The following is a 55569-nucleotide window of genomic DNA, read 5'->3' on the forward strand; positions in this document are numbered from 1 at the left end:
ATCGGGCGCCTTCTGCAGCACGGCGGCAAAAGCCTGATACAGCGACGTCGCGCCGGCAAGCTTGGCCACGCGCCCGGCGGATTTCACCTTGCCCTCATAGAGCATGGTCAGCATGCGTGTCAGATGGTCTTCGCGCGAAATGACCCCGGAAAACTCCTTGAGGATCATCGCTTCCTGATTGTCATCGAGCTTCTTCGTCCGCCAGAACGGCCCGAGGATTTGCCGTGCCGCACGCTGGTTGCCGCTGGCCACATAGGCGCGGGCGAGGATCACCACGCCTTCCGTCGTCTGCGGCGCGGTATTGCCAAAGGCACTGATGACCACCGAAGGCGCCGGATTTTCCTTGTAGAGCGCCCGTTCGGAATTGCTGCGGAAGGTCGCCATGCCCGGCCAGCCCGGCAGTTCTGCGGCGGCCTGCGCAATCTCGGAACTCGGCACGCCCGGCGCATTGGAAAGGCCGATCGCCCAGGTCAATATATGCCGGTCGAGCGCCTGCGAAGGCAGGCCGTTGCGGATGCCGATCGCCCGCCGCACATCGCCCGAAGCGATGGCATCGAGCCCGCTCTTCAGGCTGCCGGCGATAGCCGTAGGCTTCGAAGGCTGGGCAATGCCCGCCGTCGTCACCGGGTCCGGATGCATCGCCGCCTGGATCGCCGGGCTGACGCGGGTTTGCGTCGAGGCGAAGGGCTTCAGCGTGGGGATTGGGATCGCTGCCGAAGGCACAGGATTTTGGGCGTACGAAGCCGACGCACTCAAACCCGCTGGCAGCGCAACGGTGAGGCCAAGAAGAACATGACGCAAAACAGAAGTTCTCAGCATAAAACTACCGGTTATGTTGAAGCGGATCGTGAAGAGCCCCTCGATCCAAAAGACCATATCATAATAATGGCGGACGTATGAAAGCAGTATTAACGAAGCGTTAGCCGGAAGGGTGGGATTTGAAGGGTTTCCGACTTGTTCACCTCTCCGTTATCCCTAGTCCCCCACCCCTCCGTCATCCTCGGGCTTGACCCGAGGACCCATCTTTTCTTTGGAGAGATGGTTTCGTCCGCAGGGATTCAAAGTTTTGAATGGGTATATGGGTCCTCGGGTCAAGCCCGAGGATGACGGAGAGGTGGTGCTTTGTGACGACGGAGAGGTGGTGCTTTGGGATGACGGAGAGGTGGTGAATGACGGAAAGGTGGTGCCCGGCCCGATGATGGAAAGGTAGCGCTTGGCAAGACGATAACGGAAAGGTGGGGTCACGCGTTAACCCCGAGGACGACACCAACATTTCCGTTATCCTAAGTCCTCGGGTTAAACCCGAGGACCCATTTTTTCTTTGGACCGCGTTAGCCTTTCGTCCAATTTACACGAACGATGTTAGCGAAGCAGACTGGGAACTTTCCGGACTTCCGCTGCATGAGTGGCTATGTCTACATCCTTGGCAACCGCAAGAATGGAACACTTTACATCGGCGTGACGTCCGATCTTCCGGGTCGCATTTATGAGCACAAAGAAGGGCATACACCCGGATTTGCCTGGAAATATGGCTGTACACGACTAGTCTGGTACGAGGAACATGCCCTTATCGTAGACGCCATCCAACGAGAGAAATCTTTAAAGCGTTGGTACCGGCAGTGGAAGATTGATCTGATTGAACGGATGAATCCGGATTGGGAAGATCTCTACGACACACTTTACTAGCCGCTCACCTCTCCGTCATCCTCGGGCTTGACCCGAGGACCCATTTTGACGTTAGCGAAAGAAATCGCGTGGTCATCGCCGCGCGTGAATATATTGCCGACAACTCAGCAAACACACTCCAGGATCACAGGATGAAATCCGTAGCGAGTAGAGCAAGGCTGCCATTCCGAACGATAATTTCAAACTCGACGGTGTCCAAGTTCGTATCCGTATTACCTTGCACGATCAAAGCACCACCATCCGCGAAGTATCGCAGCTGTCCCGCTCCGGTGAAAGCCGATGTCCCCTGCCAACCGAATGCTTGCTCGCCCGATACAGTGGTGTTGGCATCAATGGGCGCGAGATCGATTTTGTCCCATGAATTCATAAAAATTGAATCTCGATCGCCCGGTTTGCTCTCGCTGGCGTTGAGGTAACGTATGGTGTCCACGCTAGGGGAATAGCTGAGATCATCACACCTCAACTGATCCCCATCCGCTCCACCGATAAGCACATCCTCCCCGTTGTCCTCCTGATACGATAGCAGCCTCGTATCAAGGGTATCGAAACCCGCTCCGCCGTCCAACGTCATGCTGAGTTGGTTATCTTGTAAGCTGTCACGAAAACTCGAACCTATGATCTTTTCGATTGTGAGATCGATCCCATCCCCTTCTGCATCGCCGCCAGAAGGGCTGCCATCGAACCTGATAAAAACACCAGCGCCCGATGACGAATAATCGACTGTATCGAAGCCATCGTCGCCACGGAAACTGTCAAAGCCTGGACCGCCTATGAGGACATCATCGCCATCGCCGCCGCCGAGCTGGTCACCGCCATCGCCGCCATTGAGCGTGTCATTACCATCGCCGCCGTCGAACTTATCGTTGCCACCCATGCCATTGAGCGTATCATTGCCGCCAAGACCGATCAGGATATTGTTGCTGGCATTGCCCGTGATCGTGTCGTTATGCGCCGAGCCGACGACATTCTCGAAATCATTGACGACGTTATCGTATTGGGCATGGCCGCCGCTGACGGTGACATAACCGCCTGTCAGCACCGACATGTTGACTGTTACGGCAGCATCGGAGCTTTCATAGCTCAGCGTATCGATGCCCAAGCCACCGCTGAGCCTTTCCTTGAGTAGAGCATTACCCCCGGCGCCGCCTTCGATGAGATCATTGCCGGCAGCGCCATTGATGTTGTCCTGCCCGCCCATGCCATAGATCTGGTCGCTGCCGTTACCGCCGTTGATGAGTTGCAGCAGAGCGCCCGTCCCGGTAATCCGGTCGTTGTTGTCGCCGCCGTTAATGTCGGGGAGCCCTGATGTGATGTCGTCATTGCGGCTGGTGCCGATGGGGCTAGTCTGCCAAGGTCCGTTGTAAATGTTCAAAAAATCGCTTCCGAAATAAATGGAATCAAGTGCCATGATCATGCACTCCCCGTAATGGGCTGCATGGGCCGGTATCCTCCCCAGGGCCAGTTACTCCGCAGCCAACGGCATTAACCATACGCCTTTAGTATGAGAGCACAATGAATTATACTACAAAAGTAGTAATAAAAATGGGTTAGGCAGCAATAAATCTGCGATATCTTCAAGCCGTTTACTGTTGCTGGAAGGAATTGTGACGTGTTTCGCAAGGATCGGCGCGGCCAAGACTATCGATGTCATACCACCGGGCAAAGACAAGGAGCCGAACTGGCCGCCGACGCCATCGGGCCCATTCTTCATCGCCATGCGGCTCCACTGATCGAAGCCTGAAGCGCTCGATGACGGCTGAAAGCCGCCGCCGATGCAGCGGGTTGTATGGGAGAGGGGCAAGCCACACGGCTGTAGCTTGTCGCAACTTTAGATTTTTTGACAGCAGGTTTTGAAGCAAACAGGTTTTTAGAAACGACGATTTTTGAGGATTTCGCCGGTCTCTCAACAGGCTTCACACCCGCGGCGCGAATTGCCGAAAGGGAAAGCCCGTGGTTTCGCCGTCCTCGGAACCACGGGAAGGTTCGTTACAAGATGAAATCAGCTGCGGTCAGGTGTCCGCGTAATGGGTCGCCAAAAAAAGTTACATCGAGACCAACAGTAATCACACCAACCAATCCTCCCCCAAATGTGATCAAATCGCTTATCGAGTTCTGTTGGGTAATGACGATTCCACCGAGGTCACTACCAAAGTGGAACGGGTCATCGGCTGGCGTTGAGGGGATGGCATCGATAGCGGATAAATCAATCTTATCATTGTTAAAGGCCACGATTCTCTCACCTGCCACAAAATCATCGGGCGCAAGATATTTGTATGTGACAGCCCCAGTCCCGAAGAGCCCGGAAAGTTGGTCGTTGCCTGCGCCGCCCACCAGCACACAGCTGCCCGTGCTAACCGAAGTAAGACTATCCGCACCGTTTCCGCCATAGAGCGTGACTGAGCCGGTCCGTCCCGAGCCTATAACATCATCAAAGTTGGTTCCGATGACGGTTTCGATGCCGCTGTACGTATCCCCAGCGGCATCGCCGCCGGAACCAGCGCCTGCCAGTCCAACCGTGACACCACCCACAGTCGATGTCGAATAATCGGCTGTGTCGATGCCCGCGCCGCCATTGAGCACATCCGCGCCAGCGCCACCCACCAGGATATCGTTGCCACCACCGCCATTGAGCGTGTCGTTGCCGCCCAATCCGGCAAGAACATTTGCAAGGTTGTCGCCGGTGATGGTGTCGTCGAAGTTCGAACCCACGACATTTTCAATGCCGGTCAACGTATCGGCAAGGCCATCGCCACCGATAGCCGTACCAAGGCCACCCACCGTCATCAGCACGGTCACGCCGTTGCTCGCATTGGCGTAGCCGGCAGTATCTCTCCCGCCGGCGCCGCCATTGATGGCGTCGATACCGGCACCGCCTTCCAGATAGTCATTGCCTTGGCCAAGGATATAATCGCTGCCAGGGCCTCCGGCGAGCGTTTCAAGAGCCTGAGTGTTCAGGCCGGTGATCTCATTTGGATTTGCGCTGATGTCAAGCAATGTGAATAGTGCCTGTACTTGAGGATTGATAGCCATGATCAAGCCCTCCCCGTTCGGGCTGCATGGGCCGGTATCCTCCCCAGGGCCTGCTACCTCCGCAGCCAACACTATTAACCATACGCCTTTATGCTGAGATAGCAACTAGACCTGCGAAATAAGGCTTAAACAAAACGAGCTAAGTACTTACCCTATCTTGGCGCGGCATAAGTCATGAGAGCGCGTCTTCAATCAATATAGCTATACACGTGAAGAAGAAAGGTGTATAATCAGGATTATACTTGTTGCTCGTTCATGAGCCTCCGGGGGCGGTGGCCTGTCCGTGACATGAGATCACGGCGATTGACGAATGCAAGGCAACGCACATTCATAAGCTCGCCGGTCCTGAAGCAATTCCAGAAAAAGGTTCAAGCGGTTTTTGCCGCCTGGAATTGCGAATTAAAGAGAGGGGCCGAACCCTGTGGGAGGGGTCATCGCGAATGTGCCGGAAGCGCGCTCATGCGGAAGCTCAAGGCATCCCCTGGAAGGCCTCATTCCAGTCCACCTTAAGCCAAATCGATTGGCAATAGTGAAATGCTTTGTGCATGCCCCGTTCAAACAGTGGCTGTTTCATGGCAATCGACGCTTGTGCGGGAAATTTCGCCCACGATCCTGTACTGGCGGAGATGCTTGACAACAGTTGGCTCAGCCGGCTTCGTCCTCGCAAATATGTGAAGCTGGCAAAACGGACGGGGTTGCACGTCCTCGGGGAGGGACGCGCGGAGGAGGCAGCGCGGACAGATCTGCGCTGCCTCCTCCTGAGTTTGCGCGGGAGGTGCGTGGTTCGACAAGCTCACCATGAGGGACGTAGTGAGCTGCAGGAGCCAAGAATTGCAGAGTTAAGAATCTGCAACTTTGACGAGTTTTGCGACGGAGACGATTGGCATTGCAGCCCACCACCTCCCTCATGGTGAGCTTGTCGAACCACGCACATGATCATCCTCATCCAGAGGCCAAAAAAAAAGCGTTCTCATATCAACCGACGTTTAATTGAACGATCGTTTCTTTAATTCTGGCCTGGAATCCAGTTCGAAGCCCGAAATCGGCATGTTTTGGACGCTCCTGTCCCGATCTGGGTGTGCAAATGGTGCGAATTCATCCCGAACTCACACAAACATCGGCGATTCTCATGCAAGAAACCTCGATTCCGGCGCAAGAATTTCAACCGGCGCGGGAATTTTAGTTGTCTCAAGTTGATGATTTCCATCATCAAAAGGAACTTGTAACCAAAAGCCCGCGCGACTATGGTGCGCCACCTCGTGACCGGGTAGGGTCTCGGGGCTGATCATTATTATTTCGGAGTTTCCCATGCTGAAAGGCTCAATCACCGCTCTCGTCACGCCCTTCGATCAGGACGGCGCGTTCGACGAGAAAGCCTTTCGTGGCTTCGTTTCCTGGCAAATAGACAATGGAACCAATGGGTTGGTACCTGTGGGCACCACCGGCGAATCGCCGACGCTGTCCCATGCGGAACACAAGCGCGTCGTCGAGGTCTGCATCGAGGAAGCCGCCGGGCGCGTGCCGGTGATTGCGGGCGCGGGCTCCAACAATACGCGTGAAGCCATTGAATTGGCTGAGTTTTCCGAGAAGGCGGGTGCCGATGCCATTCTCGTCGTCACGCCCTATTACAACAAGCCGAGCCAGCGCGGGCTCTACGCCCATTACGCGGCGATCGCCGAGGCCGTGTCGCTGCCGATCATCATCTATAACATTCCGGGGCGGTCGATCATCGACATGACGCCGGAGACGATGGGCAAACTTGCCAATGATTTCAAAAACATAGCTGGCGTGAAAGACGCGACCGGCAAGATCGAGCGCGTGTCGGAACAGCGCATCACCTGCGGCAAGGATTTCATCCAGCTCTCCGGCGAGGATGCGACGGCGCTCGGCTTCAACGCCCATGGCGGCCATGGCTGCATCTCGGTGACATCGAATGTCGCGCCACGGCTTTGCGCGGAATTCCAGGCGGCAACGCTGGCTGGTGATTATGACAAGGCGTTGTTATTGCAAGATAAATTGATGCCGTTGCACAAGGCGCTATTCCTTGAGCCGAACCCGTCCGGGCCGAAATATGCGCTGGCGAAGCTTGGCAAAATGCAGAACGCGCTCCGTTCGCCGATGGTGCAGGTCGAGGCCCATACCGCCGATCGTATCGATCAGGCGATGCGGCATGCTGGTCTGGTGAATTAGAGCAATTCCAGGAAAAGTGTGAAGCGGTTTTCCGTTCGGAATTGCGTAAGAACATCAGGAATCCCATATAAATTGCATGAACAAGCCAAAAACTGCCTCAAAACCCATCACGGTTCGCAAAATCATTGCGGAAAACCGTAAAGCGCGCTTCAATTTCGAGATTCTCGACACGCTGGAGGCTGGCATCGTTTTGCAGGGCACCGAGGTCAAGTCGCTGCGCCGCAATCAGTCGAATATTGCCGAGAGCTATGCGAGTTTCGAGAATGGCGAGTTCTGGCTGATCAACTCCTACATTCCGGAATATCTTCAGGCCAATCGCTTCAACCACGAGCCCCGCCGCCATCGTAAACTATTGATTTCAAAGCGGGAAATGTCGCGGCTGGCGCAGTCCGTGGATCGCGAGGGGATGACGGTCGTGCCGCTGAAACTCTACTTCAACGACCAGGGCCGGGCCAAGCTCGAGATCGCCGTCGCGCGCGGCAAGAAGCTGCATGACAAGCGCCAGACTGAAAAAGAACGCGACTGGAACCGCGAGAAATCACGGCTCATGAAAGAGCGCGGCTAGGCTCCGCCTTATCTCTCCCCTTGTGGGAGAGAAAGTGATTTCAGCATCTTAGCGTTTGCTAAGTGCTAGAAATCACAAGAGAGGGGATTTAATATTATCCAACGATTCCATCAAGATAACGCCGGACCTCTGCGAACACGCCCTCGAACATCTCCGTCGTCAAGCGGCCGGTATTGGTGTTGTAGCGCGAGCAGTGATAGCTCGAAAAGATCCGGACATTGCCGATATCCGATTGGCCGCCATGGCTGAAGGGAAACTTCGCCACCGGCTGGTTAAAGGCCCGGATCGTCGATTGGTGCGCGATGGTTCCGAGGGTGACAATGGCGCGCAAATTGCCGAACTGTTCGATGGTCGGGGTTAAAAACCGCCGGCAATTGCTGATTTCGCCGCCAACCGGTTTGTTCTCCGGCGGAACGCAGCGAACCGCATTGGTGATGGCGGCATCGATCAGTTGCAGGCCGTCGTCAGGACGCGCTGCAAACTTGCCGCGCGAAAAGCCGAATTCATTCAATGTGTTATAGAGAAGATCACCGGCATAGTCGCCGGTGAAGGGCCGCCCTGTACGGTTGGCGCCGCGCAGGCCGGGCGCCAGACCGACGATGAGCAACCTGACCGATTGAACGCCCTCGACGGGGAGGAAGGTTGGTACTGGCGCGTTGTGCCAGCCTGGCTCCTTCACCCGCCATTCGGCGATGAAATCATGCAGGCGGACACATATGGGGCAATCGGGCGAGGGTTCGACGCTCAAAACCCGTCGCGATCAATAATCGACCTGTTCTTCTTCGACCCGCGGCCGCGGCGCCCGTTCGGACGGTTCACGGCCGATCTCGGCTCGCAGCGATGTCAGATCTATGAAATGATCGGCCTGGCGGCGCAGTTCATCCGAAATCATCGGCGGCTGCGTCGATAGCGTCGAAACGACGCTGACCTTGCGGCCTTTGCGCTGCAGCGCTTCAACCAGCGAACGGAAATCGCCGTCGCCCGAGAAGATAACGAAATGATCAACCGTATCAGTAAGTTGCATGGCATCGACAGCAAGTTCGATATCCATATTGCCCTTGATCTTGCGGCGGCCGGCAGAATCCGTGAATTCTTTCGCAGGCTTGGTCACGACCTTGTAACCATTATAGTCGAGCCAATCGATCAATGGCCGAATTGAAGAATATTCCTGGTCTTCGACCAGAGCAGTATAGTAATAGGCGCGCAACAGATAACCGCGTTTCTGGAAAGCTGAGAGAAGTTTGCGGTAATCTATATCAAATCCGAGTACCTTGGACGCTGCGTAGAGATTTGCACCATCGATAAACAGGACGATTTTTTCGCGGGGATCAAACATAATAACGTTCCATTTCAAAAATCTGAGCTTCAATTTCAAATCAGCTGGAGAATAACAAAGCCCGATCTGATCTTATACGAAAGTTGAATATTTAATTACGTCGGGTTGCGGCAAAAGCCAAGACCTTGATTGAAGATTTGTATATGTTTTTGGACATAAGTGCTCAACATTCGGTGAGGTACCGCACCGGATTCGTTCCATGTAGCGCGAACTTTCGGCGCTTTTGCTTGTTTTTTGCGCGCAAGCACGTTATGTCCCCATTAATCCGCTAATTCAGTTAAAAATGAAAGGGGCAGTTTATGGCCCGCGTCACTGTTGAAGATTGCGTTGACAAGGTTGAGAACCGTTTTGAACTGGTTCTGCTGGCCAGTCACCGCGCGCGCCTGATTTCGCAAGGTGCAGCGATCACCATCGATCGCGATAATGATAAGAATCCGGTGGTTGCTCTGCGTGAAATCGCAGAAGAAACGCTTTCGCCCGGTGACCTGAAGGAAGATCTGATTCATTCGCTGCAGAAGCATGTGGAAGTCGATGAGCCGGAAGCAGTCGCTGTGCCGCAGGTTACTGCTGATAGCGATCTGACCGAGACTGTCGAGACCGATGCTGACGACAATGTTTCCTTCGATTCGATGTCGGAAGAAGAATTGTTGGCCGGTATCGAAGGGCTGGTAGCCCCCGAGAAGAGCGACGACTACTAAGAGACGGTTTTAAACGTCTCTACATCAAATCCTTTTTGATGCGTCGCAGTCTCTGCGGCGCATTATTTTTGCGTGTTGGTAACGCAATAACCATATAGACGGCATAACAATTCTTCTTCGACCAAATTCTGTTTGTGTGTAACTCCGGAGACCCCCATCCATGATGCGTCAGTATGAGCTTGTCGAGCGTGTCCAGCGTTACAAGCCTGACGTCAACGAGGCGTTGCTTAACAAGGCCTATGTCTATGCCATGCAGAAGCATGGTCACCAGAAGCGTGCATCGGGCGATCCGTATTTTTCCCACCCGCTGGAAGTCGCTGCCATCCTGACAGACATGCACCTCGACGAGGCGACCATCGCCATCGCCTTGCTGCATGACACTATCGAGGATACCTCAGCGACACGGCAGGAAATCGACACGTTGTTCGGCCCGGACATAGGCAAACTTGTCGAGGGTCTGACCAAGCTGAAAAAGCTTGATCTTGTCTCGAAAAAGGCTGTTCAGGCCGAAAATCTGCGTAAACTGCTGTTGGCGATCTCTGATGATGTGCGCGTCCTGCTCGTCAAGCTCGCCGACCGCCTGCACAACATGCGCACACTCCACCACGTGCCCGAGGACAAGCGCCTGCGCATCTCCGAGGAGACGATGGATATCTATGCGCCGCTGGCTGGCCGCATGGGTATGCAGGACATGCGCGAGGAGCTGGAGCAGCTCGCATTCCGCTACATCAACCCTGAAGCCTTCAATGCCGTCACCAACCGGCTCGCGGAGTTGCTGGAGAAGAACAAGGCGACGCTGAAGCAGATCGAAACCGATCTTTCCAGCCTGTTCGAAAAACACGGTGTCAAGGCCAGTGTGAAAAGCCGGCAGAAGAAAGCCTGGTCGGTGTTCCGCAAGATGGAAAGTAAGGGCCTTTCCTTCGAGCAGCTATCGGACATTTTCGGGTTTCGGGTCGTCGTGGATACGGTTGCCGATTGCTACAACGCTCTCGGTATCATTCATACGACCTGGTCGATGGTTCCGGGGCGGTTCAAGGACTACATCTCGACACCGAAGCAGAACGATTACCGTTCAATTCATACGACCATCGTTGGGCCATCGCGTCAACGCGTCGAACTGCAAATACGCACCCGTGAGATGAACGACATTGCCGAATATGGTGTCGCGGCGCATTCGATCTACAAGGACCGCGGCAGTGCGCAGAATCCTCACGTCATTTCAACTGAAACCAATGCCTATGCATGGTTGCGCCAGACTATCGAGGCGCTGGCGGAAGGCGACAATCCGGAAGAATTTCTCGAGCATACGAAGCTCGAACTGTTTCAGGATCAGGTCTTCTGCTTCACGCCGAAGGGCCGCCTGATCGCACTGCCGCGCGGTGCTACACCCATCGATTTCGCCTACGCTGTGCACACGAATATTGGTGACAGCTGCGTGGGCGCCAAGGTCAATGGCCGCATCATGCCGCTGATGACCGTTCTGCATAACGGCGACGAAGTGGAGATCATCCGCTCCAAGGCCCAAACACCGCCTGCCGCCTGGGAATCGATCGTTGTTACAGGCAAGGCGCGCGCTGCCATTCGCCGCGCGACGCGGCTGGCTGTGCGCAAGCAATATTCCGGCCTCGGCATGCAGATACTTGAGCGAGCGTTCGAGCGGGCAGGGAAGGTCTATTCTCGCGACGAATTGAAAAAGGGCCTGCCGCGTCTGGCACGCAAGGAGATCGACGATGTTCTGGCTGCAGTCGGCCGCGGTGAATTGCCATCATCCGACGTGATGAAAGCGGTCTATCCGGAATATCAGGACGCCAAACCCAAGCCGAGTGCGCCCGACCGCGAGGAAGGTTGGGTGAATTTCCGCAACACTTCCGGAATGATCTTCAAAATGCCTGAAGGTGCGGAGGCCGCTGGTCTGGAGCCGGGTGGTCCGAACGCCCTGCCGATCCGAGGCGCTAGCCCGGATATGCCTGTGCACTTCTCGCCTGAAGGTGCGGTTCCCGGCGACCGGATCGTCGGCATTCTCCAGCCGGGTGCAGGAATGACAATCTATCCGATCCAGTCCTCGGCGTTGATGGCCTATGACGATCAGCCGGAACGTTGGATCGATGTTCGCTGGGATATAGATGAGAGCCGTCGCGATCGTTTCCCGGCTCGCATAAACATTTCGGCGATCAATGCGCCGGGATCGCTAGCGGAAATTGCGCAGATCATTGCTGAGAACGAGACAAACATTCACAACCTTTCGATGGTCCGTACAGCCCCGGATTTCACGCAGATGATCGTTGACCTCGAAGTGTGGAATCTCAAACATCTCAATCGGATATTGTCAAAACTTAAAGAGAGCAAATGCGTCAGCGATGCGCAGCGCGTTAGTGGATAGAGAGGCGGAATGAATACAAATGAGGTTCTGGACGTGTTTCGCGAGGCGGGGGCGGTGCTGGAAGGGCATTTCATCCTGACATCAGGTCTGCGCAGCCCGATCTTTTTACAGAAAGCACGCGTCTTCATGCATGCGGACAAGACCGAACGTGTCTGCCGTGGCCTCGCGGAGAAAATCGAAGGCGCCGGCCTTGGCCAAATTGACTATGTGGTTGGTCCCGCCATCGGTGGTATCATTCCGGCCTACGAGACATCACGGCATCTGGGCGTTCCGGCGATCTGGGTCGAGCGTGAAAATGGTATTTTCAAGCTTCGTCGCTTTGAGATTGCCAAGGGCGCGCGCGTCGTCATTGTTGAAGATATCGTGACGACAGGGCTTTCCATTCGAGAGACGGTGACTTGCCTGCAGGAGTTGGGTGCGGATGTACTGGCAGCAGCGTGTATCATCGACCGGTCAGCTGGAAAAAGTGATGTGGGAGTGCCGTTGATAGCGCTGGCGGAATATGAAGTACCGGCCTATCCTGCTGATGACCTTCCGCCTGAACTTGCCGCAATTCCGCCTGTTAAGCCCGGTAGTCGCAACATCTGAATGAACTAGAGCAAGTTTTGTCTAAATAGAGTCGTTCTGCCGGAGGGAATTCATGGGACAAGGTCGAGGGGTTTGGCGAGGCCGATGCTTTTCCATCGGACGAAGCCGAAGCCCGATGGATTTGGCCCGAATTCACCCGGCCCTTCGGGTTTCCGGCTGGCGGCCAACCACTTTGTCAGGCGTCGTCGTCCGATGGAAAAGCATCGGCCTCGCCACCTTCCTCGTGGATTGTCTCGCCATCCGGGAAACAGAACCGGCTCTATTTAGACAAAATTTGCTCTAATGAACCAAAGCGGATTTGACACATTCAAAGTATACGTTGCTTTGGTGCAGAAGGACTTGGATTGAGATGCTCTTCAAGAGGCGTAAAGAACCTTGTCTGCGGGAACGGCTGCGCGTAGCGCTTTGGCCTCGCCGTTCCGTCGGTCGGTCTTTACGCTATTTCGGCAAGCGTGTCCTAAGACTTCGAGCTACACCCCATGCTATCGCGACTGGTTTTGCATGCGGCATCTTCGCTGCATTCATTCCGCTTCTCGGCGTCCATATTGCTGTTGCCCTGACCATCGCCTGGTTGATCGGAGGCAACATTGCTGCGGCAGTTATCGGGACAACCTTGGGTAATCCTTTGATTCTGCCTTTCATCTGGGCCGCGACGCTGGAAGTCGGTCGCTTCGTTCTGAGTGGCAGTCTGACTGGAGAACCCTTGCCACCGCATCTCGGCGCCATGCTCAGGCATCTGGATTTTCTCGTTCTGTGGCAACCGCTGATCAAGCCTATGCTGATCGGAGCCGTTCCGCTCGGTCTCATCGCAGCGCTGCTCATCTATTTTCCGGTGCGCTGGACAGTTGCAAAGTTCCAGCATCGGCGGCACAAGGCTACATTCCGCCTGGAAAAGGCAACCGAGCCGACATGATCATTGGAATCGGTAGCGATTTGATCGATATCAGGCGTATCGAAAAGACGCTCGAACGGCACGGCAGCCGCTTTATCGAGCGGGTATATACTCCAATTGAACAGGCCAAGTCTGACCGCCGCAAAGAGCGTGCAGCTTCCTATGCCAAACGCTTTGCTGCGAAGGAAGCCTGCGCCAAGGCTCTCGGCACAGGCTTGTCACGCGGCGTATTCTGGCGCGACATGGGCGTCGTCAACCTGCCAAGCGGCGCACCCACCATGCAACTTACAAATGGAGCGGCGGAACGGCTCTCGGCAATCACTCCCGCCGGCTGTTCCACACGAATTCATTTGACCATCACCGATGATTTTCCCCTTGCACAAGCATTTGTGATTATCGAGGCGGAGAGAATCGAAGAATAGCCGTAATCAAACGGCATTGAGCGGCATTGCCCCCCGCGCGTTCAGCGGTTAAGAGGGGGCACATTTGGTTTTTGGAGATATGAGACACGTGAGCGACAAAGCTGTTGTGAAGAATTCTGGTGGTCTTGGTGAGACGATCAGCGTTATCGTGCAGGCGCTGCTGCTCGCCCTGGTCATCCGGACGTTGCTGTTTCAGCCCTTCAACATCCCATCCGGCTCGATGAGGCCGACCCTGCTCGAAGGCGATTATCTGTTCGTCTCGAAATTCTCCTACGGTTATTCCAAATATTCGATTCCCTTTGCGCCAGATTTGTTTTCGGGCCGCATCTGGAGCGGTGAACCGAAACGCGGCGATATCGCCGTATTCCGCAAGCCCAATGACACATCTTTGGATTTCATCAAGCGCGTTATCGGACTGCCGGGTGACAAAATCCAGATGCGCGGTGGTGTACTCTACATCAATGATGTGGCCGTACCGCGCGAGAAGGTTGGCCAGATCGACAATCCCGACGTGACGGAGGTCAACCGGCCCGTCGACGTCTATCGTGAAACGCTGCCGAACGGCATCACCTACGATACGCTTGACCTGACGCCGAACGGCCTTGGCGACGACACGCGGGAATTCATTGTTCCAGCAGGAAACTACTTCATGATGGGCGACAACCGGGACAATTCGAGCGATAGCCGATTTGACGTCGGCTATGTTCCGCTTGAGAATTTCGTTGGCCGCGCCAACATCATCTTCTTCTCGATCGCCGGTAAAGCAAGCCCGCTTGAGATTTGGCGCTGGCCGTCGGAGGTTCGCTTCGGACGGCTGCTGCACAGCGTCAACGGCGCTCCAAACTCCGTCCAGAACAATTGATGAGCCAATGAGCCTGTCCGCCGACGCCGTTCGCAGACTGGAGGAAAAAACCAGGCACACCTTTCGCGATCTCGGCCGCCTGGAGCGTGCGCTTACGCATGCAAGTGCGCGCCCTTCGGCCGGGTCCGATTATGAACGCCTCGAGTTCCTGGGCGATCGGGTTCTCGGTCTTGTGATCGCCGAACTGCTGTTCCGGGCCTATCCAACCGCGACGGAAGGAGAACTGTCCCTACGGCTGAATTCCCTCGTCAACGCCGATACCTGTGCGTCGGTTGCTGACGAGATCGGTCTGCACGAGTTCATTCGTACTGGCTCCGATGTGAAGGGCCTTGCGGACAAACGGCTCAAAAGCTTGCGTGCCGACGTGGTTGAATCGCTGATCGCCACGATTTATCTGGACGGCGGACTGGAAGCGGCGCAACCTTTTATCGAGCACTATTGGGATGCCCGCTCGCGCGAAATCAATTCGGCGCAGCGTGATCCGAAGACAGAATTGCAGGAATGGGCGCACCAGCAGAATGGCGCTCAACCGATTTACAGCGTGGTCGACCGCACAGGTCCCGATCACGATCCACAGTTTACGGTGAAGGTCGATGTCAAAGGCTTCGATCCCGCAACCGGCATAGGCCGTTCGAAGCGCATTGCCGAACAGGAAGCCGCGGTTGCGTTGCTTTATCGTCAAGGCGTTCGTAAGAAGACGCAGGAAGAAGAACCATAATGACCGAACAAGAACAGACAACAGAAGCTGATGCAAAGCCCGATGTTCCAACCCGCTCGGGCTTTATCGCTTTGATTGGCGCGCCGAATGCGGGCAAGTCAACGCTGGTCAACCAGCTCGTCGGAAGCAAGGTGTCGATCGTTACCCATAAGGTGCAGACGACGCGTGCGCTGGTGCGCGGTATCGTCATTCACGAGCAGACGCAGATGGTACTGGTCGATACACCCGGCATTTTCAAGCCGAAACGCCGTCTGGACCGCGCAATGGTCACGACTGCCTGGGGCGGAGCCAAGGACGCCGACCTCATTCTGGTGCTCATCGATGTGGAGCAAGGGATCGACGAAGAGGCTGAAGCCATTCTCGGCAGTCTCCATGAGAAGAAACGCAAGGTGATCCTCGTCCTCAACAAGGTGGATCGTATCGAGGCGCCGAAGCTGCTGGAACTGGCGCAAAAGGCCAATGAAATGGTCAATTTCGACAAGACCTTCATGATTTCCGCGCTGAAGGGCTATGGCTGCAAGGATTTGTTGAAATACCTTGCCGACAATTTGCCGGAAGGTCCGTGGTATTACCCGGAGGATCAGATTTCCGACATGCCCATGCGTATGCTTGCAGCAGAAATCACCCGCGAAAAGCTCTATCTGCGCTTGCACAATGAGCTGCCCTATTCGTCACACATCGAGACCGAAAGCTGGGAAGAAAAGAAGGACGGTTCCGTTCGCATTCAGCAGGTGATCTACGTCGAGCGCGACAGCCAGAAGAAAATTGTTCTCGGACACGAGGGGCAAGCAATCAAAGCCATCGGCCAGGCCGCGCGTAAGGAACTGATGGAAATCCTCGATCAGAAGGTGCACCTCTTCCTTTTCGTCAAGGTTCGTGACAACTGGGGCAATGACCCTGAGCGTTACCGCGAAATGGGCCTTGAATTCCCGAACTCATAGCGCCAGTCTCATAATATGGAATGGCATGACGAGGGCATAATCCTTGGAACAAGGCGGCACGGGGAAACCAGTGCTATCCTTGAATTGATGACGCGCGAACACGGCCGCCACATGGGACTGGTACGGGGTGGGCGTTCCCGTCGCATGCAACCGCTATTGCAGGCGGGCAATCGCGTGGACGTCATCTGGCGCGCGCGCATAGATGAACATCTCGGCATGATGCAGGTCGAGCCCGTCAGCTTTTCTGCTGCGCGATTGATCGAGCAGCCGGTGGCGCTTTACGGGCTGCAGCTGGCGGCCGCGCATCTGCGGTTGCTTCCCGAGCGCGATCCGCATCAGAATTTGTTCGAAACGCTGGCCATCATCCTCGAACATTGCGAAGATACATTGATTGCCGGCGAACTGCTCGTGCGTTTCGAAGTGATGATGCTCGAGGAACTAGGTTTCGGTCTGGACCTGAAACGCTGCGCCTCCACGGGCACCGATCAGAACCTGACCTATGTATCGCCGAAATCCGGACGTGCAGTCTCGCGCGATGCTGGAGCGCCGTGGGCGGACAAGCTGCTTGCCATGCCTCCGTTCATGGTCAACTCGAGCGTGCGCGCTGCATCGCTTGCCGAAATCATCGCTGCGTTCCGGCTGACCAGTTTTTTCTTCACCCTGCATGTCTGGGAACCCCGGGCGCAAAAGCCGCCTGAAGCACGCGACGGCTTCCTGAATGCTGTTGCCAGATCATTGTCGAATTCGGCAATCTCCTCCTCCGAGACTAGCCAGCTCCTCTAAGACTTGTTGAAAAACTGCAACTTCGCGATCTGGATTTCGCCAAACCGTGTTCTGTCGAAAGTCATGCGTTGACTTAGCAAATTGCATATGAGTACACATTGATGCATTGCAGAATACAAATGTTCTGTGATGTGCGGTCGAGGAGGACTGCGGGGGAGGAATTGAATGGATACTATCTTGACCGGCTTGAAAGCCGCCGTCGACGCAATGGGACCGACCGTTCTGTTGCCAATTGTAATTTTCATCATCGCATTGGTTTTGGGGGCAAGACCGGGCAGGGCGTTCCGGGCCGCCGTCACAATCGGCGTTGCCTTCATTGGTATTAATCTGGTTCTCGGGCTGATGCTCACGTCGATTGGCGATGTCGCCAAGGCGATAGTCACCAATACTGGCATTCATCGCGACATTGTGGATGTTGGTTGGCCATCGGCCGCCGCGATCGCTTTTGGATCGTCCGTCGGTCTGTGGGTCATCCCGATCGCCATTGTGGTCAATATAGCGTTGCTGTTGACGCGCCTTACCCGCACGTTGAACGTCGATGTTTGGAACTTCTGGCATTTTGCATTTATAGGCTCGCTCGCCGTAGCGGCTACCAACAGTCTCACTTATGGCTTGATCGTTGCAGCGCTGATGGTTGCACTTTGCCTGCTGTTTGCGGATTGGTCCGCCAGGGCCGTACAAAAATTCTATGGAATCCCGGGCATTTCCGTGCCGCATCTCGCATCAGCACAAATCCTGCCAATTGCGATCGTACTCAATTGGATCATCGATCGCATTCCTGGCATCAACAAGATCGAGCTCAACACCGAAACCTTCGAACGGCGCTTCGGTGTTTTCGGTGAACCGGTCATTCTCGGTCTGATCATCGGCCTCGTGCTTGGCATCATAGCCTACTACAATGCCGGTGATTTCGGCGTAGTGCTCACGAAGGTGCTCCAGACCGGCATGACCCTGGCGGCTGTTATGTTGCTGCTGCCGCGCATGGTGAAGATCCTGATGGAGGGCCTTTTGCCTGTTTCCGATGCCGCGCAGGAATTCGTGCGTAAACGTACCGGCGACCGCGAACTGCTCGTGGGGCTCGATTCCGCCATCCTGATCGGCCACCCCGCAGCAATCTCGTCATCGCTTATTCTTGTGCCGATCGCGATCATTTTGTCGATCATTTTGCCCGGAAACCGCGTCATCCTGTTTGCTGATCTTGCAGTCATTCCGTTCCTTGTCGCCATGACTGCGCCACTTCTCAAGGGCAATGTCTTCCGCATGGTGATCGTCGGTACTGTCACTCTGGCTGTCGGCTTTTATGTCGCCAATGCCCTTGCGCCGCTCTTTACCGCCGCGGCCCAATCGTCTGGCTTCCAGATGCCTGCAAATGCAGTGCAGATCACCAGCGTTGTCGATGGCTTCCTGTGGATACCATACGTCGTCATTGCCCTGATCCAGAATTTGGGTGCAGTTGGGCTTGCGGTGCTGGCAATTGTCATTGCCGGAGCCTTCTGGGCCTATCACCGCAACACCGCAGCGTGGGAGCGTGCAGCAGGTGCCGACGATCTCGGGACAGATGAAACCGTCTAACAGCACCAGTGGAGTGGATGAATGGCGCACGCCTTGATGAACTATCTTGATCCCGGGGCGATTGTCCTCGGGGTCAAGGCCGCGACAGACCAGGATGTCATCCGTATTTTGGCTGATCGATTGCAGGCGCTGGGATATGTCAAACCTAGCTTCGCTGATGCCGTGCTCGCGCGCGAGGCAACGCTGCCGACCGGCCTGCCGCTCGGAGGTGACAACAACGTAGCCGTACCACACACAGATCCTGAACATGTGCTGAGGCCCGGTTTGGCACTTGCAACGTTGGTTGAACCAGTGTCGTTTTCCAATATGGAATATCCGGACGAGAAGCTGCAGGTCAGCGTGGTTTTCCTGATGGCCCTCAATGACAAGGACAAGCAAATCGAAATGTTGCAGGAGATCGCAGGCACAATTCAGTCACCCGAAATTATTTCGGCGCTGATCCAATCCAAATCGGTGGAAGACGTGTCCCGCCTTCTGCGATAAGTCTGCATTAAAGATTAGGGAGGAAACTTATGACTCGGCAGAAAACCGTGCTTTTTGCATGCGGAACGGGTATCGCCACATCGACGGTGGTGGCGCATGCGGTCGAGGATGCAATGAAGGAGCGTGGCATCCGCTTCAACTCAAGGCAGTGCAAGACAACGGAAGTGGCAGGACAGATCGATGATGTCGATCTCGTCGTTACAACCGCGCAACTGCCAAAGGATCTTAGCAAGCCAGTCATCACCACATTGGCCTTTCTGACAGGTATCGGTAAAGCGGAAGCGCTCGACAAGATTGAAGCGGTTCTGAGAGATTGAGACCCGAAAACCGCACAAGTCAAATCCGCCGCTCATTGGCTTGAGCGGCGGATTAGTCTATTCCGCCGGCTGGAGGGCAGAGCGTACAGCAGCAGTCTCTTCAATTGGCCAGTGAACAATCGCCGCAAATATGCCGAGTACGACCCCGAGCCACCAGACGGGATCATAACTGCCGAAGTGGTCATAGAGATACCCGCCCAGCCAGACACCCAGGAACGAGCCGATCTGGTGCGAGAAAAACACGATGCCGCCCAGCATGCCGAGATAGCGGGTGCCGAACATGATGGCGACGAGTGAATTTGTCGGCGGCACAGTCGAAAGCCACATCAGTCCCATGAGGATCGCGAAGACAATCACGGAAGTTCCTGTTTGCGGAAGAAGCAGAAAGGCCGTGACCAATATCGAACGCCCGAGGTAGAGAAACGCCAGAAATTTCGGCTTGGAATAGCGCTGGCTGATCATGCCCGATGCAAGCGAACCGATGATGTTGAAAAACCCGATGAGTGCCAGCGCTAGTACCGCATAGGTAGCATCGATGCCAATGTCGCCTAGATAGGCGGGAAAATGTGCCGTGATAAACGCCACCTGAAATCCGCAGACGAAGAAGCCCGTCGTCAGTAGCAGATAGCTCTTGTGTGCGAATGCTTCCTTCAATGCCTGGCCAATCGACTGCTTGTATTGAGCTTCCTTGGTTCTGCCGCTTGAGGAATTGCCACGCAGGGGTATGGCAAGGATCGGAACAATCAACATTGCCAGCCCGAGATAGACCAGCGCATCCGACCAGCCAAATCGATCGATGAGGCCCTGACTGATCGGCGCAAAGACGAACATGCCTGCGGAGCCTGCCGCTGTGCCGATACCGAAGACGAAGGTCCGGCTGGCTGCTGAAACATTACGCGCAAAGGCCGATAGAATAACGCCAAAGGAACCCGCGGCAATACCAAGACCCACGAGGACACCGCCGCCGAGATAGAGGATGCCCGGCGAGGTGGCCCAAGCCATCATGGCCAGACCGCTCGAATAGAATAGCGCGGACAGAAGCAGCACACGCCACGTGCCATACTTGTCAGCGATCGCGCCGAAGAATGGCTGTCCGGCACCCCAGAACAAATTCTGCAGTGCCATGGCCATGCCAAACGTAGTTCTATCCCAACCCTTCTCGGCGAGCATCGGTAGCTGGAAGAATCCCATTGCGGAACGAGGCCCGAACGTCAAAAGCGCAATGAGACAGCCGGCAATGATGATGAGCCATGGCACGGCGGACTTTTGGGCGACACTTGCTTCGTTCTGCGGCATGGCCGTCTCCTTTTATGGGAGGCGCAGGATTATCTCATTTGTGATCCCAATCAATTGAATTGAGTTGATTGGTACATAAATGCATTTGATGAGTTTCTCGGGTCCTGACCTGAGTGAGTAAGGGATTGATTTCATGCGAATAATTCTGCCGATTCTGTTGGGCTCTATGATTCTTGGCGGTTGCGCCAACTCCGGCAATGTCAGTCCACTCGTTTGGTGCGATCGGCCAAGCGATCGCGATGCGAAGGTGTTTACCGATTGCACACCACGTATCGGCGGCGACAGCCCGCAAAGACGCTATTTGCAAGAGCGCCGTTACAATGATTACCGTCAGTCCAGGGGCTGGTAATTTCGGGGACGGAAAGGTCGTCAAAGCCACACCTGGCGTATCCTTCCCGTCAGGGAGTCACAAAAAGCTCGATTATCAACCTTGAAGCCAGCAAAATAATCCCCTATGTATTTCGCGACGGCCCTGCCGTTTTTCTTTTGGTCATAAATATGCTCAAAGTGAGTATAAATGACCAATGACCAAAACTTGGCCAACTTGCCAAGGACAGAATGTCCAGGAGGAAGTGGATATGACCAGCGCCGCCCGCATCAAGACTGACCGTGTGTCCGGTCAAACTGCAGCGAAACGTTTTGGCGTTCTCAAGATGCCGGATCTTTCGTACACGCCGGAGATCGCCGCCGAAACCGAGCATCTGTACGAACGTGTCGCTCACCATATCCCGCGGATCGAATGGCCGGTCTACGCACCCTATGTGGCTGCGATCAACCGTCTGAAGAAACAGCGCAACGCCGTCATCCTCGCCCACAATTACCAGACCCCGGAGATTTTTCACTGCGTGGCCGATATCGTTGGTGACTCCCTGCAGCTCGCCAAAGAGGCGACACGCGTGGACGCAGAGATCATCGTTCAATGCGGTGTGCACTTCATGGCGGAGACGTCCAAACTTCTCAATCCGCACAAAACTGTGCTGATCCCGGATATGCGTGCTGGCTGCTCGCTGGCTGAGTCCATTACCGGCGCTGATGTACGCCTGCTGCGCGAGACCTATCCTGGAGTGCCGATTGTAACCTACGTGAACACCTCCGCTGAAGTGAAGGCCGAAAGCGATATATGCTGCACATCGGCCAATGCGGTCCAAGTTGTCGAAAGCTTCGGCGTCGATCGCGTTTTGTGTATTCCGGATGAATTTCTCGCGCAGAATGTTGCTGCACAGACGAACGTCAAGATCTTGACGTGGAAAGGCCATTGCGAGGTGCACGAGCGATTCACAGCGGATGAGTTGCTCGCATATCGGGCAGCCGATCCGGATATCCAGATCATTGCTCATCCTGAATGTCCACCTGAAGTGGTGGCAATCGCAGACTATACCGGCTCGACGCGAGGCATGATCGACTATGTAAAGGACAATCGTCCGGCCAAGGTGCTGCTCGTCACGGAGTGCTCCATGGCCTCCAATATCGAATCTGAAGTACCGGACGTAAAGTTCATCAAGCCGTGCAATCTCTGCCCGCACATGAAGCGCATCACATTGCCGAACATTCTTGAAAGCCTGGTCTACATGCGTGAAGAAATTCACGTCGATCCGCTGATCGCCGAAAAGGCGCGGCTCGCTGTAGAGCGTATGGTCAACCTGAAGAACTGAGACGAGAAAAGCTGATGTCCACTCATTCCGATCCCGTCATCATCATCGGTGGCGGACTTGCCGGACTTTTTTGTGCACTGAAACTTGCTCCCCGGCCAGTCACCGTGCTTGCAGCGGCACCCATTGGCCGCGGCGCATCCTCGGCCTGGGCGCAGGCGGGTATTGCTGCTGCCGTCTCGGAAGGCGACACGAAAGAAAAGCACGTCGCCGACACGGTCGCCGCTGGTGACGGCATTGTTGACGAGAACATAGCGCGTTTAATGGCGAGCGAAGCGGCGTCCCGTGTCCACGATCTTCTCGGCTATGGCGTTCCCTTCGACCGCGATCTCGAAGGCAGGCTGCAAGTATCGCGCGAGGCGGCGCATTCTGAGAGCCGTATCGTCAGGGTACGCGGCGACATGGCGGGGCGTGCAATCATGCAGGCTCTGGTGAAAACGGTTGAAGATACGCCATCGATCAGGGTGATGGAAGGGTATGTGGTCGAAGACCTGATGATCGAGAAAGGCGCGGTAACCGGTGTCATCGCGCGAACAGAAGCGGGGCGTGCCACGCAGGTAAAACTGGCTTCACAGGCGGTTGTGATCGCCACCGGCGGCATCGGCCATCTCTACGCAGTGACCACCAATCCTTCCGAGGCACGCGGCGAGGGTATCGGCATGGCAGCGCGAGCTGGTGCGATGATGGCGGATATGGAATTCGTGCAGTTTCACCCGACGGCGCTGGATGTGAATAAAGACCCGGCACCCCTGGCGACGGAGGCCCTCCGTGGTCACGGTGCGACATTGATAAATCGCGCCGGTGAACGTTTTATGCTTAAGCTCGATCCCGATGCGGAACTGGGTCCCCGTGATGTCGTGGCGCGCGGGATTTATGCTGAAGTCATGGCTGGTCGTGGTGCCTGGCTCGACTGCACCAAGGCCGTGGGTGCCTCATTCGCCGAGGAGTTTCCGACAGTCTACAAGTATTGTCGCGACGCCGGCATTGATCCTGTTGTCGACCCCATTCCTGTCATCCCTGCCGCGCACTATTTCATGGGCGGTATTCTGACAGACGCCGATGGGCGCACCTCGATCAACGGGTTGTGGGCTTGCGGGGAATGCACCTCGACAGGAGCGCATGGGGCAAACCGGCTGGCTTCGAACTCTCTGCTCGAAGCCGTCGTGTTTTCGGCGCGCATTGCCGCCAAGATCGGCAAGGGTGACGCGCAATACACGGAAGATTGGTCGAAGGGCTCGGTAGACCGGGACGATCTTGCCGCCGAAGCGGATACGGCAGCGATGACCACACTCCGCAAGACGATGAGCGCCAGTTTTGGTGTTGTTCGCGACCGCAAAGGCATGCTTCAAGGGTTGAAGACTATTCTTGAGTTGGACAAAGCCAATCGTGATGCTGCCTTTCGGAATGTATTGGCGACGGCAAAGCTGGTCGCCGTCAGTGCGCTGCGACGCGAGGAAAGCCGCGGTGGCCATTTCCGCACCGACTTTCCAGAGAAACGTGCTGAGTGGCAGCACAGGACATTTCTGACACTGGCCGATGCCGAAGCTTCTGTGAGTGAAATGATGGAGTTGGCCTGATGGCTGAAGACATGCAAAAAGCCTTTCCGCCATCACTTCCGCAATTGTTGATCGAGGATGCCGTGCGTGCTGCCCTGCTCGAAGATCTCGGCCGGGCAGGGGATATTACGACCAACGCGACCCTGCCCGAGGATGCCGTAGCCAGCGCAGTGCTTTCTAGCCGCGCGGTCGGTACGATCTGCGGCATGGATTTTGCCCGCACCGCCTTTACGTTGATGGACCCCAAGCTGAAAATCACTACGCTGGCCACGGATGGCGCGAGGGTCAAGCCGGGCGAGGACATTGCACGCATCGAAGGCAACGCCCGTGCCATTCTCTCCGCCGAACGCGTCGCGCTCAATTTCCTCATGCATCTGAGCGGCATTGCAAGCTATACCGCAAAATTCGCTGATTTGATTGCCCACACCAACGCGAAGGTCTGCGACACACGCAAGACCATTCCTGGCATGCGTGCCTTTGCCAAATATGCAGTGAAATGTGGTGGCGGCTCCAACCATCGTTTCGGCCTCGACGATGCCATCCTGATCAAGGACAATCACGTCGCGGTGGCAGGCGGTGTCGCAAAGGCGATTCTCGCTGCTCGCGCCTATGTCGGACATCTCGTCAAAATCGAGGTGGAAGTCGACGGCCTCGAACAGTTTGAAGAGGCGCTTTCCGTCGATGCCGATGTGATTCTTCTTGATAATATGACGCCAGAACTGCTTGAAAAGGCGGTGAAAATCAATGGTGGCCGGGCGAAGCTGGAAGCATCCGGCAATATAGCGTTTGACACGATCAAGGCGATTGCAGAAACCGGCGTCGACTATATCTCGACATCGAAAATTACCATGGCAGCACCAACGCTGGATATCGGACTGGACATCGAAATCAAATGAAGGTCATCGCCACCATCGCAGAACTGCGCGCTGCCCTGAAAGCTGACCGCCTCAAAGGCAAATCCATCGGTCTCGTACCGACGATGGGTTATTTGCATATCGGCCATATCTCATTGGTTCGCCATTCAAAAAACGCCTGCGACGTCAGCGTCGTTTCGATCTTCGTGAACCCGACGCAGTTCGGACCGAATGAGGACCTGTCCTCCTATCCGCGCGACATGGCAGGCGACCTTGCCAAGCTCGAGGCCGAGGGTGTTGACTACGTTTTTACGCCGGACGTTGCGGAAATTTACCGCCAAGGCGCCAATACGATCGTTGATAACCCGGTGCTGTCGCGGATACTGATCGGCAAGATCAGGCCTGGGCATTTTCGCGGCGTAACAACAGTCGTCACCAAATTGTTTAATATAGTTCAGCCGGACCATGCGTTTTTCGGCGAGAAGGATTACCAGCAATTGACGATTGTCCGCCGGATGGTGGCCGATCTCGACATGCCAATTGGGATAACCGGAGTGGCCACCGTGCGCGAAGGCGATGGGCTTGCGTGTTCGTCGCGCAATGCCATGCTGACCCCTGCCGACCGCAAGGCTGCTGTCATCCTGGCCAAATCACTGGTGCAGGCAGAGGAATTGGTCGGACAAGGCCAGCGCTCCGTATCGGCCATCCGCAATGCGGTTCGCGCAGTTCTGGAAACCGAGAAGCGCGGCGAGATCGAATCCGTCGACATCCGCGATGCTCGGACACTTGATCCGGTTTCAGGCAAATTCAAACAGCCAGTCGTCATTTTGTTGACAGTCCGCTTCGGCAAGGTGCGTCTGATCGACCAGCGCGTTATCGGCTGAACGGGGAAGTGGGAGGAGGAGCTATGAGTCAGGAAATCGTCACTCGCCGGGTCACCGCACCGGAAATACGTGTCCGCAAAGGCGGCGAGCCGATCGTTGCGCTGACCTCCTACCACGCCAACACTGCGCGCATCGTCGACCAGCACGCTGATATTCTCCTCGTTGGCGATAGTCTCGCCATGGTTCTTTACGCGATGGAATCAACGCTCGGTGTGTCGCTCGATCTTATGATCGCCCATGGCCGTGCCGTGGTGCGTGGCTCAAAGCGGGCGATGGTCGTGGTCGATATGCCCTTTGGCTCTTACGAGGAGAGCCCCGAGATTGCGTTCCGCAATGCTGCTCGCGTCATGCAGGAGACCGGTTGCGGGGCCGTCAAGCTGGAAGGTGGCGTGCGCATGGCTGACACCATCCGCTTCCTGATCGAGCGCGGCATACCGGTGATGGCGCATATCGGGCTGACGCCGCAATCCGTCAACACGCTCGGTGGTTTCAAGACACAAGGCCGCGACACGGCACTATGGCCGCTGATCAAGGCTGATGCAAAGGCGGTCAGCGACGCTGGAGCCTTTTCCGTAGTGCTTGAGGGAATTGTGGAGCCGCTTGCGGCTGAGATTTCGCGCGAGATCGCTATCCCCACGATTGGAATTGGCGGGTCACTCGAATGCGACGGTCAGATTCTCGTGCTTGAGGACATGCTTGGCTACAATCCGAAGCCGCCCAAATTCGTCAAGGTCTACGGTGCCGTCGGCACGGCAATCGACGAAGCTGTCAAAGCCTATGCTGATGACGTCCGTTCGCGAAAATTCCCAGGCGATGAAAACGTCTATCTGCTGAAATAGATACTAGCTGTGCGGTTTTCGCTCTGTATCAGCGCCTTGCCAGTATTCCATCGTGGCGGTTTTATCGTAACCTTCACTCAGTAATCGCACGCCGACGCGTCCCGTTTCGGGATAGACCACGACTTCGTTCGGGTTTTTCTCGCCGATCATGATGAACCGGCAGGGCGCGTCGCTGTGGTTGTAGAACGAATGTCCGACTTTCTGACCGGCCGGAAAGCAGACGTGATCCCCCGCCTTCATCCGATATGTCTTGCTGCCGAGCCGCAGCGTCATCTCACCCTCGAGGATGAACGCCTGCTCCTCCTCGAGCATGTGATAATGGTTCATGTTGGATTCCTTGCCCGGCGCCAGCTCTTCCAAGGCAACGCCAACGTGATTCGCTCCTCCAAATCCCGAGAGATAGCGAAACTTGCTGCCATAGCGCGTGCCCTTCGACCATTCCTCCAACGGAACATTTTCCGATGCGAATGGTTCGGATATTCCTTCGGCATTGAGCGATGTCGGCTTGTCGTTCATCCCTTCCTCCTATCCCCTGCCACCAACGCGCAATCCCGCCACGCTGCGCTCTTCGAGCACATTGTGCCGGAACCGATAAAGTGCCGCAGGCCTGCCTCGCGCCTGCGTTTGTTCTGCGCCAGTTGGCTCGACCAGTTCCGTTGTCTCGACCAATCTGCGGAAATTCTGCTTGTGCAGGTGGCGACCAGAAATCGCCTCCACAGTCTCCTGCAAGGCGGTCAAGGTAAAGGTGGGGGGCATTAACTCGAATACCACAGGCCTGTATTTCAGCTTGGCGCGCAGCCGCGAGATGGCGGTCGCAAGAATGCGCCGATGGTCAAAACTCATCGAAAGTCCCAGGACACGCGAAAGATGCGTGCCTTCCGCCCGCCCATCCCGCGCTGCCTCCTCTATCAGTCCCGCTTCGTACAGGAGTTCATAACGTTCAAGTACTCGCTCTTCATCCCACATAATTCCATCGTCTCCGAATGCGAGCCGGAAACGGCTTAGCCGCGCGGGAAGCCCACTCTTGTCGGCCCAGGCATGCAGAGCGGGACGGATGGTTTCGTCGATCATGGCGGGCTTGCCGACGCGCCAGTCTTCCCAAGGCAAGAACGAGTACCAACTGCGCCAGCGAGCACCGGATTTGCGAAGCGCATCTCCGTCATCGGTTATGCGCGTCAGCGCAAGATAACCGACGGAAACAATGTGCAGGTCGCGATCTTCGGCGGTTTTGTGGCGGCCACGATCACCGAAGGTGTAGAGCTGTTCAACATACCCAAGGCGTAAAGGCGTCTGCTCCGCCACCCACTCACGCAGTCCGGTCTCGAAAGTTCGATGCAACAGCGGGTTGAACGGGCCGAAGGGCAGCTCGTCGCGCTCGTTGTCATCGCCAGAAGGTGTGGTCAAGATCAGCGGATCATTGTTTGCTACAGCCACAATGGCGGCGCTCAGGTTGATTTCAACGGCATTGGGTGTGCCCGTCACGTCTACACCGTCAGCGGAAGAATGAATGGCGTGCCCTCAAAGGCCTCTTCACCGCGACCGATCGCGTTGATGGCATCCACCATTCTGCCCTTGCGAACGAGGATATCATCGGCGAGCGCTACAAGTCTGCCATTGGGTGTGGCAGAGGGTGCATTCTGGCGCAATTTCTGCGCCAACAACACTTCATCAAGCTCCGGATTAAGCGCAATCGCTGTGATATAGGCAGCGGCGGTCGAGCGCGAGATTCCGGCGTAGCAATGGATGAGCAAGGGTGCCTTGCGGTCCCAGCGCTGGCCAAACGCGATCAGCTGGGTGATGTGTTCGGACACAGGGTGTGTCATGCCTTCCGCAGGCTCGAGAATATCGTTGAATCCAAGAAACAGGTGACGCGTCTCTAGAATCTCTACGGGGCGAGGCACGACCGTATCGGCATTGATCAGCGTGATCATATCCCGTGCACCGAAACGAGTTGCAGACTCAGCGAGACGCGACAAGGGAGAGACAACGATATGCGGCATGTTCTTATCCCCGGCTCTGTGCCCGTGACTCATTAAGTATAGCAAAACGCAGCAGAAAAGCATTTTGTGCATTCTGGGTCGCCAGTGCTGTCAAGTCGAGACCTTGCGGATCAATTCCGCGGGGTCGCCCGAAAAACTGTACCGCTTCCTTCTCCGCAAACCCTGCAAGGCGCGTCGCTTCATAATAGGCGGCAATCGCATCCGCCCGCTTGATCAGGGCACGTAAAGTTTGGTGAACGACGGGCGCGAGCGAAAAGCGTAGATGAATAGCGTGTTGCAGTCTCAATTCGACGCTTTTGTAATCTCCACCAACAACGGCTTTAAATGGTGAAATCATGTCGCCGATCACATATTCGGGTGCGTCGTGCAGGAGAGTAGCAAGGCGCTGTTCCGTGGTCGCCTCCGGGACGATCTTCCCGAAGATTTCTTCCACCAGCAGCGAATGCTGTGCCACCGAGAATGCGTGCTCACCAACTGTCTGACCATTCCAGCGCGCAACACGCGACAGGCCCTGCGCGATGTCTTCGATTTCAATATCGAGCGGCGAGGGGTCAAGCAAATCCAGTCGCCGCCCTGAGAGCATGCGCTGCCAGGCACGAAATTCTGTTTTCTTCAAACTGCTCTGTTGCGGCTTTGCCGGTCGCAGCATCCTATTCCCCGATCAGGCCTCTTGCTTCGCCTCGGGAAATGTAAACCGGTGTTCGGAGGGAATGGCAAGGTGGATCGGAATATCTCCTGCCAGAATGGGGTTGCCGCTATCCAATGCGTCTTTTACGCGGTCGATCCGGACGATGCCAAGGCCAGATGATCCTGCAACGCTGCCGAGGGTGCCAATCTCGCGTTCATTGGCAGTTATGGATGTACCAGTAGCCGGCAGGTCCGAGGCTCCCGTCACAATCAGGATACGTCTTCGCGCGGTTCCACGATGCTGCATGCGCGAGACAACTTCCTGACCGACAAAACAGCCCTTTCTGAAAGAAACGCCGCCAGTCTGGTCCAGATTAACATCATGGGGAAAGGCATCGCCGAGCGTATAATCCATTGGTGCTTCCGCCACCCCATGGGCGATGCGCAGCGCGGTCCACATTGTTTCTGGAACGTCTGATGAAGGCTCACCCTCATAACATCGCACAACGTTGAGCGCTTGAGGAAAACGTCGGTCACGCACTGTTGAATCTGCTTCTGAAGCGCCAGACTCATTTTCCCAGGAAACATGAACAAGTGACTCTGAATCCACGGCTATTTGCACTTTGGCGCGCAGTTTATAGAGCGTCAGCCTCTTCAACAAATCATCTGCAGAGGTCTGCAGTGTATCAAGCCGCAGGCCGCCGCCGTTCCGTGAAACGAGAAACTCGAACAGGATCTTGCCTTGCGGATTGAGCAAGGCACCAGGTTTTAGATCGCCGTGCTCCAGCGTGTCGAGATCGGTGGTGATGAGATTTTGCAGGAAATCTTCGGCATCCTCGCCCGTAACGGTCAGGACTGCTCTTCCACTTAAACTTAGCCGCGGCATTCGATCACCCTTGCCTTTCCTGTCCCTGTTACGTAATCCGCAAGGGACGCGTTCGCAAGGCCGGAGTGGAAAGCAAAATGGCTCAGACATTCGATACGATTTTCAGGAGCGGGATTGTCGTCAACCAGGACGGTGTTGGCTTGCGCGATATTGGCATCGCCAACGGCCGCATTGCTGCCATCGGCAATCTTGGCGGCGCTTCAGCCGCCGAGATCATTGACGCCACCGGCTTGCATATCCTTCCGGGCGTCGTCGACAGCCAGGTGCATTTTCGCGAACCGGGCCTCGAACACAAGGAAGACCTGGAGAGCGGGTCGCGCTCTGCAGTGCTTGGTGGAGTGACGGCAGTCTTTGAAATGCCGAACACCAAACCGCTGACGACCACTGCTGAAACGCTGGAGGAAAAGGTTCGGCGTGGCCACCATCGCATGCATTGCGACTTTGCATTCTGGGTCGGTGGCACGCGCGACAATGCAAATGATGTCGCAGAGCTCGAACGTTTGCCCGGCGCTGCCGGCATCAAAGTTTTCATGGGCTCGTCCACTGGCGATTTGCTTGTCGAAGACGATGACGGGGTGCGTTCTATCCTGAAAAACACCCGCCGCCGTGCCGCTTTTCATTCGGAGGACGAATTCCGCCTGCGCGAACGCGAAGGTTTGCGCGTTCCGGGAGATCCGTCTTCACACCCAATCTGGCGCGACGAGATCGCGGCGCTGCAATGTACTCAGCGTCTCGTACGCATCGCCCGCGAAACCGGCGCGCGCATCCATGTTCTACACATTTCGACTGCGGAGGAGATCGATTTCCTCGGCGATCACAAGGATGTAGCGAGTTGCGAGGCAACGCCGCATCATTTGACCCTCGATGCCAGCCAATACGCGACGCTTGGAACATTGCTGCAGATGAACCCCCCGGTACGCGACGCGCGGCATCGCGATGGCGTTTGGAAGGGTATCGCACAGGGCATCGTGGACGTATTGGGTTCGGACCATGCGCCGCACACGCTCGAAGAAAAATCGAAGCCCTATCCGGCGTCGCCGTCCGGCATGACCGGCGTGCAGACACTGGTGCCGGTCATGCTCGACCACGTAAACGCTGGCCGTATGTCGATCGAGCGTTTTGTTGATCTGAGCTCGCATGGCCCCAACCGCCTGTTCGGCATGGCTCGCAAGGGTCGTATTGCGGTCGGCTACGATGCCGATTTGACCATCGTCGATATGAAGCGGCGCGAAACCATTACCAACGCGCAAGTCGGGTCAAAGGCTGGCTGGACGCCTTATGACGGCAAGACGGTAACCGGCTGGCCTGTTGGTACCATCATCCGCGGTCACAAGGTCATGTGGGAAGGCGAGATCGTGACACCAAGCCGAGGCGAGCCGGTGTTGTTCGGTGAGGCGCTTCAGGGCAAGTAAATCTGAGCCTTCATAAAGGTAACGGCTGAACCGGTAAGCAGCACGCGGTCACCCAAGAGCTCACAAAGCAGATGTCCGCCGCGCTTCGAGCGTTGAAACGCCGAAAGCCTGAGTTTGCCCAGTTCTTCTGCCCAATAGGGCACAAGCGTTGCGTGTGTCGAGCCTGTCACCGGATCTTCCGGAATGCCCGCATGCGGAACAAAATAACGCGAAACAAAATCGTGTTCGTCGCCCCTTGCCGTAATCACGAACCCAAATGGATCGAGTTGGGTGATCCTCGGTAAATCCGGGGCGAAATCGAGAACCGCCTGCTCATTCTTCAACACAACAAAGACGTTTTCGAAGTTCTGGAATGCCGATACGTGGTTGCCTGCAGTGATTTCGTTGAGCAGTGGAAGAATTTCGCCAATCGGTTCTGGCGGAAAGCTTGGGAAATCAAGCTGGTATGCTGAGTTCTTCCTGTTGACGCGCAAAGCGCCAACTCTTGTCTCGAATACCAGCTCGCCCTCTACGCCAAACTCATTTGCAAGCACATGCGCCGTCGCAAGCGTCGCATGTCCGCAGAAATCGGCCTCGTGCACTGGCGTGAACCAGCGCAAATCCCAGCAACTCGCATTGGGCTTCACAAAGGCGGTCTCGGCCAGATTGTTCTCGCTGGCAATCGCCTGCATTGTCTCTACTGGCAACCAATCATCGAGGACAAGCACTGCGGCAGGATTGCCGCTAAAGAGTTCGGTGGTAAATGCGTCCACCTGATACATCGTCAATGATTGCATAAATAAGATCCTTGGAGGGCGATGGTCGCCACGCTAACGAACGCCAGCCAAGCGTCAATGCGCAAAGTCGAGATGACGAAGTTTTTCAGGATTCCGCACGACGTAGATCGCCTTGATCTTGCCGTCCTCAATTTCAAGCGCAGTGGTTTGCGGAATCCCGTCACTTTCCGCTGTCACAAAGCCGGGCAGGCCATCGATGAGTCCTTCGTGCACTAATGGCGGTAAACTATAGGCTGCCCGGCGCGAAACGTCTCCGAAGAATAGGCAGACATTTGCCATTGAATGGATCGGATCGATTGCAGCGAAGCGAATTCCGCCGCCATCGGCGTAGAGCACGACATCGTCTGCTAATAGAGACTGCAGGGCCTGCATGTCGCCACTGCGGGATGCCTTGAAAAAGGCAGCGGCGATATTCTTGCCTTGCTCATCCGAAACCGGGAAGCGCGGTTTTGCTTTCTGGACGTGGCTGCGGGCGCGGCTCGCGAGCTGTCTGCATGTTGCTGGATCTCGACTGATCGCTTCGGAAATCCGATTGAAATCTTGGCCGAACACGTCATGCAGCAGAAACGCTGCGCGTTCCAGAGGCGACAATCGTTCCAGCGCCATCATCAAGGTCAAGGTAATATCGCTGTCGGATTCGTCTTCGCTCGGATCAAATATGGGTTCGGGCAACCAGTTCCCGACATAAGTCTCTCTCCGAACCCGCGCGGATTTGAGATGGTCGAGACAAAGCCGCGTGATGGTGCGCACGAGGAAAGCTTCCTCGCTGCGGACATCAGACTGGTCAGCCTGATGCCAGCGAATGAAGCCTTCCTGGACGATATCCTCCGCCTCCGCGACTGACCCGAGCATACGGTAGGCAATGCGGGTCAGACGTGGTCTGAGGCGATTGAACGTCTCGGCGCTATTATCAGGCTGCGGCACTGTTTTTTTCCACCGGATGGACAGAGCGGAAGCCGATAGCCAGGCGGTTCCACCCATTGATGGTTACGATCAACATGGACAGCTTGACGATCTCCTCCTCGGTGAACTGTTCCTTCAGCACGTCATAGACGTTGTCCGGAGCATGGGTCTTGGATATCAGCGTCAGCGCTTCCGTCCAGGCTAGCGCCGCGCGTTCACGTTCACTGTAGAGCGGCGATTCCCGCCATGCGTTTAGCAAATAGAGGCGCTGCTCGGTTTCGCCCTTCTTACGAGCGTCCTTCGAATGCATGTCGAGGCAGAAGGCGCAGCCGTTGATCTGCGAAGCCCGCATCTTGACGAGCTCGATAAGGCTCATTTCCAGCCCGCTGCTAACGACGCTCTCTTCCATCTTGAGCATTGGTTTGATGAGTTCTTGGAAATTGTAGAGGTTCAATCTTGGTTTCATTGTCTATCTCCTTATGCGGCATTCAGTTGCCTGTACACAAGACGAGACAGCTCTGCCGAACGTGACATCCCGGCAAACTTTTTTATGAATCTTTGTAAGATTAGTCGCCGGTGACGAAAAACCGCCAGCGCCCCTTTGGCGTGATGCCAAGGCGATAGAATACATAGGTGCCGAATTGCTTCATCTCGTCGTAATCGCCTGCGGTGACGATCTGGAAGAGTTCGACCTTTTGCTTGGCATCGAGCTTGTCGAGCGGGTAGGCGAAGAAATAGGGCCAGACGTAAAGTTCGTCTGCCGTGCCGGCATCGAGGTGCACATAACCGGACTCAAGCACATCGACCAGAATAGCGAGAATTTCCTGGCCATCTGGATCGCCGGCGAGGCTTTTCAGATACGCCAACGGATCGCCGTCGACATCTGTCAGCGAAAGCATCGTGACATCATCGCCTGAACCGATCAGCGGACGAAGCGCTTCGATCGATCCGGATTTGGCTGCTGTCAGAATGAGCTCGCGCATTTTCTGCACTGGGAAAGGCAGTTTGGCGACGTCGTATTCGACCTGAGGCGCTGCTGCGCCTTCCTTGGCATTCGGCATGGCAGGATTGTTGCTCTGTGCAGCAGCACCGTCATCATCCGTCGCTGCCGGTGCCTGCGCAGGCTGCTCCGGTGTTGCGTTGGGCTTTTCGGGAGAGGAGGGTTGGGTCTGCGTTTCGCCAGCTGGTTTCTGTTCAGCACCGGGCTTCGCTGGTTCGGTGGCTTTGGGCAGCTCTTCTTTTTTGATCTCGCTCAAGGCGAGTTGCATCGGCGTATCGACGCCGGCAGCGAAAGCCGGAACGGAGAAAGCACAAACCGCTGCCGCTAGAAAAAAGGTTCCGGCGATCGCGGAAGCGGAAAAGTGCTTTTCAGGCATGCAGGATCACCAATTATTGCAGAATGCGATTCGATGAAAATTCACCCGCAGAAATACGTTCACGCAAGCCATCGAGCAAGGCCAATGCGGACACCTCGCCGTTATCACGGATCAGTTCGGTCAATGCGGTGGCAAAAGCGGCTTCGGCCATAATTTCAGGCTCGATACCTTCAAGCGTGCCATCAGCCCAGACTTCATTCTGATATTCGATTGCAACCAGCTTTTTTTCTTCTGCAACCAACCTATCAAGGTCTGTTGATGTCATGTTCATGATATACCATCCTTGGCCGAAGCCAATTCTTAAACTACCGCTAAACAATACCATACGTTTTGTTTAAAATGCGGTTCATTGGCTTCAACAGTTAAAGCCTGGTTAATTTCCATAGCCCGATACGATCTCCGAAGAAAGCCTTGTTCCTTCGATTTGGTAGCGGTCAATCGCCGCAATCGCCTGGCTCGTGCAGGTTGAGTAAGTTTCGTTGAACGTGCGATATCCGCGATTGAAACTGGCGATCAACTTAGCCCGGCGTGCCGGGTCTGGATTCTCCGCCAGGAGCAGCGAATCCATTCGATCCCGCCATTGATTGCTCCTTTCGCCGCAAAGATTACGCAGCGAATGGATCGATCCGAGAACCTCAGCCAAACGTAGGAGCTTTGCCTCATATAGAGGGTCGACCGCGTAAGCTGGCACAGCCGTGGCGATTGCCGTCAAAAACGCTGTGATTACTATTGTACGCCGCACGAGATAACCCCGAGACCAATTCCCCGAAAAGGTTGTTGCCTGAAAGCTAGGCAGCTTCAAGGCGTCCGTGGTTAATACCCTCAACTTTTAAAACCGGCAGCCAATTCACGTACGACGTCCAGAACACTCTCGGTCACGTCGAATTTCGTCATTTCCTCCACCCGGAGCCAGTGCACGGCCGCCGCATCATCCGCAGCGATGGCTTCTCCTATTGGATCATGCGCCAGGAAGACGGCCAGGCGGAAAGGTTTCGCTGTTGGAAATTCCGGCGTCGAGTAATCAAAGGTGACGGTCGTGAGATAAGTTACTTCTGTTGCTGTTATGCCGGTTTCTTCATGCAGTTCACGAATTGCCGCTTCTTGCGGCATCTCGCCTTGCTCTCTCCTGCCACCCGGAAATGCCAGCCAGCCTTTTGACGGTTCGCGTGCTCGCTCCACCAAGAGGAAGGCCCGATTGCGGATGCAAACGGTCGAAACGCCGTCGACAGTTGCGGAGAGGGGAATTTGGTCCATATGTCAGGGGTAGGTGGTAAGAGAAGTTTTGACAAGGCCACCTTGACCCTGCATCGCAAATGCGGATGATCGCCACTCCCAAAAACAAATCAGGCATTGACTGTATGTGCGGACGTTTTTCACTCCTCGGAACGCCGGAAGAGATCGCGGCCTATCTCGCGCTCATGGAGCTCGAGGCGTTTCCGCCACGCTACAATATCGCGCCGACACAGCCGATCCTCATGGTGATCGCCGGTGAAACACCGCCGCCGGGCAGCAACCGGCCTGATCGCAGGGCGCTTCTGGTGCGGTGGGGATTTATTCCCGGCTGGATAAAGGATACGGCAAATTATCCACTGATGATCAATGCCCGTTCGGAAACGGCAATCGAGAAGGCATCGTTCAAGACTGCAATGCGTCACCGCCGTGCGCTAATCCCGGCCTCGGGTTTCTACGAGTGGCGGCGGGACGGCAACAGGAAATCGCAAGCCTATTGGGTCCGGCCTCGCAACGGTGCAACTATCGCATTCGCCGGCATTTATGAACCGTGGGCGAATGCAGAGGGCTCCGAAATGGACACCGGTGCGATCCTGACCACAAGCGCCAGCGAGGATCTGCGTTTCATCCACGACCGCATGCCCGTTATCATAGAGCAGAAAGATTTTGCGCGGTGGCTCGATTGCAAGACGCAGGAACCGCGCCATGTCGCCGATCTCTTGAGGCCCGCTCAGGCGGATTTCTTCGAGGCGATCCCCGTATCGGACAAGGTCAACAAGGTTGACAACACAGGTTCGGAAATCCAGGAGCGGTTCGTCGAGACCTTAGCCGAAGCGAAGAAGCCAGGACGCGTCAAACCGCCGGAGCCTGACAGCCAGATGAAACTGTTCTAAGACCCCAATCCAACCATTCTCCAGGATATCTACCCGATGTTTTCAGCCGCTCTCTCCGGTTTTCTTCTTGGTGCGTCCCTTATTATCGCCATCGGCGCCCAGAACGCGTTCATATTGCGGCAAGGACTGCTGCGAGAGCACGTCTTCCTCTTGAGCCTTATTTGCGCGCTGTCCGACGCCCTGTTGATCACGGCAGGCGTCGCAGGCCTTGGGACGCTGATCGCGCAGTCGCCTACACTCATCTCTGTCGTGACGCTCGGCGGTGCCGCATTCTTGTTCTGGTATGCTTCGGTTGCCTTTTGGCGCGCGCTCCACCCCGAGGTACTGAAAGCTGCGAACACCGGCAACGGCAATTTGAAAGTGGCGATCGGCACCGTTCTGGCGCTGACCTTTCTCAACCCGCATGTCTATCTTGACACCGTCGTTCTGCTTGGCGGCTTGTCGGCTCGCTTTGAAGGCGCGAACCGTGCGGCCTATGGCGCAGGCGCGGCGCTCGCGTCCTTCATATGGTTCTTCGGCCTCGGCTATGGCGCGAGGCTGTTGCAGCCGATTTTTGCCAAGCCGGCCGCGTGGCGCGTACTTGACGTTTTGATCGGCCTCGTCATGGCCGGCATTGGTTTAAGTCTGTTAGTCCGTTTCCTGAACAATTGAAGCAAACTTCAATTGCGGGCGTTGGCGAACGGTACTGAGAACGGCTGCAAGGATCGCAGCTGGCCCGATCGCGCGGTATTGTGAGGTGAGATGGTCGGCGCGGGCGCTTTCGCGCGGCTTTGCCGTTTGCTGGGCATCGGTCATGGGTTTGGTCCTTTATTCCCCTAAAGTCTAAGGCATCAGGATTCCCGTTCAAATTGGCCGGAAAGAAGGCACTTTCCGGGAGGATTTTGGGCTATTCGGTTAATTTGGATTAACCATCGTAAAGTCGGCAAAAATGCAACACCGCGTCTTTGGCGGCAGCGCTTGACGATTTGCCCGCACTCGATCATAAATGCCCGCATGAAAACGTCGCCCGTAACGATTATTATTACCTGTCGGATTATTATCAGCTAGCGCTCGCTGGCCCGGCCGTTTTCGTCTCAAAAATCCTGATAAAGATGCAAAACGCACCGGTCGCCAGACCAGCGCGATGATATTCGTTTTGACGATGAAACCCGAATTTTGAGATCCAGGACATGCCGCAGGAACTGAAGCTGTACAACACGCTCACGCGCACGAAGGAGACCTTTGTGCCGATCGATCCGAATAATGTGCGCATGTATGTCTGCGGCCCGACCGTCTATGACTATGCGCACATCGGTAATGCGCGGCCGGTTATCGTCTTCGACGTGTTGTTTCGGTTGCTTCGCCATATCTACGGCGAAAACCATGTGAACTACGTTCGCAACATCACCGACGTCGACGACAAGATCAACGCTCGCGCCGCCCGCGATTATCCGGACCTGCCTTTGAATGAAGCGATCCGCAAGGTCACTGAACTGACCAACGAGCAATTCCAGGCGGATGTGGCAGCGCTCGGCAATCTGCAGCCTTCGTCTCAACCGCGCGCGACCGAATATATTGCTGAAATGGCGGCGATGATCGATCGCCTCGTTGAGCGTGGCGTTGCTTATGTCGCGGACGGTCACGTATTGTTTTCGCCATCGGCGATGAATGCCGCCAAGGGCCCGCGCTACGGGTTGCTCTCCCGCCGCTCATCTGACGACATGATCGCTGGCGCGCGCGTCGACGTTGCCTCTTACAAACGAGACGAGATGGATTTCGTTCTGTGGAAGCCCTCCAGGGAAGGGGAGCCGGGCTGGCCATCGCCCGCGGGCATCGATGGTGTCGGCCGCCCGGGCTGGCATATCGAGTGCTCGGCCATGTCGATGGCGAAGCTGCTTGAACCATTTGGCGGCGGACTGCAATGCGATGATCCGGTGAAGAACATTTTCGATATCCACGCCGGTGGCATCGATCTGGTGTTCCCTCACCATGAAAACGAGCTTGCCCAGTCCTGCTGCGCCTTTGGCACCGACCGGATGGCCAATATCTGGATGCACAACGGCTTCCTGCAGGTCGAGGGTCAGAAAATGGCCAAAAGCACCGGTAATTTCGTGACGATCCATGAATTGCTGGCGACAGACACGTTCGGTGGCCGTAAATGGCCGGGCGAAGTGCTGCGCCTTGCCATGCTCATGACCAACTATCGCGAGCCGATCGATTTCAGTGTCAGAAAGCTGGAGGAGGCAGAGAACATCCTCGCCAAAGCCCGTGAATATGTGGGCGATGCCGGCGTTGGTGTCGTTCCGGATGAGGCTATCGATATCCTGTCTGACGACCTGGCAACTCCAGGCCTTATCAATTGGCTGGCATCGATCAGGAAGTCGCGCGTCCTCGATCCTGAGGTGTATCGTGCCGTGTTCGCGCTGCTGGGCATTGATCTGAGCGTAGAAAGCGTCTCACGCGAGCTCGAGAATGAAATCGAAGCCAAGATCCGCAATCGCCTGTCTTTGCTTGCAGCCAAGAGTTTCCCTGAGGCTGACCGCATCCGTGATGAATTGCTGGAACAAGGCATTCAATTGAAGGACGGAAAAGATCCCGCAACCGGCGAACGCGTCACGACCTGGGAGATGAAGCGATGAGTCTGGATAACAAGCCTGTCTACACCGGCGGTTGCCAATGCGGCGCGATCCGTTTTCGCGTGGAGGGTACACTCGGTGATGCATCGATCTGTCATTGCCGCATGTGTCAAAAAGCCTTCGGCAACTTTTTCGCGCCCCTGACATCAGTGCGCGGCACGGATTTTGAGTGGACACGGGGCGAGCCCAAGCGGTTTCAATCGTCTAATCACGTCAAGCGCGGCTTTTGCGCGAACTGCGGAACGCCGCTGACCTATGAAGCACCTGACGGCACGGCACTTGCTATCGGTGCGTTCGATGAACCTGAAGAATTGGCGCCCACCCTTCAGTGGGGCATTGAAGACAAACTGCCTTATGTTGATGATCTGTCGAAACTCCCCGGATACACATCTGACAGCGATGCGGAATCGGTAGAATTCCTGAAAACGATGGTATCCTATCAACACCCCGACCATGACACGGAACAGTGGCCGCCATCGGGGTCGCGAGGGGAGGCGGGCGAGTGACAAAAGAACGAATCTATCTCTTCGACACAACGTTGCGCGATGGCCAGCAGACGCCCGGCATCGACTTTTCAGTTGAGGACAAGAAAGTCATTGCATCCATGCTGGATGATTTCGGCTTCGACTATGTCGAGGGCGGCTATCCGGGAGCCAACCCGACCGACACCGCCTTCTTCGCCGAAAAGCGTACGAAGCATGCAAAATTCGCAGCTTTCGGCATGACCAAACGCGCCGGCGTCTCGGCCTCCAATGATCCCGGACTTGCAGCGCTCATCCGTTCGTCAGCCGATACCATATGCTTTGTCGCCAAAAGCTGGGACTATCATGTCCGCGTAGCGCTCGGCTGCACGAATGAGGAAAACCTCGAGTCCATCGATGCTTCCGTTCGCGCTGCTGTTGAGGCAGGCAAGGAAGCCATTGTCGACTGCGAGCACTTCTTCGATGGCTTTAAGGCCAACCCGGAATATGCGCTGGCCTGCGCCAAAACTGCCTACGACGCAGGAGCCCGCTGGGTCGTGCTGTGCGATACCAATGGCGGCACGCAGCCCGCGGAAGTCGCCGAAATCGTCCGTGCCGTCACAAAATTGATCCCCGGCGATCATCTGGGCATTCACGCGCACAACGATACGGAGCAGGCAGTCGCCAATTCGCTTGCTGCGATCGATGCGGGTGTCCGCCATGTGCAAGGCACACTCAACGGTATCGGTGAGCGTTGCGGAAATGCCAATCTGGTGACGATCATCCCGACGCTCATGCTGAAACCCAATTGGGCGAACCGTTTCGAAACCGGCATCAGCCTGGAGAAACTCCAGGGGCTTTCCCGCTTGTCGCGCAGTTTCGACGAATTGCTCAACCGTGCACCCAATGCGCAAGGTGCGTTCGTCGGCGCATCGGCATTTGCAACCAAGGCCGGTATTCACGCGTCGGCCTTGGTCAAGGAACCGGCGACATATGAACATGTACCGCCGGAAACTGTTGGCAATCGTCGCAAGGTCATGGTTTCGGACCAAGGCGGCAAATCCAATTTCATCAATGAACTTGAACGTCGCGGTATTCCGGTGGCCAAGTCGGATCCAAGGCTCGACACGCTGATTGCGCTGGTCAAGGAACATGAGTCCGAGGGCTACGCCTATGAAGGCGCCGATGCCAGTTTTGAGCTCTTGGCGCGACGGACGCTCGGCACCGTCCCCGAGTTCTTCAAAGTCGACTCGTTCCGCTGCATGGTCGAGCGGCGCTTCGATGCAAATGGCAATATCAAGACCGTCTCGGAAGCCGTTGTCCGTATGGAGGTCGATGGTGAGACGCGGATGTCCGTTGCTGAGGGGCATGGACCGGTCAACGCACTCGATCTGGCGTTGCGCAAGGACATGGGCCGCTATCAGGACGAGATCGCTGATCTGGTGCTTGCGGATTTCAAGGTACGCATATTGAACGGCGGTACCGAGGCCATCACGCGTGTGCTCGTCGAGTCGACCGATTCCAGCAACGTGCGCTGGTGGACGGTCGGTGTTTCGGACAATATCATCGACGCATCCTTCCAGGCGTTAATGGATTCCATTGTCTATAAATTGATGAAAAATCGGGATTTGGCGGGGAAAATAGCAGCTGAATAAAGATTTTTTTGTCATTTTAGGGAATTCATGCCCCAATTTTGAGCGAAAACATCAAATGGCTTGATCGATTGATCAGTCGAATTCAATAGACGGCATGTCGCGCGGGGACTAGGACTTCGCACCATGACTCAACAAATCGATAGCAATCGAGCCGTAGCCGGCAACCATTCGACAGCCGATGCTTTCGTTGGAATGTCGGATGGAAAGAAGGGCTTTATTTTCGCTCTTTGTGCTTATCTGTTGTGGGGCATCTTGCCATTCTATTTGAAATCGGTCGCGCATATACCAGCGCTGGAAGTGGTGGCCCACCGTATTGTCTGGTCGGTTCCCATTGCCGTCGTGCTGCTTTGGTGGCTTGGGTTGCTTGGCGATCTGAGGGTCGCCTTCACGACCTCGCGCATGCTGGCCATGGCTATATTGACCGCCAGTCTGATTACCGTGAACTGGGGCACATATGTCTGGGCCATCGGCAATAATCACACTGTAGATACAGCACTGGGCTATTACATCAATCCGCTGGTGAATGTGGTCCTTGGCGGCATCTTCCTGTCCGAACGCCTTTCGAAGGCGCAAATGGTTGCCATAGCTTTGGCAGCATGCGCGGTCATTCTGTTGACGGTGTCGTCCGGTGGTCTCCCGTGGATTTCACTCGTCCTCGCCTTCAGCTTTGGCTTTTATGGTTTCTTTCGCAAAACCCTGCCGATCGGCGCCATCCAGGGTTTCACGCTTGAGGTACTAATACTTTCCATTCCCTCGCTCGGTTTCATTGCCTGGACCCTGACGCAGAACACCAGCCACTTCACAAACGGTGCGCCGCACGACACGGGCCTGTTGCTGTTTGCAGGGCTTGCAACCGCTGTGCCGCTTATCTTCTATGCCCTTGGCGCCAAGCTCCTGCGCTATACGACCATTGGTTTGATGCAATATATTGCGCCGACGATTGTGTTCTTCATTGCAATCTTTGTCTTCGACGAGCCGTTCTCGCATGTACAGCTCATTGCATTCGGTCTGATCTGGTCAGCCCTTGCGATCTACACCTGGTCAATGGTGCATGAGGCGCGAAAGCTGCGATTGGCACCGGCGCAGGCAAAACTTGCCTAGTTCCGCGATCCGCCGATCTTTCTCACGACGAGATAGACCATTCCAGAAATACCGAGTGCCAAGGCAGTAATAAGCCAGAATCCATGTGTACTTTCCGCAAGCGGCAGTCCACCGGTATTCATGCCGAAAAGCCCGCTTATGACAGTGCTTGGCAAAAGGACCGCGGTCATTACCGACAGGACATACAGAAACCGGTTTGACTGATCCGTGAGTTTCGCCAGGAGTTCGTCCTGGAGCAGGCGTGCACGCTGCTGCAGTTGTTCGCCTTCCGCATGCAACGTTTCCGCGCGGCGCGACAATCCTTCGATCAGATCGTCCAATTCTTCGGGAAAAACCCGGCGATCGGCGTGATCAATATGACGGAACAGACCTGTCGCCGCCGTGAGATAGCGGTGAAACACAACGATCTGACGCCGGACAGGCACGAGACGTTCCCGCTCGCCCTGCCAGTTCTCGCCGACGATATGATCCTCGATGGAATCCAGGGTTTCGGAGAGTTTGGCGATCTCTATTTTTAGAAGATCGAGAAAACGCCGGAAGATGGCGTTGAACAGAGCGATTGGCGATTTCGGCTTTACCTTGCCGCCGAGAATAGCCTGACGTACATCGTCGACCGATTGGAGAGGGTGACGACGCCCACTGATGAAGAATCGCTCATTGAAAGCGAAGCGGAAATAGCCGAGCTCCCGCGGATCACCATAGTGCTTGTGCTGCAAATCCGGCAATTCACCGTAAAGCCAGCCCTCTTCATAGGTGATCTGATACTGGTCGCCGGGAGAGAGCAATGCTTCCCGCACAACTTCTGGCAGGCTTTCGTCAGTTTCGAGATTGCGCCTTGCCCGCGCATCGGCAAGGCCATAGCTTTTCCAAACCCACGCACTTTCTGCTGCTCCGGCGTGTGCGGATGGCAATAATGTGCCGTCGTCGCGGAAGCTGTGGGCGATGACAAACTCATCACTTTGGATGAGGGGTGCGTTGCTTGGGGGATCGGGGGTAATATTATCCGCCATGAGATCCCTTTTGCTTGCTACAGCCGCTCTATGATTGCTTCATTGCCTTCCCGGTCACCTCGTGCAGCAGCATTGAGGATGGCGGGTACGATATCTTCCGGCTTCTCTACCACAAGCGGATTGACCAAATGTGACGTGTGCACGAAACCCTCGGCTTTCATGTGCTCGATGAGGGCCAGCATCGGATTCCAAAATCCGTTGATGTTGGCGAAGACCATAGGCTTCCGATGACGGCCGAGTTGCGCCCACGTCATGATCTCGACGATCTCTTCCACAGTGCCGATACCGCCGGGCAAGGTAACGAACGCGTCCGAGCGCTCGAACATCTTATGCTTGCGCTCATGCATGTCTTCGGTAACAATAAGCTCTGAAAGCTGGCCAAGCGCGTGTTCGGTGGCCTCTTTGTTCATCAGGAATTTCGGAATAATTCCTGTGACTTTGCCACCCGCAGACATGACTCCGTCTGCAACTGCGCCCATAATGCCTTTGGTGCCGCCGCCATAGACGAGCTCAAGCCCATGCTCAGCGATCGTTTGGCCGAGAAGCTTGCCGCTTTGTTTGTAAATCGGGTCGCGGCCCGGTGAGGAGCCGCAATAGACACAAATGGATCGAATCTTGCTCATACAATGAGTGGTGCCTTGCACATCACAAAACGTCAAGTCGGTACAAATGCGAGACAAAAGTTTCATACGCCGGCTTTATGGATACGTCGAAAGAATGGGTCTGAATCTAAAGGGTTTTCTTGTAGCCTGACAGAAAAGGCGGTAGAGCAAAAGGAACAATAGGATCGGGGAACGATGTTCGAGAATAAATTTGCGCTTTTGGGATTTGGTACTGTCGTTGCTGCCGGTCTTGTTGCGGCCTATGTGGGCCTGATGCCGGGCAAGCCTGTTGTGGAGCAACCGGCCCCTGTGATGAGTGGAACGGTGCAGACACAGCCTGCAGTGCCCGCGACAACTTCCGAACCCCAAATTCAGTCCCTGACGACCGTACCGGATACAGACGTTGCTTCCGGACAGGTTTCGGCTCCGCCGCCAGCAACGGCAAATAATGGCGCGCCAACTTTTGATGTTCTGCGTGTCGATCCCTCAGGCACCATCGTCATCGCCGGCAATGCCGCAAAAAATGCGACGGTTGACCTTTTGTCGCGCTCGAGCGTCATCGGCACGACGAAATCGACTGAGAATGGTGATTTTGTTATCGCGCTGGATAATCCGCTGAAGCCCGGCGACTACCAGCTTGTCTTGCGTTCGACAACACAAGACGGCAGCGCCATGACTTCGCTTGAGACGGCAATAGTTTCCATTCCAGAGTCAAAGACTGGTCAGGTATTGGCGCTTGTTGAACAATCCGGCCAGCCAAGCCGCATGATTACAAAGCCCGAGCCGGTGGAACCCGCACCTTCATCCACCCAGCCAACAACTGTTGCTGCACCCAAGGGTGACAAGCCGGGCATCGCTCCCGCAGAGAAAGCGTTGATCACGGTCGAGGCTGTCGAGCTTGAAGGCAGCAAGATTTTCGTCGCTGGTAATGCCCAAGCGGGCTCTGCGGTAAAGGTCTACGCAAATTCCACTCTGCTTGGAACGACAAAGACAGCACCTAATGGCCGGTTTTTGGTACAGACTGTTCAGCAGCTGGCTGTCGGAGACTATATCATCCGTGCTGATATGCTGGGCAAGGATGGCGTGACGGTCGTGGCCAGAGCCGCGGTTCCGTTCAAGCGCGAGGCCGGCGAGCGTGTCTCGGCTGTCGCACCGGCAACTCCAGGTGCCGATACGCAAACCGAGACTGGTGCGATTGTACCACAAACCGACGGACAGGCGCCGCAAGTCGCTGAAGCGGGCACGCCCCTGCAGAACGTCGATGGTTCGGTGATTATCCGCCGCGGTGACAGTCTTTGGCAGATTTCACGCCGTACCTATGGTGCTGGCATGCGCTACACGACCATCTATTTGGCTAACAAGGAACAGATCCGCAATCCGGACATGATTTACCCCGGGCAGATCTTTGCATTGCCAGAAAAAGATAAACCTGTAGTTCAATAGAAAAGACGGGCTGTAAACGCCCGTTTTCGAAAAAAAGAATCGCAATTTCTCCTTGCATCAGAAAATTATATCGTTTATCGCCGATGAACGATGAAATGCACGGGCTCGTTCCAACATCATTCTGATGCCAATACAGCGCGCATACTCGCCGCGTTGGCACATCCAGCGCGCTTGCGCATTATCCGCCAGCTCGCGTGCCTTGATGCTTCGTGTTGCAAAGATATTGTCGCGGGGCTTGATCTGGCACAGTCGACCGTATCACAGCATTTGAAGATTCTCGTCGATGCCGGTCTTGTCCGCTACAAGCAGTCTGGCCAGAGCTCTCATTACAGCATCGATCCGGCAGCGTTTGCCAGTATAGCCGCACTCGTGAACGACATGGCCCGCCTTTGCTGCTCGCCAGAAACAATCATCGGGGAAACGCAAGCGTTGCCCGAACTCGAAATTGTCTTCAAGGATTAACAGTGGCCAACAAAACCGTCTCAGACGAGTCTGGAAAAACCCTTCAGACCATTCGTAATCTCTGGCCCTATATGTGGCCGATGGAACGCCCTGATTTAAGAATGCGGGTCGTCTGGGCTTCCGTGTATTTGATCATCTCGAAGGTGGTCCTGATCCTGGTTCCTTATTTTTTCAAATGGGCGACAAATGCCTTGAATGGGAAATTTGAGGCGTCTGATCTGGTGCCGGCACTTCTCGTCGGCCCGCTCATGCTCGTGGCAGCTTACAATGCAGCCCGTATCGTGCAGGCGGGTTTAAACCAGTTGCGCGATGCACTTTTCGCCAGCGTCGGCCAATATGCCGTACGAAAGCTTGCCTATAAGACCTTCGTACATATGCATGAATTGTCGCTGCGCTTCCACGTGGAGCGCCGTACCGGTGGTCTTTCGCGCATCATCGAACGCGGAACGAAGGGCATCGAGACCATCGTTCGCTTCACCATCTTGAATACGGCGCCGACGATCATCGAGTTTCTGATGACCGCGGTGATTTTCGCCGTGACCTATGGAATGTCCTATTTGGCAGTCGTGGTGGCTACCGTGTGGCTCTACACATGGTTCACGGTAAGAGCCAGTGACTGGCGCATCGGCATTCGCCGGGACATGAACGCCTCTGACACCGACGCCAACTCCAAGGCAATCGACTCGCTGCTGAACTATGAAACTGTCAAATATTTCGGCAATGAGACTATGGAGGCCGGTCGTTTTGATGCTGCCATGGCGCGCTACGAGATTTCGGCGACACGCATCTGGACGTCGCTTGGCTGGCTTAACTTTGGACAGGCGGTGATTTTCGGCATCGGCATGGCGGTCATGATGATCATGTCGGGCAGGGAGGTGATTGCGGGTACGCAGACATTGGGTGATTTCGTCTTCATCAATGCAATGCTGATGCAGTTGTCAGTCCCGCTCAACTTTATCGGCTTTATTTATCGCGAAGTGCGTCAGGGTCTAACGGATATCGAGCAAATGTTCGACCTGCTCGACGTCGAGCAGGAAGTGATGGACAGGCCGGATGCCAGGCCACTGGTGATCGAACGCGGGGCCGTGCGTTTCGACAACGTACAGTTCGCCTATGATCCGAAGCGCCCGATCCTGAAAGGCGTCAGCTTTGAGGTTCCCGCAGGCAAAACCGTAGCAATTGTTGGGCCTTCCGGTGCAGGCAAATCAACCCTGTCGCGCCTGCTGTTCCGCTTTTACGACATCCAGAACGGCTCGATCACCATTGACGGCCAGGACATCCGTGACGTGACGCAGGACAGCTTGCGATCGGCTATCGGCATGGTTCCGCAAGATACGGTCCTTTTCAACGACACCATCGCCTATAATATCCGCTACGGGCGCATCACTGCGACAGAGGCCGAGATGCGCAATGCGGCGGAGCTTGCACAGATAGGACCTTTCATTGAAACGTTGCCCGAAGGCTATGACGCCATGGTGGGAGAGCGCGGACTTAAGCTTTCCGGCGGCGAAAAGCAGCGCGTGGCGATTGCAAGGACGATTTTGAAAGCTCCGCCTATTCTGATTCTCGATGAGGCGACTTCGGCGCTCGATAGCGCCACCGAGCATGAGATCCAGTCCGCGCTTGATCTTGTCAGTCGCAATCGCACGACATTGGTTATCGCCCACCGGCTTTCAACCATCATCGCTGCTGATGACATCATTGTCCTGAAGGATGGAGTGATCGCCGAGCGCGGCACCCACGCGAAACTTTTGGCCAAGAGGGGGCTCTATGCCTCCATGTGGAACCGTCAGCGCGAGGCTACGGAAGCTGAGGAGCGTTTGCGCCGCGTACAAGAGGAAGACGACCTTGGCGTCATCGTGCGTGGAAAGCCCGCTATGCCCGCTTGAATGGTTTGCTCCTGCTGCCAATCTCCGATAAGTAACGCGCGACCTGCCTGAAGCGCTCGCCGTTTCAGAGAATACGGGCTACCGGCACAACCAGGAATAAATTAATGAGTCTTGTCGATTCCATACGCAACACCTTGGTACCTATCCATCGGGAGGGCTATCCGTTCATCGCTGGTTTTGCCGGATCGACGATTGTCCTCGGCTATTTTTGGGAACCGCTGTTCTGGATCGGTCTCATCCTTACTGCTTGGTGCATTTACTTCTATCGTGATCCGCAGCGTGTTACCCCGACCGATGATAAGCTGGTGATCAGTCCGGCAGATGGTATCGTGTCGGCTGTGGGGCCCGCTATCCCGCCGCGCGAGCTTGGTCTTGGCGACAAGGAGTTGACCCGGATATCCGTGTTCATGAATGTCTTTTCCTGCCACATCAATCGCGCTCCGGTGCGCGGCCGGATAACAACGATCGTGCACAAGCCTGGCAAATTCCTCAACGCCGACCTCGACAAGGCCAGCACGGAGAATGAGCGCAACAGCCTTTTGATTGACAGTCCAAATGGTGAGATTGCCGTCGTGCAGATTGCCGGGCTTGTGGCACGCCGTATTGTCTGCTGGGCCGACGAAAACACTGCCATTTCGATCGGCGAGCGGTTCGGTCTCATCCGCTTCGGCTCGCGCGTCGATGTTTATCTGCCGGAGGGCTTTACGCCGCGCGTCGCGATCGGCCAGACTGCAGTCGGCGGCGAATCCGTCATCGCCGAATTCGGTGGCGCGGCAAGCGCTCCGTTGGTCCGGATCAGTTGAGGCAGAGCGCATGACCGAGACCGAAGTCGATCCATTGTTTGACGAGAAGCCTCAGACTGCCGGACCCGTTGGCCGACGAATCCCCATGCGCTATCTCGCGCCCAATGTGATTACAGTTCTCGCTATCTGCGCCGGGCTGACGGGTATCAGACTGGCCTTCGAGAATCGTTTCGAACTGGCAGTGTCCATGGTGCTTCTCGCGGCATTTCTCGACGGGATCGACGGACGCATCGCCCGTATGATGAAGGGCTCCACGAAATTCGGCGCACAGATGGATTCGCTGGCCGACATCGTCAATTTTGGCGTTGCTCCGGCGCTGGTGCTCTACGCCTATATGCTGGATCAGGCGCGCTCGTTCGGCTGGATTGCGGCGCTGCTGTACTGCATCGCATGTTGCCTGCGTTTGGCACGCTTCAATGTGATGCTGGATGTAGTGGGCAAGCCGCTCTGGCAGAACAATTTCTTCACGGGTGTACCGGCTCCGGCCGGAGCCATGCTCGTCATGCTGCCGGTCTATCTCGGCTTTCTCGGTCTCGCGCCAACGCGTGCGATCGCCTTTGCGGCCGCCGCTTATACCGTCGGTGTCGCAGTGCTGATGATCAGCCGCCTGCCGGTCTATAGCGGCAAGGCGGCAGGAACGAGGCTGCGTTCGGACTGGGTCATGCCCACATTCCTGTTCATCGTGGTCTACGTGGCATTCCTGATGAGCTACACGTGGCAAACGCTAACACTGACGGCAATTGCGTTCTTCATCTCGCTACCGTTCAGTGCACGGGCATGGAAGCGCTACGAAGCGGCAGATCGCGCCGCATTGGCAGAAGCTGAAAGCGCTGGTTCCGAAACCCCTTCCTGATTTCGGAACCAGGCGGGTTTCACTGCTCGGCTTCCATCAGATTTTTGCGGAAGAAGGCCAGGATATCTGCGTTGAACTGCTTGTGGAAAGCCACGCGATCAAAGCCTGCCGTGTCGGTGCATAGCTCAGGCTCACCGGAGTTTCCCACGAGTTTTGCAAATTCCTGGCTGCAAGGTGGGAGAAAAGAGAAATGGCCAGAGTTTGGCACGATGCGATAGTCTGGCTTGGCAGGCAGGTTATGAGCAACCGTGGCGGCATCTTTGGGCGATAGGCCGTCTCCACCATATTCGGATGCCCATAACTGGACTGGAACCGTCACTTTGCCCAAGCCTTCGGCGGTGAATAGGCTACCGCCCGCGGGGTCGACCAACACGGCAGTTTTGATCCGTGGATCACCGGCCAAAGGAGCAATTGCGGAGCTGCGAATTTGCTCGCAAAAGCGGTTTCCCGGATAGGTCGGGCAATTATCAAGCAGCAATTTCCAGTCGGGGTTGCCGCCTATCATGGCGAGGCCAGTGAAGCCGCCTCGTGAAAAGCCGAAAACGCCGATTCGTTCCGGATCGATCTGCGATGCATTTGACCAGCGATCCAGCATGAAATCGACAAGCCTTGTCATATCGACAGGGCGCTGGGTCATGGAAGCTATATCGTTCGGATCTCTCGTTTTCGATGCGCCGCTATCCCGTGGATGATTGATGGCAGCGACTACAAATCCTGCATCGGCAAGCATTTCAGCAAGTGCATGATAATTGCCGGACCATCCACCCACACCATGAGAGATCACGATGAGCGGAAGTTTTTCGGCTGTGAGTGGGCAGTCCTGCACAGCTGTCGAATAGTCGAAGCCTATTTCTACCCGTGTCGGCTTGCCAACACACGGATACCAGACGGCAGCCGTCAGAACGGGTCCACGATTGTTGGAAGGCACCTCGATGAATGTGAGACCTGCGGCCTGCGCCGATTGAAACGTGCTAAAAGCAGTAATGGCAAGGATTGCTACGAGCTTGAGAATTTTCATAATTGATCCCTCATTTGGATGTCGTTGATGATGATTGAAGGCGCTACCGGATCGTGGCGCGGACATACTCGCTCCTGATCTCGATTGACGGCTTTGCCCCGGGCGTGCTTTCGCGCTTGCTGTCGATGAACGAGGCCTTGGCATCGATCAGGTAGCTGATGGGCGTATCCTTGACGAAGCTGAAGCTCGCGTCCAAGGCGTGTGAATCCAGCCGGATCGTCTCGCTGTGGTTCGTCCGTTCGAACCGCATGTCGCTGCGGACTGCATCGCCTTTGATGTCGAGGCTTGATGCATAGCCGTCCAGAGAGAAATCGGCGGCATTGCTGCTGATGGTGATGCCGCGATAGTCGCCAGACAATTTTGCGTAAAGCGCTTGCTGCTGGATGTTAATATCGCCGTTTTTCGGCAGATTGACGTTGATGCGCACTTCGCAATCGGAAAGGCTTATCAGAGGCGATTCCGCAACATGGATCAGCAATGTCTGATCTTTCACTTCCGTTGTCGTATCTGTCTCACAAGCGTTTGAAAACCAGCTCGAATACCAGTTCGAAAACCAGCCCGATTGATTGCCGGAGATACTTGCGGCGTAGGGCTGCGTGTCCGTGGTGGTGAACTCGACGCGGCTTGCCTCTCCCGTTATGGCGACCGTTTTGATGTTCGCCATGTCGAGCGGCTTGCTTGGCTCCGCCCTTGCCGCAACGGGGCTGAGTGTTGTTAAAAGTAATATCAATGAAGCGAAAAAACCGGGCATCATATTCTCCTGAGATTCGGCGCCATCATCAGCGCTGATCTCAGGAAGCTGCATGTGACTGGTATTTTCGACCTGGATTGCATTTCAGGTCGTCCGCGATCGCAATTCAGGACATAGTGATGTTCCGAATTACCGTGGTCTCGACGATGATCTTTGTTCCGTTGCCCTTTGTCGTTGCGTTGCTGCTGTCCATCCTTCTGATCCAGATGATCAGACGGCGGGAAGTGACTGTTTTGAATCCGTTTTTCTTTAGCTTGATTGCTGCCTATGCCTTGCAATCAATGGTCATTGGTTTGCGTTGGGGCTACGACCTTAGGGGAGTGTTGCCGGTCCAGGCCGTGCTTGCAGCCGCTATCGCGTCGCTGGCCTGGCTCAGCTTCGAGGGCTTGCGTACCGGGCGCTCTCCCTTAAAGCGGCCACTGCTGTGGCTGCACGCGCTCCCGCCATTGTTTGTGGCGGCGCTGGTCGCGTTCTGGCCGGCACCGATCTCTCTCGCGCTCATTCTGATCTTTGCGGGCTATGGCGTTGCGCTTACATGGCTGGCATCGGCAGGTCCGGATGCTCTTGCCTCGTCGCGCCTCGATGGGGTGATCAACTCTCATCGTGCCTTGCAGGTTACAGCTTTCGCCATCGCTGCCTCGGCCGTCATCGATATCATTATCAGCCTGGACTTCGCGCGATCCGGCGGCATTCATTCCGGCCAGATTGTCGCCATTGGCAACGTGCTTGCATTGCTGGTTTTGGGTACAGCGGCAACTGTGGCGGGTGCCAACCAGTCACCGGCTGACGTCGAGGTCGAGGACGACGGGCGCACAAGCCAGCCGAGTGCTGAGGATACGCAAATAGCAGCCTCTCTCGACGATCTGATGCAATCGCGCACGCTCTATCGTGATGTCGATCTCAATCTTAACCGGCTTGCCCGGAAAATGGCGCTCTCGGTCCGGCAAGTGTCGAGCGCGGTCAACCGCGTCAAATCGATGAGTGTCTCGCAATATGTGAATGATTACAGGGTGAGGGAAGCTTGCCGCTCGCTCGCTGATACCGACGAGCCGATCACGCGGATCATGTTCGATGCCGGCTTTCAGACGAAGTCGAATTTCAATCGCGAGTTCCTGCGTGTCACCGGTATGAGCCCGAAGGCATGGCGTGCCCGGGCTTCTGTCGCAAACGAGAAGGCTGAAAAGATCATCCGCCTCGTAGGTTAACTCGGGTCGTTGTAGCTCAGCAATTTGTCGGCGCGCACGTCGTAGAGCTTGCCGGTCGCGTTTAGCGCCGGGTCACAGAGCAGGGCGATCTTTGCGGCGACCTCCGCCGGCGTGGGCAAGGTCTCAGGATCTTCGCCTGGCATAGCCTGCGCACGCATGGCGGTGCGGGTAGCCCCAGGGTCGACGGAATTGATGCACAAGCGCGTCTGTTGCGATTCCTCGGCCCAGGTGCGCGCCATCACTTCCACAGCGGCCTTGGAAGCGGCGTAAGGTCCCCAATAGGCGCGAGCAGTATGTGCCACGCTCGATGTTAGCAGGACGGCGCGGCCGGCGTCAGACAACTTCAAGAGGGGATCGGTGGTGCGGATCAGGCGCCATACACTCGTGACATTGATTGCCATCAATCGGTCGAAGACTTTCGCCTCCACATGTCCTATTGGCGAAATCGTTCCCAGAATGCCCGCATTGGCGACCATGATATCAAGCTTGCCCCAGCGCTCATGGATGGAACCGCCCAGCCGGTCGATGGCGGGCATGTCGGTCAAGTCTAAGGGAACGAGCGTTGCGGTTCCGCCTGCTGCCTTGATTTCGTCGTCGAGTTCCTCAAGCCCGCCAACTGTGCGGGCAACGGCGATGACGTGAGCGCCGCGTGCAGCGAGTTCTTTGGAAAGCGAATAGCCAATGCCACGGGATGCGCCGGTGACAAGCGCAAGCTTGCCGTCCAGCCGAAAACTGCCGTCAGAAATCATAGAGTGAACTCAACCGTTATTTGCGAGAAGCGAGAACTGGCGAACGTTACTCGCCCCGTCCTTGTCGAGAAGCCGCGTCGGATAATCGCCAGTGAAGTAGTGATCGGTGAACAGCGGCGAGCGCGGATCGCGAGGGGCGCCGCTGACAGCCTTGTAAAGCCCGTCGATGGATAGGAATGCCAGGGAATCTGCTCCAATGTATTCGCACATTGCATCAAGGTCCGCATACTGGTTGGCCAGCAGCTTGTCCGCATCGGGCGTGTCGATGCCGTAGAAATCTGGATGGAAGATCATCGGGCTGGCAACGCGGATATGCACTTCGCGTGCACCGGCGTCACGGATCATCTGCACGATCTTGACCGAAGTCGTACCGCGCACGATGGAATCATCCACAAGCACCACGCGCTTGCCTTCAATGACGGCACGGTTGGCCGAATGCTTCAGCTTCACACCAAAGGCGCGGATCGACTGGGTTGGCTCAATGAAGGTGCGTCCGACATAATGGTTACGGATGATGCCGAGCTCGAAGGGAATGCCGCTTGCCTGGGCAAAGCCAATGGCTGCCGGGGTGCCGCCGTCCGGAACTGGAACCACCACATCGGCCTCGAGTGGTGCTTCCTTGGCGAGATTGATGCCCATGTTCTTGCGGGCAGTGTAGACATTGCGTCCGCCAACGACCGAGTCCGGACGGGCGAAGTAAACGTATTCAAACAGGCAAAGCCGTTCGCGCTTCGGATTCTGCGGCTTGTAAGTATCGATGCTAATCGACCCATCAGCCTGGATCTCGCAGACCACCACTTCGCCATTCTCGATATCGCGGACGAATTTCGCACCGATAATGTCAAGTGCGCAGGTCTCGGAAGCGAAAATAGGCTTGCCGTCGAGTTCACCCATCACAAGCGGGCGAATGCCGATCGGGTCACGCGCAGCGATGAGCTTGGTGCGGGTGAGGGCGAGCATCGCATAACCGCCTTCCATCTGGCGGATCGCGTCGATGAAGCGATCGCTGGATGAAGCATGGCGCGAACGGGCGATGAGATGCAATACGACTTCGGTATCGGAATTGGACTGGCAGATGGCGCCATCGGCAATCAGCTGGCGGCGCAGGGTGAGGCCATTGGTGAAATTGCCATTATGGGCAATGGCGATGCCGCCGACCTCAAGTTCGGCCAGAAGCGGCTGCACGTTGCGCAGAACCGTGTCGCCGGTGGTCGAATAGCGTACATGGCCGATCGCCCGGTCGCCGGGCAGTTGTGCAAGGGTTGCCGGATTGGTGTAGTGGTCCCCGACGAGACCCATGCGGCGTTCCGAACAAAACTGTTTCCCGTCATAGGAGACGATACCGGCTGCTTCCTGGCCGCGATGCTGCAGGGCGTGCAGCCCGAGCGCGGTCAGGGTCGCGGCGTCGGGATGCCCCAAAATGCCAAACACACCGCACTCTTCATGCAGTGTGTCGTCATCCAGGGACATCAATTGATTATCGTTACGAGAAATGTCGGTCATTGCCGCCAGCCCTTCCGCCCCAAGATTACCTTGGATCGAGTCAATTGTGCCTATTTCGCATTATGCCACGTATATGGAGCATTACCAAGTAAACGCCAAGGCCTGATAAATGCCAATATTGACGCAGTTGTGTTCTTCGACTGCATCAAGGCTGGTTTGTCGACCCTTCCGGCGGAATATCTTCCTTCGGCTCCGGTGTTGTGGTGGTGCCGTCGGGTGCCGCATCCGGAGCCGCTGTCGTACCGGGCTTCAGGCGGTTAAGGATGGTTGATTCCGGATCTTCTGGCAACAGGCTGATCAGTTTTGTACCCAGTTGATCGATCATCGGCTTGGATTTTGCCTGACCCACCCATGCCGGCTGGTTCTCGGGAACCAGCCAATTGAAGAACAGCATGGCGACAACGACGAGAAGGATGCCCCGCGCCGCACCGAAGAGGAAACCCAGCGTACGATCGAGTGCGCCGATACGGCTGTCGATGATGAAATCGGCAATCTTCATTGTAATGATCGACACGACAATCAACGTAACGACGAAGACGAGGCCAGCAGCTGCGATCTGGGCAATTGTATCATTGCTGATATAGGGCGTAAGGAACGGAATCACCGGCTTATAGAAGAGGTATGCCGCTGCGGCCGCTGCTGCCCAGGAAACCACCGACAAAACTTCGCGCGAAAAGCCGCGCACCATGGCCAAAACCGCCGAAACGAGAGTGATGCCCAATAGAATTCCGTCAAGCAACGTTATTGGCATTTAAGTTCATCCCCATATTCAGTCTGGCCAATACTATCTGGTCAGTCGTCGCGT

63 protein-coding genes (2 of these 63 cut by a window edge) are annotated in these 55569 nt (G+C 55.8%); 35 read left to right on the top strand and 28 right to left on the bottom strand.

Annotated elements, in window-relative coordinates:
• A protein-coding gene (locus LB462_RS01595) for a lytic transglycosylase domain-containing protein (RefSeq protein ID WP_224505665.1) crosses the window boundary here: on the bottom strand, positions 1-819 show its start. 1302 nt of this gene lie to the left of the window's left edge; 819 of the gene's 2121 nt are visible here — the first part of the coding sequence; the start codon lies at positions 817-819; its stop codon lies beyond the left edge, outside the window.
• Between the two features lie 259 nt (positions 820-1078).
• Here LB462_RS01595 and LB462_RS31105 point away from each other — a divergent pair, with 259 nt between their 5' ends.
• Both LB462_RS31105 and LB462_RS01600 read left to right on the top strand, forming a co-directional pair.
• A complete protein-coding gene (locus tag LB462_RS31105) occupies positions 1079-1210 on the top strand; it encodes a hypothetical protein (protein WP_255626268.1) in 132 nt (43 codons plus the stop codon).
• 191 nt (positions 1211-1401) lie between these two features.
• Complete coding sequence (locus LB462_RS01600; RefSeq protein ID WP_224505666.1) at positions 1402-1686, top strand: GIY-YIG nuclease family protein; 285 nt, start codon at positions 1402-1404, stop codon at positions 1684-1686.
• Between the two features lie 124 nt (positions 1687-1810).
• Here LB462_RS01600 and LB462_RS31315 read toward each other — a convergent pair whose 3' ends face one another.
• The 3 genes from LB462_RS31315 to LB462_RS01620 form a co-directional block, all read right to left on the bottom strand.
• Positions 1811-3094, bottom strand: coding sequence for a calcium-binding protein (locus LB462_RS31315; RefSeq protein ID WP_304610437.1), 1284 nt, complete (start codon positions 3092-3094; stop codon positions 1811-1813).
• A 114-nt stretch (positions 3095-3208) separates the two neighbouring features.
• Complete coding sequence (locus LB462_RS01615; protein ID WP_224506045.1) at positions 3209-3403, bottom strand: hypothetical protein; 195 nt, start codon at positions 3401-3403, stop codon at positions 3209-3211.
• A gap of 269 nt (positions 3404-3672) precedes the next feature.
• On the bottom strand, positions 3673-4716 hold the full coding sequence (locus LB462_RS01620; RefSeq protein ID WP_224505667.1) for a calcium-binding protein: 1044 nt from the start codon (positions 4714-4716) through the stop codon (positions 3673-3675).
• A 1308-nt stretch (positions 4717-6024) separates the two neighbouring features.
• Between LB462_RS01620 and dapA the strand changes: the two genes are divergently transcribed.
• Positions 6025-6906 carry a 4-hydroxy-tetrahydrodipicolinate synthase gene (gene dapA, locus LB462_RS01625; RefSeq protein WP_210001961.1) on the top strand — a complete coding sequence of 294 codons (882 nt, stop codon included), beginning with the start codon at positions 6025-6027 and terminating at the stop codon, positions 6904-6906.
• Positions 6907-6982: 76 nt separating this feature from the next.
• A complete protein-coding gene (gene smpB, locus LB462_RS01630; protein WP_106717107.1) occupies positions 6983-7471 on the top strand; it encodes an SsrA-binding protein SmpB in 489 nt (162 codons plus the stop codon).
• A gap of 94 nt (positions 7472-7565) precedes the next feature.
• Here smpB and LB462_RS01635 read toward each other — a convergent pair whose 3' ends face one another.
• Positions 7566-8219: a uracil-DNA glycosylase gene (locus tag LB462_RS01635; RefSeq protein ID WP_224505668.1), complete on the bottom strand. Its 654-nt coding sequence runs from the start codon at positions 8217-8219 to the stop codon at positions 7566-7568.
• Between the two features lie 12 nt (positions 8220-8231).
• Complete coding sequence (locus LB462_RS01640) at positions 8232-8807, bottom strand: LabA-like NYN domain-containing protein (RefSeq protein ID WP_112527748.1); 576 nt, start codon at positions 8805-8807, stop codon at positions 8232-8234.
• A gap of 299 nt (positions 8808-9106) precedes the next feature.
• Between LB462_RS01640 and rpoZ the strand changes: the two genes are divergently transcribed.
• The 12 genes from rpoZ (at position 9107) to LB462_RS01700 (ending at position 19463) form a co-directional block, all read left to right on the top strand.
• Complete coding sequence (rpoZ, locus tag LB462_RS01645; RefSeq protein ID WP_210001968.1) at positions 9107-9505, top strand: DNA-directed RNA polymerase subunit omega; 399 nt, start codon at positions 9107-9109, stop codon at positions 9503-9505.
• Between the two features lie 160 nt (positions 9506-9665).
• A complete protein-coding gene (locus LB462_RS01650) occupies positions 9666-11885 on the top strand; it encodes a RelA/SpoT family protein (RefSeq protein ID WP_224505669.1) in 2220 nt (739 codons plus the stop codon).
• A 9-nt stretch (positions 11886-11894) separates the two neighbouring features.
• Complete coding sequence (gene pyrE, locus LB462_RS01655) at positions 11895-12473, top strand: orotate phosphoribosyltransferase (RefSeq protein WP_112527755.1); 579 nt, start codon at positions 11895-11897, stop codon at positions 12471-12473.
• Between the two features lie 349 nt (positions 12474-12822).
• Complete coding sequence (locus tag LB462_RS01660; protein WP_224505670.1) at positions 12823-13386, top strand: DUF2062 domain-containing protein; 564 nt, start codon at positions 12823-12825, stop codon at positions 13384-13386.
• On the top strand, positions 13383-13787 hold the full coding sequence (gene acpS / locus LB462_RS01665; RefSeq protein ID WP_224505671.1) for a holo-ACP synthase: 405 nt from the start codon (positions 13383-13385) through the stop codon (positions 13785-13787). Before LB462_RS01660 ends, acpS begins: the two co-directional genes overlap by 4 nt.
• A 79-nt stretch (positions 13788-13866) precedes the next feature.
• Positions 13867-14649, top strand: a complete 783-nt coding sequence (gene lepB / locus LB462_RS01670) for a signal peptidase I (protein WP_224505672.1) — start codon at positions 13867-13869, stop codon at positions 14647-14649.
• A 7-nt stretch (positions 14650-14656) separates the two neighbouring features.
• Positions 14657-15367 carry a ribonuclease III gene (gene rnc / locus LB462_RS01675; RefSeq protein ID WP_224505673.1) on the top strand — a complete coding sequence of 237 codons (711 nt, stop codon included), beginning with the start codon at positions 14657-14659 and terminating at the stop codon, positions 15365-15367.
• Positions 15367-16308 carry a GTPase Era gene (gene era / locus LB462_RS01680; RefSeq protein ID WP_224505674.1) on the top strand — a complete coding sequence of 314 codons (942 nt, stop codon included), beginning with the start codon at positions 15367-15369 and terminating at the stop codon, positions 16306-16308. The genes rnc and era overlap by 1 nt, the downstream gene beginning before the upstream one ends.
• 15 nt (positions 16309-16323) lie before the next feature.
• Positions 16324-17091 (top strand): DNA repair protein RecO, encoded by a 768-nt coding sequence (gene recO, locus LB462_RS01685; RefSeq protein WP_224505675.1) that lies wholly within the window; start codon positions 16324-16326, stop codon positions 17089-17091.
• A 165-nt stretch (positions 17092-17256) separates the two neighbouring features.
• A complete protein-coding gene (locus tag LB462_RS01690) occupies positions 17257-18663 on the top strand; it encodes a PTS galactitol transporter subunit IIC (protein ID WP_224505676.1) in 1407 nt (468 codons plus the stop codon).
• Positions 18664-18684: 21 nt separating this feature from the next.
• Positions 18685-19146 (top strand): PTS sugar transporter subunit IIA, encoded by a 462-nt coding sequence (locus LB462_RS01695; RefSeq protein WP_224505677.1) that lies wholly within the window; start codon positions 18685-18687, stop codon positions 19144-19146.
• Between the two features lie 29 nt (positions 19147-19175).
• A complete protein-coding gene (locus tag LB462_RS01700) occupies positions 19176-19463 on the top strand; it encodes a PTS sugar transporter subunit IIB (RefSeq protein ID WP_224505678.1) in 288 nt (95 codons plus the stop codon).
• 57 nt (positions 19464-19520) lie between these two features.
• Here the strand turns inward: LB462_RS01700 and LB462_RS01705 are convergent, their stop codons facing one another.
• On the bottom strand, positions 19521-20759 hold the full coding sequence (locus LB462_RS01705; protein ID WP_224505679.1) for an MFS transporter: 1239 nt from the start codon (positions 20757-20759) through the stop codon (positions 19521-19523).
• 133 nt (positions 20760-20892) lie between these two features.
• Between LB462_RS01705 and LB462_RS01710 the strand changes: the two genes are divergently transcribed.
• The 6 genes from LB462_RS01710 (at position 20893) to panB (ending at position 26541) form a co-directional block, all read left to right on the top strand.
• Positions 20893-21108 carry a hypothetical protein gene (locus LB462_RS01710; protein ID WP_224505680.1) on the top strand — a complete coding sequence of 72 codons (216 nt, stop codon included), beginning with the start codon at positions 20893-20895 and terminating at the stop codon, positions 21106-21108.
• Between the two features lie 229 nt (positions 21109-21337).
• Entirely contained in the window at positions 21338-22411 is a 1074-nt protein-coding gene (gene nadA, locus LB462_RS01715) for a quinolinate synthase NadA (protein WP_114429091.1), read from the top strand.
• 14 nt (positions 22412-22425) lie between these two features.
• Positions 22426-23985: an L-aspartate oxidase gene (locus LB462_RS01720; protein WP_224505681.1), complete on the top strand. Its 1560-nt coding sequence runs from the start codon at positions 22426-22428 to the stop codon at positions 23983-23985.
• Between the two features lie 11 nt (positions 23986-23996).
• Entirely contained in the window at positions 23997-24860 is an 864-nt protein-coding gene (gene nadC, locus LB462_RS01725; RefSeq protein WP_370637052.1) for a carboxylating nicotinate-nucleotide diphosphorylase, read from the top strand.
• Positions 24857-25702 (top strand): pantoate--beta-alanine ligase, encoded by an 846-nt coding sequence (gene panC / locus LB462_RS01730; protein ID WP_224505683.1) that lies wholly within the window; start codon positions 24857-24859, stop codon positions 25700-25702. Before nadC ends, panC begins: the two co-directional genes overlap by 4 nt.
• Positions 25703-25725: 23 nt before the next feature.
• Positions 25726-26541, top strand: a complete 816-nt coding sequence (panB, locus tag LB462_RS01735) for a 3-methyl-2-oxobutanoate hydroxymethyltransferase (RefSeq protein WP_224505684.1) — start codon at positions 25726-25728, stop codon at positions 26539-26541.
• A gap of 3 nt (positions 26542-26544) precedes the next feature.
• Here panB and LB462_RS01740 read toward each other — a convergent pair whose 3' ends face one another.
• From LB462_RS01740 to ygfZ, 5 genes are read right to left on the bottom strand one after another with little or no spacing between them, the layout of a single operon-like run.
• Positions 26545-27057 carry a cupin domain-containing protein gene (locus LB462_RS01740; protein WP_224505685.1) on the bottom strand — a complete coding sequence of 171 codons (513 nt, stop codon included), beginning with the start codon at positions 27055-27057 and terminating at the stop codon, positions 26545-26547.
• A 9-nt stretch (positions 27058-27066) separates the two neighbouring features.
• Positions 27067-28023, bottom strand: coding sequence for an NUDIX hydrolase (locus tag LB462_RS01745; protein WP_224505686.1), 957 nt, complete (start codon positions 28021-28023; stop codon positions 27067-27069).
• A 2-nt stretch (positions 28024-28025) separates the two neighbouring features.
• Positions 28026-28541 (bottom strand): tyrosine phosphatase family protein, encoded by a 516-nt coding sequence (locus LB462_RS01750; protein ID WP_224505687.1) that lies wholly within the window; start codon positions 28539-28541, stop codon positions 28026-28028.
• Positions 28542-28545: 4 nt separating this feature from the next.
• Positions 28546-29190: a YfbR-like 5'-deoxynucleotidase gene (locus tag LB462_RS01755; RefSeq protein WP_224505688.1), complete on the bottom strand. Its 645-nt coding sequence runs from the start codon at positions 29188-29190 to the stop codon at positions 28546-28548.
• A 12-nt stretch (positions 29191-29202) separates the two neighbouring features.
• Complete coding sequence (gene ygfZ, locus LB462_RS01760) at positions 29203-30054, bottom strand: CAF17-like 4Fe-4S cluster assembly/insertion protein YgfZ (protein ID WP_224505689.1); 852 nt, start codon at positions 30052-30054, stop codon at positions 29203-29205.
• A gap of 77 nt (positions 30055-30131) precedes the next feature.
• On the opposite strand from ygfZ, the gene LB462_RS01765 reads away from it, so the two are divergent.
• Positions 30132-31466: a dihydroorotase gene (locus tag LB462_RS01765; protein ID WP_255626277.1), complete on the top strand. Its 1335-nt coding sequence runs from the start codon at positions 30132-30134 to the stop codon at positions 31464-31466.
• Here the strand turns inward: LB462_RS01765 and LB462_RS01770 are convergent.
• From LB462_RS01770 to LB462_RS01800, 7 genes are all read right to left on the bottom strand, one after another.
• Positions 31454-32242, bottom strand: coding sequence for a PhzF family phenazine biosynthesis protein (locus LB462_RS01770; RefSeq protein WP_224505690.1), 789 nt, complete (start codon positions 32240-32242; stop codon positions 31454-31456). The two genes, LB462_RS01765 and LB462_RS01770, sit on opposite strands and share 13 nt — an antisense overlap.
• Before the next feature lie 54 nt (positions 32243-32296).
• Positions 32297-33166, bottom strand: a complete 870-nt coding sequence (locus LB462_RS01775; RefSeq protein WP_224505691.1) for a sigma-70 family RNA polymerase sigma factor — start codon at positions 33164-33166, stop codon at positions 32297-32299.
• On the bottom strand, positions 33153-33611 hold the full coding sequence (locus tag LB462_RS01780) for a carboxymuconolactone decarboxylase family protein (protein ID WP_224505692.1): 459 nt from the start codon (positions 33609-33611) through the stop codon (positions 33153-33155). The genes LB462_RS01775 and LB462_RS01780 overlap by 14 nt, the downstream gene beginning before the upstream one ends.
• 100 nt (positions 33612-33711) lie before the next feature.
• The gene (locus LB462_RS01785; RefSeq protein WP_224505693.1) at positions 33712-34521 is read right to left on the bottom strand and encodes a hypothetical protein; all 810 of its coding nucleotides are present in this window, start codon (positions 34519-34521) and stop codon (positions 33712-33714) included.
• Positions 34522-34534: 13 nt separating this feature from the next.
• The gene (locus LB462_RS01790) at positions 34535-34792 is read right to left on the bottom strand and encodes a hypothetical protein (protein WP_112527803.1); all 258 of its coding nucleotides are present in this window, start codon (positions 34790-34792) and stop codon (positions 34535-34537) included.
• 102 nt (positions 34793-34894) lie between these two features.
• On the bottom strand, positions 34895-35263 hold the full coding sequence (locus LB462_RS01795; protein ID WP_370637023.1) for a TIGR02301 family protein: 369 nt from the start codon (positions 35261-35263) through the stop codon (positions 34895-34897).
• Positions 35264-35343: 80 nt separating this feature from the next.
• Positions 35344-35775 (bottom strand): NUDIX hydrolase, encoded by a 432-nt coding sequence (locus LB462_RS01800; protein ID WP_224505694.1) that lies wholly within the window; start codon positions 35773-35775, stop codon positions 35344-35346.
• Positions 35776-35879: 104 nt separating this feature from the next.
• Here LB462_RS01800 and LB462_RS01805 point away from each other — a divergent pair, with 104 nt between their 5' ends.
• Positions 35880-36644, top strand: a complete 765-nt coding sequence (locus LB462_RS01805; protein WP_224505695.1) for an SOS response-associated peptidase — start codon at positions 35880-35882, stop codon at positions 36642-36644.
• Positions 36645-36680: 36 nt separating this feature from the next.
• Positions 36681-37295: a LysE/ArgO family amino acid transporter gene (locus LB462_RS01810; protein ID WP_224505696.1), complete on the top strand. Its 615-nt coding sequence runs from the start codon at positions 36681-36683 to the stop codon at positions 37293-37295.
• Here the strand turns inward: LB462_RS01810 and LB462_RS01815 are convergent.
• Entirely contained in the window at positions 37272-37439 is a 168-nt protein-coding gene (locus tag LB462_RS01815; protein ID WP_112527813.1) for a transcriptional regulator, read from the bottom strand. The two genes, LB462_RS01810 and LB462_RS01815, sit on opposite strands and share 24 nt — an antisense overlap.
• Before the next feature lie 374 nt (positions 37440-37813).
• Here LB462_RS01815 and cysS point away from each other — a divergent pair, with 374 nt between their 5' ends.
• The 4 genes from cysS (at position 37814) to rarD (ending at position 42476) form a co-directional block, all read left to right on the top strand.
• Complete coding sequence (gene cysS / locus LB462_RS01820) at positions 37814-39262, top strand: cysteine--tRNA ligase (RefSeq protein WP_224505697.1); 1449 nt, start codon at positions 37814-37816, stop codon at positions 39260-39262.
• A complete protein-coding gene (locus LB462_RS01825) occupies positions 39259-39765 on the top strand; it encodes a GFA family protein (RefSeq protein ID WP_224505698.1) in 507 nt (168 codons plus the stop codon). The genes cysS and LB462_RS01825 overlap by 4 nt, the downstream gene beginning before the upstream one ends.
• On the top strand, positions 39762-41375 hold the full coding sequence (cimA, locus tag LB462_RS01830; protein WP_224505699.1) for a citramalate synthase: 1614 nt from the start codon (positions 39762-39764) through the stop codon (positions 41373-41375). The genes LB462_RS01825 and cimA overlap by 4 nt, the downstream gene beginning before the upstream one ends.
• Before the next feature lie 192 nt (positions 41376-41567).
• On the top strand, positions 41568-42476 hold the full coding sequence (rarD, locus tag LB462_RS01835; protein ID WP_224506028.1) for an EamA family transporter RarD: 909 nt from the start codon (positions 41568-41570) through the stop codon (positions 42474-42476).
• Here rarD and LB462_RS01840 read toward each other — a convergent pair.
• Together LB462_RS01840 and LB462_RS01845 are read right to left on the bottom strand one after the other, a co-directional pair.
• Positions 42473-43486, bottom strand: a complete 1014-nt coding sequence (locus tag LB462_RS01840; RefSeq protein WP_224505700.1) for a CorA family divalent cation transporter — start codon at positions 43484-43486, stop codon at positions 42473-42475. The two genes, rarD and LB462_RS01840, sit on opposite strands and share 4 nt — an antisense overlap.
• A gap of 17 nt (positions 43487-43503) precedes the next feature.
• On the bottom strand, positions 43504-44109 hold the full coding sequence (locus LB462_RS01845) for an LOG family protein (RefSeq protein WP_112527829.1): 606 nt from the start codon (positions 44107-44109) through the stop codon (positions 43504-43506).
• Positions 44110-44283: 174 nt separating this feature from the next.
• Between LB462_RS01845 and LB462_RS01850 the strand changes: the two genes are divergently transcribed.
• From LB462_RS01850 to pssA, 5 genes are all read left to right on the top strand, one after another.
• Positions 44284-45531, top strand: a complete 1248-nt coding sequence (locus LB462_RS01850; RefSeq protein WP_224505701.1) for a LysM peptidoglycan-binding domain-containing protein — start codon at positions 44284-44286, stop codon at positions 45529-45531.
• Between the two features lie 90 nt (positions 45532-45621).
• Complete coding sequence (locus LB462_RS01855) at positions 45622-45993, top strand: ArsR/SmtB family transcription factor (protein WP_224505702.1); 372 nt, start codon at positions 45622-45624, stop codon at positions 45991-45993.
• A gap of 2 nt (positions 45994-45995) precedes the next feature.
• Positions 45996-47882: an ABCB family ABC transporter ATP-binding protein/permease gene (locus LB462_RS01860; RefSeq protein WP_370637024.1), complete on the top strand. Its 1887-nt coding sequence runs from the start codon at positions 45996-45998 to the stop codon at positions 47880-47882.
• Between the two features lie 71 nt (positions 47883-47953).
• Positions 47954-48685: a phosphatidylserine decarboxylase gene (locus LB462_RS01865; protein WP_224506030.1), complete on the top strand. Its 732-nt coding sequence runs from the start codon at positions 47954-47956 to the stop codon at positions 48683-48685.
• Positions 48686-48695: 10 nt separating this feature from the next.
• Entirely contained in the window at positions 48696-49538 is an 843-nt protein-coding gene (gene pssA, locus LB462_RS01870; protein WP_370637025.1) for a CDP-diacylglycerol--serine O-phosphatidyltransferase, read from the top strand.
• A 19-nt stretch (positions 49539-49557) separates the two neighbouring features.
• Here pssA and LB462_RS01875 read toward each other — a convergent pair whose 3' ends face one another.
• Positions 49558-50556 carry an alpha/beta hydrolase family protein gene (locus LB462_RS01875; RefSeq protein WP_224505703.1) on the bottom strand — a complete coding sequence of 333 codons (999 nt, stop codon included), beginning with the start codon at positions 50554-50556 and terminating at the stop codon, positions 49558-49560.
• Positions 50557-50599: 43 nt separating this feature from the next.
• Positions 50600-51220 carry a hypothetical protein gene (locus LB462_RS01880; protein ID WP_224505704.1) on the bottom strand — a complete coding sequence of 207 codons (621 nt, stop codon included), beginning with the start codon at positions 51218-51220 and terminating at the stop codon, positions 50600-50602.
• Between the two features lie 206 nt (positions 51221-51426).
• Between LB462_RS01880 and LB462_RS01885 the strand changes: the two genes are divergently transcribed.
• The gene (locus tag LB462_RS01885; RefSeq protein WP_224505705.1) at positions 51427-52512 is read left to right on the top strand and encodes a helix-turn-helix domain-containing protein; all 1086 of its coding nucleotides are present in this window, start codon (positions 51427-51429) and stop codon (positions 52510-52512) included.
• Here LB462_RS01885 and LB462_RS01890 read toward each other — a convergent pair.
• The 4 genes from LB462_RS01890 to radA form a co-directional block, all read right to left on the bottom strand.
• The gene (locus LB462_RS01890) at positions 52509-53261 is read right to left on the bottom strand and encodes an SDR family NAD(P)-dependent oxidoreductase (protein WP_224505706.1); all 753 of its coding nucleotides are present in this window, start codon (positions 53259-53261) and stop codon (positions 52509-52511) included. The genes LB462_RS01885 and LB462_RS01890 overlap by 4 nt on opposite strands.
• A gap of 9 nt (positions 53262-53270) precedes the next feature.
• A complete protein-coding gene (gene purF / locus LB462_RS01895) occupies positions 53271-54764 on the bottom strand; it encodes an amidophosphoribosyltransferase (RefSeq protein WP_112527847.1) in 1494 nt (497 codons plus the stop codon).
• A 145-nt stretch (positions 54765-54909) separates the two neighbouring features.
• Positions 54910-55515: a CvpA family protein gene (locus LB462_RS01900; RefSeq protein ID WP_112527851.1), complete on the bottom strand. Its 606-nt coding sequence runs from the start codon at positions 55513-55515 to the stop codon at positions 54910-54912.
• 41 nt (positions 55516-55556) lie between these two features.
• Positions 55557-55569, bottom strand: partial view of a DNA repair protein RadA gene (gene radA, locus LB462_RS01905; protein ID WP_112527853.1) — the end only. Its footprint extends 1388 nt past the window's final position; only the last 13 of its 1401 coding nucleotides appear in the window; its start codon lies off the right edge, out of view — the gene reads right to left on this strand; its stop codon occupies positions 55557-55559.

The organism is Phyllobacterium chamaecytisi (assembly GCF_020164455.1).
Classification (GTDB): domain Bacteria; phylum Pseudomonadota; class Alphaproteobacteria; order Rhizobiales; family Rhizobiaceae; genus Phyllobacterium; species Phyllobacterium chamaecytisi.

Bases quoted from the DNA above. Each gene is read 5' to 3' on its own strand.
- LB462_RS31105 (WP_255626268.1), top strand. From the start codon at position 1,079: ATGGGTCCTCGGGTCAAGCCCGAGGATGACGGAGAGGTGGTGCTTTGT.
- LB462_RS01600 (WP_224505666.1), top strand. From the start codon at position 1,402: ATGAGTGGCTATGTCTACATCCTTGGCAACCGCAAGAATGGAACACTT.
- LB462_RS31315 (WP_304610437.1), bottom strand. From the start codon at position 3,094: ATGGCACTTGATTCCATTTATTTCGGAAGCGATTTTTTGAACATTTAC.
- LB462_RS01615 (WP_224506045.1), bottom strand. From the start codon at position 3,403: ATGGCGATGAAGAATGGGCCCGATGGCGTCGGCGGCCAGTTCGGCTCC.
- LB462_RS01620 (WP_224505667.1), bottom strand. From the start codon at position 4,716: ATGGCTATCAATCCTCAAGTACAGGCACTATTCACATTGCTTGACATC.
- dapA (WP_210001961.1), top strand. From the start codon at position 6,025: ATGCTGAAAGGCTCAATCACCGCTCTCGTCACGCCCTTCGATCAGGAC.
- smpB (WP_106717107.1), top strand. From the start codon at position 6,983: ATGAACAAGCCAAAAACTGCCTCAAAACCCATCACGGTTCGCAAAATC.
- LB462_RS01640 (WP_112527748.1), bottom strand. From the start codon at position 8,807: ATGTTTGATCCCCGCGAAAAAATCGTCCTGTTTATCGATGGTGCAAAT.
- rpoZ (WP_210001968.1), top strand. From the start codon at position 9,107: ATGGCCCGCGTCACTGTTGAAGATTGCGTTGACAAGGTTGAGAACCGT.
- LB462_RS01650 (WP_224505669.1), top strand. From the start codon at position 9,666: ATGATGCGTCAGTATGAGCTTGTCGAGCGTGTCCAGCGTTACAAGCCT.
- pyrE (WP_112527755.1), top strand. From the start codon at position 11,895: ATGAATACAAATGAGGTTCTGGACGTGTTTCGCGAGGCGGGGGCGGTG.
- LB462_RS01660 (WP_224505670.1), top strand. From the start codon at position 12,823: ATGCTCTTCAAGAGGCGTAAAGAACCTTGTCTGCGGGAACGGCTGCGC.
- acpS (WP_224505671.1), top strand. From the start codon at position 13,383: ATGATCATTGGAATCGGTAGCGATTTGATCGATATCAGGCGTATCGAA.
- lepB (WP_224505672.1), top strand. From the start codon at position 13,867: ATGAGACACGTGAGCGACAAAGCTGTTGTGAAGAATTCTGGTGGTCTT.
- rnc (WP_224505673.1), top strand. From the start codon at position 14,657: ATGAGCCTGTCCGCCGACGCCGTTCGCAGACTGGAGGAAAAAACCAGG.
- era (WP_224505674.1), top strand. From the start codon at position 15,367: ATGACCGAACAAGAACAGACAACAGAAGCTGATGCAAAGCCCGATGTT.
- recO (WP_224505675.1), top strand. From the start codon at position 16,324: ATGGAATGGCATGACGAGGGCATAATCCTTGGAACAAGGCGGCACGGG.
- LB462_RS01690 (WP_224505676.1), top strand. From the start codon at position 17,257: ATGGATACTATCTTGACCGGCTTGAAAGCCGCCGTCGACGCAATGGGA.
- LB462_RS01695 (WP_224505677.1), top strand. From the start codon at position 18,685: ATGGCGCACGCCTTGATGAACTATCTTGATCCCGGGGCGATTGTCCTC.
- LB462_RS01700 (WP_224505678.1), top strand. From the start codon at position 19,176: ATGACTCGGCAGAAAACCGTGCTTTTTGCATGCGGAACGGGTATCGCC.
- LB462_RS01705 (WP_224505679.1), bottom strand. From the start codon at position 20,759: ATGCCGCAGAACGAAGCAAGTGTCGCCCAAAAGTCCGCCGTGCCATGG.
- LB462_RS01710 (WP_224505680.1), top strand. From the start codon at position 20,893: ATGCGAATAATTCTGCCGATTCTGTTGGGCTCTATGATTCTTGGCGGT.
- nadA (WP_114429091.1), top strand. From the start codon at position 21,338: ATGACCAGCGCCGCCCGCATCAAGACTGACCGTGTGTCCGGTCAAACT.
- LB462_RS01720 (WP_224505681.1), top strand. From the start codon at position 22,426: ATGTCCACTCATTCCGATCCCGTCATCATCATCGGTGGCGGACTTGCC.
- nadC (WP_370637052.1), top strand. From the start codon at position 23,997: ATGCAAAAAGCCTTTCCGCCATCACTTCCGCAATTGTTGATCGAGGAT.
- panC (WP_224505683.1), top strand. From the start codon at position 24,857: ATGAAGGTCATCGCCACCATCGCAGAACTGCGCGCTGCCCTGAAAGCT.
- panB (WP_224505684.1), top strand. From the start codon at position 25,726: ATGAGTCAGGAAATCGTCACTCGCCGGGTCACCGCACCGGAAATACGT.
- LB462_RS01740 (WP_224505685.1), bottom strand. From the start codon at position 27,057: ATGAACGACAAGCCGACATCGCTCAATGCCGAAGGAATATCCGAACCA.
- LB462_RS01750 (WP_224505687.1), bottom strand. From the start codon at position 28,541: ATGCCGCATATCGTTGTCTCTCCCTTGTCGCGTCTCGCTGAGTCTGCA.
- LB462_RS01755 (WP_224505688.1), bottom strand. From the start codon at position 29,190: ATGCTGCGACCGGCAAAGCCGCAACAGAGCAGTTTGAAGAAAACAGAA.
- ygfZ (WP_224505689.1), bottom strand. From the start codon at position 30,054: ATGCCGCGGCTAAGTTTAAGTGGAAGAGCAGTCCTGACCGTTACGGGC.
- LB462_RS01765 (WP_255626277.1), top strand. From the start codon at position 30,132: ATGGCTCAGACATTCGATACGATTTTCAGGAGCGGGATTGTCGTCAAC.
- LB462_RS01770 (WP_224505690.1), bottom strand. From the start codon at position 32,242: ATGCAATCATTGACGATGTATCAGGTGGACGCATTTACCACCGAACTC.
- LB462_RS01780 (WP_224505692.1), bottom strand. From the start codon at position 33,611: ATGAAACCAAGATTGAACCTCTACAATTTCCAAGAACTCATCAAACCA.
- LB462_RS01785 (WP_224505693.1), bottom strand. From the start codon at position 34,521: ATGCCTGAAAAGCACTTTTCCGCTTCCGCGATCGCCGGAACCTTTTTT.
- LB462_RS01790 (WP_112527803.1), bottom strand. From the start codon at position 34,792: ATGAACATGACATCAACAGACCTTGATAGGTTGGTTGCAGAAGAAAAA.
- LB462_RS01800 (WP_224505694.1), bottom strand. From the start codon at position 35,775: ATGGACCAAATTCCCCTCTCCGCAACTGTCGACGGCGTTTCGACCGTT.
- LB462_RS01805 (WP_224505695.1), top strand. From the start codon at position 35,880: ATGTGCGGACGTTTTTCACTCCTCGGAACGCCGGAAGAGATCGCGGCC.
- LB462_RS01810 (WP_224505696.1), top strand. From the start codon at position 36,681: ATGTTTTCAGCCGCTCTCTCCGGTTTTCTTCTTGGTGCGTCCCTTATT.
- LB462_RS01815 (WP_112527813.1), bottom strand. From the start codon at position 37,439: ATGACCGATGCCCAGCAAACGGCAAAGCCGCGCGAAAGCGCCCGCGCC.
- cysS (WP_224505697.1), top strand. From the start codon at position 37,814: ATGCCGCAGGAACTGAAGCTGTACAACACGCTCACGCGCACGAAGGAG.
- LB462_RS01825 (WP_224505698.1), top strand. From the start codon at position 39,259: ATGAGTCTGGATAACAAGCCTGTCTACACCGGCGGTTGCCAATGCGGC.
- rarD (WP_224506028.1), top strand. From the start codon at position 41,568: ATGTCGGATGGAAAGAAGGGCTTTATTTTCGCTCTTTGTGCTTATCTG.
- LB462_RS01840 (WP_224505700.1), bottom strand. From the start codon at position 43,486: ATGGCGGATAATATTACCCCCGATCCCCCAAGCAACGCACCCCTCATC.
- LB462_RS01845 (WP_112527829.1), bottom strand. From the start codon at position 44,109: ATGAGCAAGATTCGATCCATTTGTGTCTATTGCGGCTCCTCACCGGGC.
- LB462_RS01850 (WP_224505701.1), top strand. From the start codon at position 44,284: ATGTTCGAGAATAAATTTGCGCTTTTGGGATTTGGTACTGTCGTTGCT.
- LB462_RS01855 (WP_224505702.1), top strand. From the start codon at position 45,622: ATGAAATGCACGGGCTCGTTCCAACATCATTCTGATGCCAATACAGCG.
- pssA (WP_370637025.1), top strand. From the start codon at position 48,696: ATGACCGAGACCGAAGTCGATCCATTGTTTGACGAGAAGCCTCAGACT.
- LB462_RS01875 (WP_224505703.1), bottom strand. From the start codon at position 50,556: ATGAAAATTCTCAAGCTCGTAGCAATCCTTGCCATTACTGCTTTTAGC.
- LB462_RS01880 (WP_224505704.1), bottom strand. From the start codon at position 51,220: ATGGCGAACATCAAAACGGTCGCCATAACGGGAGAGGCAAGCCGCGTC.
- LB462_RS01885 (WP_224505705.1), top strand. From the start codon at position 51,427: ATGTTCCGAATTACCGTGGTCTCGACGATGATCTTTGTTCCGTTGCCC.
- LB462_RS01890 (WP_224505706.1), bottom strand. From the start codon at position 53,261: ATGATTTCTGACGGCAGTTTTCGGCTGGACGGCAAGCTTGCGCTTGTC.
- purF (WP_112527847.1), bottom strand. From the start codon at position 54,764: ATGACCGACATTTCTCGTAACGATAATCAATTGATGTCCCTGGATGAC.
- LB462_RS01900 (WP_112527851.1), bottom strand. From the start codon at position 55,515: ATGCCAATAACGTTGCTTGACGGAATTCTATTGGGCATCACTCTCGTT.